The following is a 57,671-nucleotide window of genomic DNA, read 5'->3' as shown; positions in this document are numbered from 1 at the left end:
CCATGAAAGCTGGATTCGAGTTTATTCGACCAGAGCGACCTAAGACCTACGAAAGTGCTTTGCGCGTTTATCAACGTCATTTCCGGTCGGATGCCGGAGACACAGAGGCGATTGTAAAAGAGCTGTTTGCCATGACCGAAACACGCAGACGACGTGCCTTGTCTGATTTGGTGGCTAACTACCATAAGAACTCGTCATTGGCTAAAGCAGGTAGAAATCGCGGCACAACGATTCAGGATATTTTAGACACTTTAACAACGGAAGAAGCGATAGTGAAATTGCTCAAGGAAATTCATAATTTGAGTTTCACTACGCCGTTGTATGGTGCGTATCGGAATCCAGACTTCGGGAGAGCGCTTTTAGACGAAATCCCACTTCTGGCATTCGATAATCAAGAAGTACGCTCAAAATTGGATATAGAGCGATTAAAATCGATTAACTAAAAGGATTTAGATATGACTTTCACAGAAAAACAAAAAATGATTATCCGTGTAATTTGGATCGGACACGAAAGAGGCAATCCGGTAGACATGGATGAATTGTTAGAAATGCTGCCTTACAAAACGACTAAACAATCAATGCAGTTTTCAATCCGCGCATTAATCAACAAAGGAATTGTTGTTAAAAGTGGTTTAAGAACTCGAAAAGACGATTTTTATCACCGCATTTCTTATGAGCTAACAGACTTAGGAACCGCTGTAGCTAAGATGTATCGATAATTAACCGCGCTCTCAATAATATATATTAGTAATTTAATAGATTTTGATGATTAAATTGTTAAGTAAACAAGTTAAATTGGATAATCAAAAAGATTAGGTGTTTACAATGTTTTTATGATTTTTTGCATTAAGAATCTATAAATATATTATGGGAGCACGGCATTTTATAAACACTGCGGAAAAAGGAATTTTCGAGTGACAGCAAAAGAAGAAAAGGTGCGATTAACTTCCGCACAATGGGCTGAGGCGGAGGCGGCTTGGTCGTCAGGTGAGTTTTCGCTTTCGCAGCTTGAAGAAAAGTTTGGTGTAAGACGTGAAACGCTATCTCGGCATTTTAAAAAACGGAAAATAGAAAAAGGAACGGATTCAGTAGGGAAGCTGGTTCGTGAGTCTATCAAATCAGACGCGGAAATTAGAGCTAAAGAACGTGCTGCGCTTATTGAAGAACGGCGCGGTAAATACGATCGCTTTGCTTTTAACATTGCCGCTTTATTGATGCGCGAGGTGACAGAGGCATCTAAAGAATCTGCTGGTGGCGGGGGTGCGTCTGAAATCGCTTTTGCAAAACGCGAAGATAACATCAAATCGTTGCAAAGAGCGTCGATAACGTTAAGCAAATGTTTTGAAGTATCAAGTAAAGCTCTCAACATGGATAGAGTTGAAGCGGAAGACGACGACCTACCTTCTCTTATGTTTGGTGAATTGACACAATCGCAAGTCGCTGAATTAAGAAAGAATGACGAACCTGCGGACTTATCGGAAGAACTCGAATTAGACGACGAGGGCGAAGATGAGTCGGACTAATAAAGGTTTACAACTCGTACAGTTACATGGCGGTCAAATGGAGGTGTTTAAATCACCTCACCGATTCAAAGTCGTCTGTGCGGGTCGTCGTTGGGGAAAGTCGCGTTTATCAATCTCAAAATTGATGAAAGCAGCTATAAAAGCTCCAAAACAACGTGTTTGGTATATTGCACCAACCTATCAAATGGCACGGCAAATTCTTTGGGATGATTTGCAAGAGCTAGTACCGCGAAAGTGGATCAGAAAGAAAAATGACACCACCATGACCATTGTTTTAAAAAATGGGAGTGAGTTAGCATTAAAAGGGGCTGATAAGCCTGATACGTTGCGTGGTGTTGCGCTGAATTTTGTCGTTTTAGACGAATTTCAGGATATGAAGCCTGATACATGGTACAAAGTTATCCGTCCTACGCTTTCATCAACGAAAGGTGAGGCGTTAATCATTGGAACACCGAAAGGGTATTCGGCATTTCATAAACTTTGGACTATCGGACAAAGCAAGGCAATGCAGAAAAAAGGTCATTGGAAAAGTTGGCAGTTTGTTACTGCCGATTCTCCTTTTGTACCTGAATCTGAAATTGAAGCAGCTCGCGAAGATATGGACCCGAAATCTTTTGCACAAGAGTACCTTGCCTCGTTCGAAAATATGTCAGGTCGTGTTTATTATCCATTTGAGCGTAAAACGCATGTTAAAGCCTGTGAGTTCAATCCAAAATTACCGATTTGGATAGGTCAAGACTTCAACATTGATCCTATGTCGTCGGTTATTCTACAACCTCAACCTAATGGAGAGTTGTGGGCGATAGATGAAATAGTGTTATTTTCATCGAATACCTCAGAGGTTTGTGATGAAATTGAAAGACGATTTTGGCGTTGGAAAAATCAGGTAGTCATTTTCCCCGATCCTGCTGGTAGTTATCGTCAACACGCTCGCGGTGAATCAGATATTGATATTTTCAAAGAGAAAGGCTTTACTCGTATCGACTTTCCTAAGAAGCATCCACCGATAGCAGACAGGGTAAACTCAACAAACAGGATGTTAATGAGTGCGGCGGGAACGGTGAGATTATATGTAGATCCAAAATGTAAACATCTTATCGAGTCTTTTGAGAAAGTGATTTATAAACCCGGTTCAAGAGACATTGATAAAGCGGCAAGTGTTGAGCATAGTACCGATGCGATTGGTTATCCAATACATAGACGCTTCCCTGTTAAAGAAAGAAAAATTTTGGGTGGTTCTCGTTAAAATTAGTACGTATCTAAATACCTATTAAAAGGAATTAATGGAAATGGCAAATACATTACCAAATGATAAACAACTCAAGGAATTGGTCGGTAGACGACACCCTGAGTATGAAAACAAAATCGCGCATTGGGATTTTTTAGAAGCCACTTATTCAGGTGGTCGTAGTTGGTTTAAAAATAATATCTTTCGTTACTTCAAAGAGGGAGATAAAGAGTACAAGGAACGTCTTGAGCGCGCTTATCGCTTTAACCATACTCGTGAAGTTATCAACCTGATCAATAAATATATTTTTAAAGAAAATATACATCGAGAAAAGGAAGATGCCCCCGATGTTGTTAAACGCTTTTGGGAACACGCTACACGCGACAAACACAGTATTGATGAACTCATGTCGTCAATTGATATTCAAACCTCTGTATTTGGGCGGGTGTGGATTGTTGTCGATTCAACAATGAAAAATACCGATGTTACCTCTGTTGCCGAAGCTAAACGCATTGATGCTAGAGCTTACGCATACTGGCTACCGCCTCAACAAGTGCTAGATTTTGCCTACGATGAAGACGGCAACTTAATCTGGCTTTTAACACATGAAATTGGTCGTGACGACCTTGATCCGTTTTCATCTTCTGGTGCGCTGATTAACCGATACCGTTTGTGGACTCAAAATGAATGGTATTTGTTTAAAGAAGTGAAGAAAAAAGGGAAAGGAAAAGAGAGCGAAATTAAAATTGAAGATTCGGGCGAACACGGGTTAGGTGTTGTACCTGCTTTTCCAGTTGACTGTATGGGTAATGCGGAATCCCGATATTTTAGCCCGTCTCTGATTGATGATATTGCTTATCTCGACAGAGCAGTAGCCAATTATTTATCAAACCTTGATGCGATTATTCAAGATCAGACTTTTAGCCAGTTAGCTATCCCCGTTCAGTCAATGATGCCTGGTGATGACGATCATAAAAAAGTGTTGGAATTTGGTACAAAACGTGTGTTTACCTACGATGCAGAAGGCGGCTCACAACCGTTTTACATGTCACCTGATCCGAAACAAGCCTCAATGATTATTCAAACGGTTCAAACCGTTATAAACGAAATTTATCATTCAGTAGGCGTTGCGGGTGAAAGAACAAAACAGGATAACGCCAAAGGTATTGATAATAGTTCAGGCGCAGCAAAAGCGTATGACTTCCAGCGAGTAAACAGTTTGCTGATTACAAAAGCAGAACGATTACAACGTGCCGAGCGTCAAATGCTCTCACTGGCGGCTAAATGGATGGGTGATACAACTAACCAAGAAGAAATAGGTAAATTAGTTGCATACCCTGAAAGTTTTGATATCCGAGGTTTGATGGATGAATTTAGCGTAGCTAAAGAATTAAAAGACATTGAAGCACCTGAATCTGTTCGTCGTCACCAGATGGAAATTTTGATTGAAAAAATCTTCCCTAACGTTTCTAAAACGATGAAAGAGGAATTTGAAAAGGATTTAAAAGCATTTCCGCCTAAAAAACCTGAATTAGAACTTGAAAGTAAGTATTCAAATACCTATGATAGGGCAAATCGAGGGCGAGAGAATGACCCGAAATCAACTCAAGAGACAGAGTGATTAAAATACAAGGAAAGTATCAATGAATTTATGGTTTAAACTGATGGCTCGTCGCGGCGTATTAATGGAAGTTGCTGACGATGGTACTCAAGGTGGTTCTGGCGGTGCTCCTGCACCAGAAAAAGATCCTGATGCTGATAAAGACGGCTACGCAAGTCTTTCACAAGAAGAATTGATTGCTCGTTTAAAAGCTCAGGACGAAGAAAAAGCCAACCTCATTAAAGAAACGATGAAGCGTAAAGGTGACAATAAAACGTTATCAGAAAAGCTAGCCGCCTTTGGTGATGCAACGCCTGAGCAAATAAAAGAGCTTTTGGAAGCTAAGAAAACTGCGGAAGAAGCTGAACAACGCCGTCAACAAGAAGAACAAGAGAAACGTGGTGAGTTTGATGCCGTCAAAAAACAGATGGTTGAAGCACACAAAGCTGAACTTCAAGAACGTGATAATCTGATCGCTACCTTGCAAAGTGAAAAGCAAACATTAGGTTCTCAAATTCTTGAATTAACCGTGGGTTCTGCGTTTAGCGGTTCTAACTTCTTACGTGAAGAAACCTTAATTACTCCATCCAAAGCTCGCGTAATTTTTGGTTCTCATTTTGAAGTAAATGAAGACGGTCAAATCGTGGGTTACGACAAACCGACTGGAGCAAAAGATCGTTCAGTATTGGTTGGTGGTGACGGTTCACCTCTTGGTTTTGAACAAGCGATTGAACGCATTTTAAAAGCCGATCCAGAAGCAGATGCCTTGCTGCGTAGCAAAGCAAAACCGGGTACGGGTTCTGGTACGGACAAAGGCACAGGTGGTACACCGCAATCAAAAGAATTGAGTGCAGGTGATAAAATTGCCGCTGGTTTAGCCAAATTACGTGAAAAAAAGTAGGTACATAAATACCTAACAAAAGGGAGGCAGGAAGCCTCCCATTAATTCTATGTGCATATAAAGGGAATTTAACATGCCATTACTGCGTGAAGAAGCTGAAAAGCTATCGAACAACACTTTAGAGCAAGGTGTTATCGAAACAATCATTGACCGTGAAGATTTATTTGCGGTACTCCCGTTCATGAAAGTGGACTCAAAAGCCTATCTGTACAACCGTGAATCTGAACTTAGCGAAGCGGCATTCATTGATGTGAATGATATCGTTCCAGAGGGTGCAGCGAAATTCACCGAACATGTTGCTAAACTGCGTATTTTAGCAGGCGACGTGGATGTTGATAAATTCCTTGCTACCACCATGGCGGATACAAATAGTCAATTGGCTATTCAAATTCGCGCTAAAGTTAAAGGTCTGGCTCGTGCGTTCCGTCGTAGCCTAATTTTAGGTAATGCCGAAGAAAACGCTAAGTCATTCGATGGTATTCCTCGTCTGATCCACAAAGACCAAAAAATCGTAGCGGATTCAGCTATGACTTTCTCTATGCTGGATGAATTAGTTGATGCAGTTAAAGATTTAGGTGCAGACGCTATTATGATGCGTTCTGAACATATTCGTGCTTATCGTGCATTGCTGCGTACCGTGAATGTCGGTCCACAAGAAATCATGATCGAAAACTTTGGTCGTCCAATGCTAACGCATAACGGCGTACCGTTTATCGTAAATGATTTCATTCCAGTAGTCGGTGACGCTAAGGCGAAAAAAGCCGATATCTACTGCCTACACATGAGCGAAGAAAACGGATTAACGGGTCTGTATGGCGGTGATACAGCAGGTATCGTTGTTGAAGATATCGGTACAGTTCAAAACAAAGATTCAACACGTACTCGTGTTAAATGGTATTGCTCACTCGCAAATAAACACGACAAAGCGATCTCCGCATTAACTGGCGTTGCACTGTAATTTCAGTGCAAATTCGATAAGGGGTGAGGCGTAAGCCCACCCTTTTTTTATATAGAGGTACATGTATGAGTCAGAAAAAAGTCAGTATTACTGAAAGCTCAATGCGTGGGTATAACGGTCATTTGTTTATGACTGAATTTAAAAACGGAACAACCGTCGCGCCAGTCAGTGAACGAACACAATCCAAAATACTTGCCTGTGTACGTTCTAATGTAGTTGAAGACAAGCCGCCAGTAAAAAAGCCTGAACCACCAGCAAAAGAGCCTGACGCTCCAAAAGAATCTATTTAATTAAAACAAGTAGTGTGGTTGAAAGATCACACTCATCTTTAGGGAACGAAGATGAAACCAGCAAGAATTAGAATTTTAGAATCCGCATTTGCAAAATACATTGGTGTGATGTTCGGCGTTGAGTTCAAAGATGGTGTCAGTGTTAATGAAATCCCTTACATAGACCAGCAAAGAATCTGCTCAATAATGAAAGCGGAAACACTGGATGGTGAAAACGTTAGCGGCTCTGCGGCATTGGCAAATGGAAGAAACATTACCGCCAAAGACGCGATAAAACACGAAGCTAAAGCTGAACCCATTATCGAGTCTAAGCGAGAATCGGTAGAAATTCCGATCCGATATTCACGCGCTGAATTAGAAGCGATTGCGGATAAAGGGGGCATTGCTGCGTTACGCCAAATTGGTAATGATTTAGGTGTTCGTGAGAAATCAATTGAAGTCATGATTGAAAAAATCTTAGTCGCGGTAGGCGGTGAATAATGACTGATTTTGATGTAATTAAATCGGGCAGTGATAAAGATATTACCGTTTTGTTTGATGCGTTAGATGTATCTAGCGCGTCATACTCGCTGTTTGATATTTCTGGCAACCCTGTTTTGGTCGATCTGCCATTGTTTATTAGCGAGGGCGATTTAAGTGCATCATTTACGATCTTAGGGGAATACAACTCGCTTGGTGATGAAATTACGAAAGATATGCGGCGAGTGGTTGTGAAATATAAGTCCTCTGATGGTCGTGTTAGTGAAATTGAACAGTTTTATGCTGTTGTTAAGGCAATGGAGCTAACTATTCCGCATGATTCGTTTGTGACATTAATGGAAGCCAAACTTGCGGCATTAGATATCTATGGCGCAGATAGTTTTATGTTGTTAAGCGACCACGTTCAACGGCAGGTTTTGATAGAAGCTACAAAACGAATTAAGACGATGCGCTTTAGTTTAAAACGTATTTATAAAATTACAGATGAAGAGGGGTATAGACCGCAAAATGTGCTGACTGCTAATACATTGCCATTTTATTTAGCAGGTGAGCATTCTAGTGAATATATCGACTTTACCGAATTAACCTCAGAGCAATACAAATCCCTCCCTGCATATTTCATTAAAGATGTTGCTGAATCTTGTATGAACGAGGCTATTTCAATCGTTACAACAAACGGTGCGGCGGACGCAAGAGAAGAAGGGCTTCTTTCTGAGTCTATAGGTGAAACGACAAATATGTATCGTTCTGGTCGTTCAGCGACAAAAACATTGTCACGAAAAACATGGCGTTTACTCAGTCGTTATACCGATAACCAAATCAGGGTTGGCAGAGGTTGATATGAAAATAAGTTGGCAGTCAAAAGCAACTATCTATAGAAAATCAGCAGGTACAAACATCTACGGAGAGCCAACCTTATCTTTCGCAGGAAAATCACCTGTTGGATTTGTTAAATTTATTGAGTCCTACGACAAAAGTTCGGTTCGAGCAGACAGCTCGGCATCAGGTGGAAAGGCTGATATTGATCTCTTTGATGCCGTACTTATATTCCCAAAAACAGCCAATCTGAAAATTGACGATGTTTTGTTAATTGAGGGGGTAAAGTTGGAAGTGAAACGAGTTCACAATCGCTTTGGTCTTAGAGGGAAAGCAGGGCATTTTGAAGTGGGGGCAAATTTATGGGTCTCTCAGTAAATATCGGTTCATTCAAACGTGCTCAGGAACGCTTAACGCACAGTCAAAATGCTCTAAAACGCAATCTCTTAAATGAAATGCGTAAAATGGCTAATGAAATGCAGAAATACGCAAGAGCTATGTCACCTCGTGAGACGGGAAGTTTAGAAAAAGCGATTTATGCGAAAGTCGAAAATAGTAAAAACGAAGTCCATGTAAATCTATTTGTTTCAGAATACACGCCACGCAGAGGTTTTAACCATCGCGGTCGTACCGTTAGAGGGGTAATTGTTGGTCGCTATGCGGGTTATATGCACGATTCACAATATAGACTAGGCGTTAGATCGCGCGAAAAGCAACGTCAGAATTACGGCATGGGGATGAAAGTTAAAGTAGGTAGAGGTTTTATCGAAAGGGCAGGTAATACAGTGTGGAAACGCCGACGTGAAGATTTGAAGGATGTTGGTGTAAAAGCTGGTTTTGGCAAAGGAAAGTGGAAATGATTTTAGAAGCGATAGCGTCTTATCTACAAAGCAAAAATGTAGGTAAAATCGGAAATGACCTCTTTTGTTATTACATGCCGCCTAAAATACCTCGTGGGTATTTGATTATGACTCCGAATGACGGAATACATATAGATCCTGAACTAAAAGGCTATTATCAAGACATGTTTCCGTTTATGATAAGAGCTGAAAATGTGACAAAGGTTAATCAATTAAGTACATCGGTAATGGCGGTTTTAGATGTAACAGATATTGATACAAAAGATATTTTTTTTCATTATATTAGACCTATTTCACATCCAGCGATTTATCCTCAAAATGACGGAGGTTCTTTTGAGGCTGGTGTTGTGATAGAGTTCAGTTGTTTTATTAAATAATAAGTAAAGGAATACTTATGGCCGGAAATAAAGTTGAAAACATCAAGCTAGGTGCTTGTAATGTTTCGTTCAAAGGTGAAGATTTGGGATTCACCAAAGGCGGTGTTGAGGTTGAAGTATCAACTGACACCATGAAAGTGACGGTAGACCAACAAGGTGAAACTGTCGTTTCAGAGTTTATTCAAGGTCGTAATATCAAAATTACAGTGCCTTTGGCTGAAACGGTACTTGAGCGCTTGGCTAGTGTGATGCCGGGTAGTACATTATCTGCCGAAAAAGATGCAGTGACGATTGCTACAGGTATTGGATTAAATCTTGTTGAAGTTGCTCAAGAGTTAATTTTGACACCTATCAGCGGTAACGATTACACCCTTACCTTGCCTAAAGCGGCGACAGCGGGTAGCTTCTCATTTGCGTACAAGCATGATGATGTCCGAGTGTACTCTATTGAATTTACTGCTTACCCTGATGAATTAGGGGTTTTGGGGAAACTTTCAAAAAAAAAGTAATTCCTGAACCAGCGCCGAAGCCAAAGGAGACGGTTGGAAAGCCAAAAGGTTCAGAGAGTAAATCAAGTAATCCGTAACCTAAAAAGATTGTACGTATAGGTATACGTAATATATTATAAGGCTTCTTGAATGAAGCCTTTTTTATGTCATAAATTAAACGGAGTTTTGAAATGGCAAAATTATTAGATTTAGATGCATTATACCCTGCGAAAAAACAAATTATGTTAGGCGGTAAAAAGTACGATCTACAGCCTTTAACCGTTAAACTATTTACATTAGCACAAAGCTACCAACATGGCGGAATTGAGTCACAAAACCCCTCAGAGCAAATTGAAGCTGGTATGGAGTTGGTTAATGAGCTTATTCCTGAATTAAGTAGAGAAGATATTCAAGCCATGCCTATAGAGTTTCTTCAAGAAATCGTATCTTTCGCATTTATTCAAGGCGAAGAAATCAACGAAGAACACGCTGGCGAAGAAGCAAAGTAGTAACCCTCGAAGAAAACGGAGTCGAGATTGTTACTATCGATTTTGGATTCTATTTTTGTCGCGTAGTTGCTTTTTATGGTGACAGTACAGAAGCCGTGCTCGATATGCCTCTTGAGAGGTTTTGGTTATTAAGCCGAAACATTGATCGCATAAAAGCAGAAGATGATATTCGTCAGTTGCAGGTAGCAAGGGTTGCTCAAGCAACTGGCGATAGTTATTCGGCATTTGAGAAAAGCCTACAGCAACGATTGGGACAGCCAGTAGTCACGAAAAAATCGGCGTTACCTTTCAATGCCGAAGCCGATCCAAATGCCGAAGAAAAATTAAGGAAAATTTTCGGAGGAAGCTAAGGAATGGCTGATTCGTTAGGTTTTAAATTATCTCTCGACGACAAATTGTTTGAGATAAAAATAGATAACGCAGAACGACTACTCAATCGTCTTTCTAAACGCGGCGTAAAAGCCAGCGAGGGAATTAAACGTTTAGAGGGTAGTTTTAAAGGAATAGGCTCAACCATATCGAGCGTGATTACGACGGTGGGAATGGCTTCATTTGCTTTTGGTACTTTAAAATCTACCCTATTTGATACCCAAAAAGCGATATTAGATAGCGCGGGTAAATTAGAACGTCTTCAAGTTATGTTACAGGGATTGGCTACCTCGACTGATAAAGCGAAAGAGTCAATGTCTGATTTCAATTATATCATTAACCAGGCTAAATCGGCTCCTTTCTCAATAGATGCAATTTCCGATAGTTTCGTGAAATTGAAATCATCTGGCATAGATCCAACAAAAGGCTCATTAAACGGACTTATTGATGCCACAGCAAGATTTGGTGGCGATAGTGAACTATTAAAACGCGCCACCGTTGCAATTCAGCAAATGTCGGGTAAAGGCGTTATCTCTATGGAAGAGCTTCGTCAGCAGTTAGGTGAAGCAATTCCAACCGCTATGCAGTCAATGGCGTTAGGTATGAATGTTTCTATGGGGGACTTAGTTAAAGCTGTTTCGTCAGGTACAGTTCGTTCCAAAGATGCAATTGAAGTCATGATGAACATGCTTGAGGTTTCATATAGCGGCTCTGCTAACAGAATGATGAATACCTACACTGGTTTGCTCTCTCAAATGGAAACTAATGCCTCATTATTAGCAAAATCTATTGCTGATGCGGGTTATATGGATGTTATTAAAGATGTAATGAGAGATATAAATCGGCTATTAGGTAGTGATGCTGCAATGTATTACGGTAAACAATTTGGAGAAATGGCAAAAACTATTGTTGAGTCAGCCAAAGAAATGTTTACGTGGATTATGAATAACCAAAGCATGTTGGTAGATCTTGGTAAAGCCTTGATGTACATAGCTGGCGCAATGGTTGTAGTGTCATTCTTCAAAACAGTAACAGGCGCTATTTTAGGCTTCAACCGAGCAATCACTTCGACAATAACGAACTCAGGCAGCTTTGGGAAAGGTTTATTGAGTGTTTCTTCCAGAGCAGGGCGAATGGGTAGTGATCTTAATCTAGGCACTATTGCTATAGGTCGAATGAAGCACGCTTGGAGAGCCTTAAATACGGTAATGAAAGCTAATCTTATTGTATTAGCCATCACAACAATCATTGAAGTTCTAATGGCTTTAGCTTGGTGGTATGACAAGGTAAATGAAAAAGCTAAAGATGCAATGGAGACAGCCAAAAATACCCCTGAGTTGGTCACTGATGAGCAATTTGCTGATTTAAAAGAAGCATTAGAACAGCAAGAAAAAGATTTGGCCGAAGTCGAGAGAAAACTGAAATTCAGACAAAGCTTAATTCAATCAGCTTTAAAACAAAGAGAGCTAGGGAAAGCTGGCGGGTATGGGTATGACCGAAATGTAGCAAAAGAAAAGGCATATTTAGAAGAAAAGAAAAAATTAGAAGCGGAGGCGGCAAAATTATCTGATGCGATTTTTAATACAGAAATTGCTAGGCAAAAAGCGGCTTACGAGAAAAAATTGTCATTGCAGCAAGAACAAGTTGAAAAGGAACAAGCGGTTAGACAGTCTGATTTTAGATCTCGTATTGAAGAACTGAATAAACAGATGCAACTAGAAATTGTTGACGCTGGCGCTAATCAGGAGAAAAAAAATGAAATAATTAAGCGTTATGGTGATGCGGCAAGAGAGCTGTATAAGGCTGAATTAGAACATAGCCAAGAAAACACCAAAAAAATGATCGATTTGAGTAAGTCCAACATAGACAAACTTCATGAACAGCTAAAAGCTGTGAAATCTAAGGTTGGAAAAGAGCTTTCTGACGCTCAAAAAACACAAATAGCTCAGTTAGAAAACCAAATAGTAGCAGCGGAAAAATCGTTAAATTCTTATGTGCAAATGTATGATTCCACCGCTGATAAGCTCTTAAATATCGCAAAAATGTTTGCTGGCAAAATTGTCGGTATTAATGGCGAATTAATGGAGTCGTCAAAAGATACTTTAGCCAGTAGATTAAAAACATTAGAAAAAAATTCGATCAGGAATTCTGCCTCAGTACGGATGGATCAGGGCGAAAAAATAAAAATGATCGATGGGCGATATGCATCTTCTTCACAAGAACTACAAATGAATGAAGATATCATTGAAGCCTTAAAAGCTGAAAAAGTAAACGTTGATGATTTAGATAAAGCCTATGCTTCACTTAGTTCTACACAAAAGGCGTCAGTTGATGCGGCCCTCAAAAATGCAAGAATGATTGGTGATGCCTCAAATACAAAAAAATCAGCGTCAAGTTTGAGGTCGCAGGAATCTAAAGCCGAAAAAGCTAAGAGAGAGCTTGAAAAACTGTCAGAGGTGAATAAAAAAGTCCTCGATATGGGTGAACAGTTTGAGGAGAAAGTTGGCTTCGGAAGCACGGCTTTAGTTAAATACGATCAGAAAATTAAAGACGTTATTAACGATCTTGATAAATTGTCTAAATCGAAGCCTATCGAGGGTGCGTTAACGCAAGAGCAAATTGACCAAGCAACCAGACAGCTTAATGCTATCAAAGCCGGACAGACTGAATATCGTCAATCTTTGCAGAAAGATACCGCAGACCAACTGATTTCTAAATGGGCCGGTTTTTCCGATACCGTTAAGATTAACATGACTAAATCAGTCGCAGAGCAACGCGCTGAATTTGAAAAAAGTTACCAAGAGGCGGACAAGCATTTCCTGAAAATTAGGGAAATGTATAAAGACGATAAGGAAACCAAACAGTACCTAGATAACGAATACCAAAAATTCAAAGCTGGTAAGTTAGAAGCAATGGTGCGTTTGACAGAAACCGCCACCGCAAAAATGGCTTATGACTATCAAAACGTTGGTAACTTAATTGATGAAAATATCAAATCCGTTTTTGATAGCCTAGAAGATCGCTTAATGGACTTCATAAAAACAGGTGAATTTTCAATTAAAGATTTTGGTGACTTTATCTTTGAAGAACTTCAACGCACCTTTATTCGCAGTATGGTGGTCTCTCCAATGATAAACGGATTAGGTTTAGGTGCGAGTGGAGATACGGGGCAATCATTGCTTGGTACATTGTCTCAGCGTTTCAGCTCAATGCTTGGAGGTTCTAGTGGCGGAAATAAAGATCCTAACGCCAAAGCAACTGCTGATTTAGGCAAAGCTGCCACGGAAACTACAAGCGCGTTTGAGAACTTACAATCGCAAGGTATTTTTGCAACGATAGCAGGCTATGCAAAACAGTTATGGGCAACTATTACCGGAACGGCTGCAACTGAAACAAAAGCTAGTGCAGACCTATCGGCCACAACAACCGTTGGCACATTTGCTGGCGTAATGACAACCGCGACTACGGCTGTAGGAACTTTTATTGCAGCTCTTGGAGCATCTAGTGCTTCTAGCTCTATTGGGAGTATTATCAGTATGGCGGGGGCGGTAGGTGGCGCAGTAGCGGGAGGTGCGAGTAGTGCTGCTCCAGCAGCAGGTGCAGGTTCAACCGGATTTGAAACGGGTAGCTTTGCCGCGAATATGCCAGCCTTTGCCAATGGCGGTATCATGAGTTCACTAGGTGAAATACCACTAAAAGCCTACGCCAAAGGCGGCATAGCAACATCACCGCAATTAGCTCTATTTGGTGAGGGGAGTCATAACGAAGCCTATGTACCTTTACCTGATGGTCGCCGCATTCCTGTTAATATGAACATTAAAGGTGATGCTGGCGGTGGCGCGGGTGTGTTTATTTCTATCAATGTGGAAAATAACGGCTCTGATAGTAGCGAAAGTTCGGTGCAAAGTTCTGATTCTAATTGGAACGGTGCTGCTAAAAAAATTAAAGCCATTGTTCTTGAAACAATGACGGAAGAAAAAAGACCAGGCGGTATGTTAAGGGAATAACATCACATGGAAAAAAAACGTTTTAAATGGCATCCTAAGTTTGAATCGCGTAAAAACTTTAAACCTACGATCAGTAAGCAAGTTTTTGACGACGGCTACGAACAACGTCTAACGTCAGGATTTAACTGGCGTAGATATGAATGGAGTTTGATGTTTGAAAATACCCGAAAAGAGCTTAAAGAGATAGAAGATTTCCTCTTTTCTCATGGTGGTAAAGATTCGTTTAAATGGCTCACACCGGATGGTGACGAGGTGATTGTGGTTTGTGAGGAATACAACGCAACACGTAAAGAGGGATATTCCTCTTTGTCTGCAACATTTAGACAAGTTTTTGAATAAGGAAATTTGCTACCTTCATCAATGGAGGTAGCATACTACTTAAAGGATTAAGTAATCATGATAATCAAGACGATTGAACAGCAAATACAGCTATTAGCACCTGATTCTATTTTTGAATTTTTTATAATCGATTTGCCACAAAGAACGGGTGGCGGTCGTTTCTATTTTCACGCTGGCACAAATGAAGTAAACCAACCAATTGTTTGGCAAGGCAAGACTTATCAACCTATGCCAATACAAGCAACAGGCTTTGATATCAGCGGCGAGGGGAAATTGCCGCGACCAAAATTAAAGGTGGCTAATTTTGGCGGTGTAATTTCCGCAGAGCTTCAAGCTAAAGACGACTTGCTAGGTTGCCAAGTGACACGCAAACGCACCATGCAGTGTTTTTTAGATGCTGAAAACTTCCCTAGTAAAACCAACGAAGACGCAGATCCTAATCAACACTTCCCTAATGATGTTTGGTTTATCGACCAGAAAACTTTAGAAACGCCCGAAGTTGTTGAGTTCGAGCTTGCTTCTGTTTATGACCTTATGGGAGTACAACTGCCAAATCGACAAGTAATGCGGAATTCATGCCAGTGGACGTACCGTTCCGCCGAATGTGGTTATACAGGCAGAGCCTTTGATAAAGACGATAAGCCGACGGATATTGCGGGTGCGGATTATTGCTCTAAACGACTTTCAAGTTGCCGAGCAAGACGTAATTATTTTGCCGATGGTCTGATTGCTTTTGGCGGCTTCCCCGGAGCGACACGCGCATGATTAAAGATATGATGAATCCCGAGTTATATCGCTCAATGCAACTTGCTGCCATCGCCGCTTACCCAAATGAAGCCTGTGGTTTTTTGGTAAACAAACAGGGTAAAAAATACGAGTTGGTGCTTTGTCGAAATGTAGCTGACGATCCCGTTAATTTCTTTGTGATGGATGTAGACGATCAGATAGCAGCGGAAATGCAGGGGGATGTTGTTGGTGTGTGGCATAGCCATACTGATGGAACGAATAAAGCCAGCGAAGCAGATGTTGCAGGTTGCGAATCCTCAGAATTGCCGTGGTACATTATTAATGTCACTAAGAATTTTAATCCTGATGTTGATAGTGATTATATTATTAGCGATGTGAACGTAATCGCTCCCTGTGGCGTTGAAATGCCATTAGAGGGGCGTACTTATGCTTTTGGTGTCTTTGATTGCTGGACGCTGTGTAGAGACTATTTAAAGCGTGAATTTGGCGTTAATATGGATCTGTGCGCTCACTTGCATGTTCCTAACTGGTGGGATGGTGATAAAGATATCTTGAACGACAATTTTGAAAGTCAGGGGTTGGTTAAAATGCCGCATGGAACAGAGCCAAAGAAAGGCGATTTGTTCTTTATGAAGATTGGCGCAAAAATGCCAGATCACTGCGCGGTGTATGTGGGCGATAATTTGATTTTGCACCATCAAACTAACCGATTAAGTAGTAAAGCGATTTATGGCGGAATGTATAGGAAATGCACCGTTCATCATTTAAGACATAGGGATTTGTTATGACAGAATCAAAAAAACTTGTCACCTTTGAGTTTGGTGGCGTTTTGGGTAAAAAATTTGGAAAGATCCACAATGTTGCCTGTGGAACAGTAAGACAGGGGCTTTCGATTATCAATGCAAATCGATATGGCTTACTTCATTGGATGAAAGCCAACGCCGCTAAGTACAAGAAATACCATATTCGAGTAACCCGTTCTAATGGCAAAGTGCGTGACATGAGCGAAACAGAGTACCAAATGGAAAATAACGGCGATATGACACATGTGTATATCACGCCTATTTATCGCGGTGCTGGTGGTAAAATCATGTCGAGTATTCAAACAGCGGTTGGTGTAGCGCTTATAGTTGCAGCTTTTTTACAACCTCAATTCTCATGGCCGTTAATGATCGCAGGTTCATCAATGCTTGCGTCAGGTGTGATTGGTTTTTTGTCGAAACAACCAAAGCCGTTTACTACTAACGGAAATGATAGTCGCAAAAACTCAAGCTATTTCGATGGGCCTCAAAATACAGTAGAGCAAGGTGCGCCAGTGCAGTTAATTTACGGTGATGAAATCTTGGTGGGTTCTCAGTTGGTAAGTTTGAAACTATCGGTTGAGCAACTTATCCCTGAAAAATGATTTAACTATAGTCTCAGAATAACAAAGAGGGGATAACCCCTCTTTGTTATGATATTATTTACAGAAATAAGGCCGTTATCATTTCATCTTTGGTACTAACAATTTCATACTCATCATCACGAGTTTCTTTTATTAAGTTACAACCTAATAACTGTTTTAATCCTCTTTCGACGTTACAACTACTCACTCTTAAATGGTTTTGCAAATCTTTGAAAGTAAATAATTGATTGCTAGAAATAAAATCAATTATTTTTATCAGTATTACGTCTTGTTCCATTGGTATTTCGTCAAAATATGAAGACAATGAGGGGATAGGGATTAATTCAAAATTATCTAAATTACTATAATGTATGTCGTCATTGTTAAAATGATATTTTAACAATGCGTGTTTTGCAGGTTTAAAAAGAAAGTCGTTTATATTTGCGTTATTAATAGAGAATAGCATTAATGAAAATGCAAACATTTGCAATTCAGATATTTCATTATATATATAGTACATTCTGACAATATTGTTTTCTACAACAGTTTTGCAATTATTTATATTTTCTTCATCAAAATATCTTTCACGTTTGATCGGATGGTGAAAAAAATTGTCAAATTCTGAATGATCATATAAAGTGAACTCAACGTGTATTAGCGGCTCACGAGTTAGCTCATCATATTGATTAACTCCTTCACCATGTAGAGATATAATAAAATTAATATACCCCTCTTGCGACGTTCTATTCCGCTTTTGGATTATAGGAAATGAAATAAGCACGCTGTTAATAAAAAAATCATTTTTAGTATAACCATAAAGAATTTCCGGTTCGGTATTTTTAAATTGTAGTGGAGAGTCATTAAGATATTCAATGAAGTTATCACAGATCAGTTTAACTAATCTTTCAATTTCTGTACCTATTTTTTCAAAAGAGTCTAAGAACTCTATGAAGTTAAAAGCAGATTGCCTAGTTTCGTCAATCATATATACTCCATTTTATATCTATTGTTTTCGGTAAATTAGATGGGAACTTAATTATTTTTAAATTAAATTTTTTAAATTCAGTTTTAATAAGACAATGATTGAATCCTGTAAATGGAGAAAAATTAAATTTTTCAAGCATCAAATGTAAATCATAAAAAAATTCAGATGTGACTTTATCGTTACATTTCATTTTAGACAGAATTGATGAGAATTTACTCCAAGTTATACCTCGCCATTTATCATTGATGTTTTTTTTATATAAATTGAAGTTTTTTATGCAAGTGGCTAGATAAATTAGACGAGTATTTTCTGGGGCGTTTTTTCCAAAAGCAATCCATTGATTTTCCAATTGATTATAGTTATATTCATTATTTAGCCATTTAGCTTCAAGTATGAATTTTTTTACCTCTCCACCATCTAATGTAAATGAAAAAACTGCATCAGGCTCTACTCGTTTTTTATTTTTTAATATTCTTAAGCTAGGCCATAAGGATATATTCATTGATAAACAGCGTCTGTCATCTACTTCATCACACATACTGTTAAATAATTTAAACACATCCAAATGATTAAAATATTTCATTGATCCGAAAATCGTTGACGTTATTTCATCTTCTCTTGGTATTTTTTTTTCTTCAGAATTAGAATGATTTTCTATGCTTTTTGAAAACCACCGACTTGATTTATTATGAATAACGGCTGAAATCATAATACCCTCTTACATTTTACCGTTTTGTTTACATTATTTGAATTATATCACCAAAGCCTTATATCTAAAACACAGCAGAGGTATTTAATCTAGCTTGTTAAGCTAATTTAGCGGACTTATACTTCATACAAGCCTCGCCCATCCCTTAAAACTCTTTCCCATCTTAAATTGTTAAGGTTGTTTATTTGTCTTACAATACGTACCCTAATACATACATTATTCAATATGGAGATTGAATTGATGAAAAAGGGAATTATTGCGGGTGCTGGTGGTGGAGGAAGTAAGGGCGGTAGCTCTCGAACGCCAATAGAAGCTGTAGATAATGTTGAATCTAAATCTCTTGCCTTTATTTTGGATTTACTAGGCGAGGGTGTTATTGGTGGACTAAAAGAGGGAGGAAAATCAGTTTTTCTTGATGATGTCCCTCTTTTAAACCCTGATGGAACACCTAACTTTAGCGGTGTGAAAATTTGGGAACGCAAAGGTCAACAAAACCAAGATCCAATTGAGGGATTCGATGATATCGAAACACCTAAAGCGGTTGCCGTTGAGGTTAAAGCATCCACGCCGAAAACTATTCAAATTGACAATGATGAAACAGACCGTGTGCGTATCATCATGGACTTTCCTCGCCTAAGCTCTACGGACAAAGAAAGCGGTGATATCAACGGCACTTCGGTTGAGTTCCAATTCCAACTTGCGGTAGGCGATGGTTCGTTTAAACCAGTAAAGCCTGTAGATTACAAGTCAGATATTATTAAAGTATCGAAAAAATCCAGTGGCAAATTCCAAAAAGAATATTTTATCGATTTGCCAAAGCCGGGTAAAAACTATCGAATCAAAGTTATTAGGCTTACGGCTGACAGTAATAGTGATTATTTAGTCAATAAAACAATTTTAGGCTCTTACGGCGAAATTATTTTTGCCAAAATGACATACCCAAACAGCGCCTTAGTCGGAATTTCCATTGACTCTAAAGAGTTCGGCAACAATATGCCACGTCGTTCCTATTTGGTGTCTGGCATGTTAATTCGTGTGCCGTCAAATTATGACCCAATTGATAACACATACAGCGGCGATTGGGATGGTAGTTTTGATTATCGTGTATCTTCAAACCCTGCATGGATATTGTATGACATTCTAATCAGTGATCGCTATGGCTTAGGTAAATACGTCAAAGAGCACATGGTTGACGTAGGAATGCTATATCAAATCGGTCGCTATTGTGATGAAGAAGTCTCAGACGGCTTTGGTGGAAAAGAAAAACGATTTGCGATTAACACGGTCATTTCATCACGACAAGAAGCCTTTAAAGTCATTAACGATATAGCATCGGTATTTAGAGGTATGGTATTTTGGGCTGGTGGCATGATTAACATGCGCCAAGATAAGCCTAGCGACCCTGTAATGCTATTTTCATCAGCAAATATTATTGGTCGCGTTACTCGTAAAGGTTCTGCGCGCAAAGACCGTCCTACCGTTGCTGTTGTTACTTATAATGACAAAGACGACCTCTACAAACAAAATATCGAATATGTTGAAGATCAGGATGCGATTAAAGACCGTGGTGTTGTCAAAACAGAATTGTTGGCTTTCGGATGCACAAGTCGCGGTCAAGCTCATAGGACTGGTTTATGGCTGTTATACACCGCGAAGATGGAAACAGACGTTATTCTGTTTAAAGCGGGTATAGACTGCTCCGCATTAATGCCTGGTGACGTAGTTAAGCTGAATGACAAATATCGCTCAGGAAAACGTAACTCAGGGCGTATTGTTTCATTCACTAAAAACAGTATCAAATTAGACCAGAGCGTAAATCTAAGCAACTCAGGGGCGTTTATTTCGTTCATGTCAAAAGAGGGTAAGTTAATTGACAGAGACGTCCTAGAAGCGGCGGGAGAGCGCAGCGTCCTGACATTTAAAGAACCACTTAAAGCTCACGAAGAACCTGTGAACTTGGTTGTATGGATGGTAACAGAACCCGATTTAGAGCCTGAACTTGTTCGCGTTGTTAGTATCAAAGATACTGACGAAAAAGGTGTTTTTGAAATTACAGGTGTTTCCCATAACCCAAGTAAATATCAAGCCATTGATAACGGGGCGACACTTATTCCAAGTAAAACAACTGTCAAAGATCCGACTTTTGTTACTCCATCTAATATCGAAATTAACGAAACCACCTATCTATCATCACCGGGTAATTTATCTAACAAATTAATCGTAAGTTGGCAGGGGCGTTCTACCCAATACACCATTCGATATCGCCGTAGTGATGTGGTTGATAACTGGGCGGTTGTTGAGGTGTTTGATACTCAATACGAAATATTAAATGTACAGCAAGACGCTAAGTATGATGTTGAAGTGTTCGCAATTTCTATTACAGGCAGAAAAACAAACGCTATCGCGTCCACTTATGCCGTTTTAGGCAAGTCGAATCCACCTGACGCACCTAAGCAATTAGTGGCTGTCGGTGATTACCGTCAAAATGTCTTAACGTGGATCGCACCAGCCGCAATTGACTTGGAAAAAATAAATGTCTATGGCTCGAAAACGAATAAGTTCGAGACGGCGAGTTTACTGGCTTCTGTGCCGTCAACAACGTTCAACCACTCAGGTCTTGAGGATAATGTAACGTGGTTTTATTGGGTAAGAGCTGTCAATAAACGCGGCATGTTGAGTCCTGTTAACTCAAATATAGGTACACAAGCGACGACAAAAGAAGTTATGTCGTTCTTAAAAGATAAAATTACCGAAACAGAATTAAGTAAAGATTTACTGGCTGATATTAACGAAAATGCCGCTAATCTAGCTGCTGAAAAAGTTAATGAAGATGTCAAAATTCAAGTTGATGAAGTTAAGAAAAATGTTGCTGAAAGTAAAGATATGGCAAATAAAGCCATTTCAGATATAACTAAACTATCAACCTCAGTTGATAAAGAGATAGCAGATCGAAAAGAATCTGTTACAGCATTGACCAATTCGACCAATTCGTTAAGTGAAAAACTGACGCAAGAAATTAAAAATCGTAACGATAGTGTTGCAGCAGAAAGTCAAAAACGTGCCGATGATCTAGTAGCTGAAAGCAAGTCTCGTGTCGCTGATATCAAAAAAGAAACAGATGCCCGTTTGCTAGGTTTACAAAATGAAGCCAAGGCTCGTTCAAATGCGTTGAAAGAAGAAACTCGTTTAAGAAATGAAGCTATTCAAACTAAATCGGCTGAGTTGAGTAAAGAGATCTTAAATGAAAAAGTCGAGCGCGGTGCTGCTATCAGTGCAAGTGAACGGAAAATCCAAACAAAAACCGATGCTTTGGCAATGCGGATCACTAATCTTTCTACAGCGACAGATGCAAATGCCGCAGCGATTAAGAAGGAGGAACAGGCTCGTACAACCGCAGATAAAGCAGAAGCGAAAGAGCGTCAATCATTAGCAACACAAATGCGCGGTGATTATGATGGTACTGATGTTACTAAAATTACATCAGGATTAATTTTCAGTGAGCGTGAAGCGAGAACAACCGCAGATAAAGCAGAAGCATTACAGCGTCGAACGTTAGAAACTCGTTTAGGTGAAAGCTTAACAGCGGTCAATAAGTCTGTAGAGTCAATAAGTACAGCTCAGAAAGCACAAGGCAACGATATAACCGCAATCAACACTACGTTGAAAAATAAAGCCGATTCTAGCGCAGTTAATTCGCTAAATTCTAAAGTAGAAGAACAGGGTAAAACCTTAACTTCTCAAGGCTCTGCGGTTACGAAACTACAAAATGACTTGGGGGTGGCTAACACTAGCATAGGCAAAAAAGCGGATAGCTCTGCTTTAAGTGCTTTAGAAAGTAAAGTTGTTCAGCAAGGCAAAGATATAGTCTCACAAGGTAGTTTGGTAAATAGCTTACAAAACAATCTAAACACAACCAATGCGAACGTTAATAAAAAAGCAGATTCATCGACGGTATCAACTTTAGACAGCAAAGTGACACAACAAGGAAAAGATATCGCCTCTCAGGGTGGTTTACTCAACACCTTGCAAAATAGGATCAACACAACAGATTCTAATGTCAGTAAAAAGGCTGATTCGTCTGCTGTTACCGCGCTTGAAAGTAAAGTGACTCAACAAAGTAAGGATTTAACTTCTACTAGCGGCAATCTGGTTAAATTATCGAATACTGTCAATAATATGACTGTCGGAGGCACAAACCTCATTTCGGTTGCGGATAGTGAAATAGGTACAGTGCGTGAAGCGACAAATATAGGTGCTGTTTATAATGATGTTAAATATCCGGCTAAAAACCGAGTAAGAAATAAAACACTGATTAATGCAACCAAAGGGATTGTTGTAAGCATAGATAAGGGGTATCAATTCTTTGTGTGCTCTTACGATGCAAATTCAAAATATTTGGGAGCGGCTCGGTCATTTACATGGAGGCAAAACGATCTAATTATACCTGCATTTTCTGGTTTTATTTCAGTTGTAATCACTAAGTCGGACAATTCAGATATAACTTTGAATGAGGTAATTAAATCAAGAGTTAAAGTAGAAATTGGTAATGTTCGTACTGATTGGTCTATGTCACCTCTCGATACTGCATCAGCGAATGACATATCAAATCTACAATCGGCGAATAGTGAAGCCTTATCTAGCTTAAATAATAAAGTCGATAAGCAAGGTAAAGATATTACTGCGGTTAGTAGTCAGATTAATTCGTTAAAAAATTCGTTAAATGAAACTAACACTAATGTAAGCAAAAAAGCCGACAGCACTGCTCTATCTTCGTTAGATAGTAAGGTTGTTCAACAAGGTAAAGATATTTCGACTATTTCAACAAACGTCACGACTTTACAAAATAACCTGAAAATGACCAATGATAATGTGAGCAAAAAAGCGGATAGCTCGGCGCTTTCAACGTTAGACAGTAAAGTTGTACAACAAGGCAAAGATATAACCTCGTCAGCGAGTGAAATAGCTACACTAAAAAACAATCTCAAAACGACTGACGCAAATGTGAGTAAAAAAGCTGAATCAAGCGCATTGAGTGCTTTGGATAATAAAGTCACGCAACAAGGTAAAGACATTAGCTCACACGGAAATAGTATTACCGAGCTGAAAAATTCCACTTCTGCAATCAAGAATGATTTAGATGATGTGAATTTATTAGCGAGAATTACAACCAACGGCAAGCAGCTAGTATCAAACCCTAATTTTAATGGCGGTAGCAACGATGTTGTTGTATATAACAATGCAAACAACGGAATGGCTCTAATCGCAACTACAAAACGTCAAGTAGATAATCCCACATCTTCAAGCCATGAAATTGTTTTGACCGCTAAGGGCACAGCAAGCCCAAATTTCGGTGGTTTTATTAGAAATGTTCAATCTAAAGCCAATGCGGTCTTTGTCACTAAATATATCATCAAATTGCCTGTCGGTTGGGGACTGCAAGCACATGCAAATGCTACAGGTGATGGTCGTATTGATAAGTTTGTCGGAAACAACACAGGAACAGGTAAGTACGAAACTTACTACCGTATTACAAAATGTGGTTCAACGGGTAAATTTGAAACTTTCGGTCATGTAAGTGTTTATATAGCTGATGGTGGTAAAACAAAAGCACCAACATCCGCAGCACCTTTAGTATGGTATTTAGCGCAAATTGAAGTTTATGAGACAACCGATTACGCCTCTGCTACGCCAGAAGTAACAAACTTTATGTCTTCGGCTAAATCATCGTTAGACAGTTTAACTAACACGACGAAATCACAATCGTCACAGTTAACCGCATTACAAAATAGTCTCAATACAACAAACTCTAATGTTGGTAAAAAAGCCGATTCATCTGCATTATCTGCATTAGATAGTAAAGTGACTCAACAAGGCAAAGATATTACGGCAACGAATAACAGCGTAACCTCTCTACAATCATCGTTAAACGGAAGAATTACTTTCGTTATTACCTCTGGTGGGGCTGGATCTGGTTATTCAGGCAGAGTTTTTGATAACAACGGAAAAGTGCTTGCAAGTATCGGTAGAAGTTACGGTGTAGTTGTATTTAAGAAAAATACAAAAGGTATGGTAGATGTTGCTTCAAGCAAGACTTACGATGTGTATGGCAACGCAGCGAATGCCACTACTTTAGTTAATGATATTAAAGCGTTGCCTTACGGAACATACGTTGCGATTACAACTAGCGATGAGCCAAATCAAAATCGTTTATCAATTTTGGCTGCAATAGAACTTCTTGGTGGAACAAAAGAAACATTTACCTCGTTTCCGCATCGAGGCGCTTACATTCTTGTGGGAAGAATAGGCGCTAGAGGAGGTGATTCGATTGAATTGGCATCGCGCTCTGGCAATGACTCGAACGCTTTTGTGGAAACTTCTATAGAGTTTGTCAACGGTGTATTGATGAATTATGGCAATTCTAGCGGTGCGGCTTCTTTGGCATCTGCAAATGCTAGTGCCATCTCTAAACTAGATAATACTGTGAAGCAACAAGGTGGAAATATCACTTCTCATTCTTCACAGCTCACAAAGTTACAAAATGATTTAAATATAACCAACAATAACGTTGGTAAAAAAGCCGATGCAACTGCTTTAAGTGCGTTGGAGAGTAAGGTCACTCAGCAAGGTAAAGACATTTCTTCGGTAAGCAGTAAAGCGACATCGTTAGAAAACAGCCTTAAAACTACGAATGATAACGTTGGTAAGAAAGCCGATACGACAGCTCTTAACTCATTAACCTCAAAAGTGAATACCGTTGAGGGAAAAGTCAATGCTGCAACATCAAGTATTACAACGCTATCAAGTAAAATAGATCAGGTCAAAAGCGACTTAACAGATTTAATTGAGGTAGATTTAGACCTCAGTAAGCTAGACCAAAATACTTATTACCCCGTTACATTGCATTTAAATACTTTAACTAGATACTACTTCAAAGTATTTAGAACATTGGGGCAATTTCCAACAAATAAACCTAGTTATGCAACGCATGGAACAAAAACATTCTCTACAATTCTTGAATGGAATGTTAGCGGCGATGGTTGGGGTACACAGGCTCAAAACAGAATCATTCAGAACTTTGATTTTAGGTTCACTAATCAATCTCCGGTATTAACGCCTGGTCAATTGTCGAATAGCTCTATTGAATATGTGTATCTACGAGGCGGATCTTTCTACAAATTAACTAAACCTAAAAATTGTGGTCATACTATCAGAACAGCGGCATATACAAGCAACAGTCAAGCGGTTGCGCCTATTGCATACAACGCATCATTAATACCAGTTTCATTTGGCAAAGGTACATCTGATGCAATATCCAATCTTTCTACGAAAGTAACCTCGATTGATGGAAAGTTAAACACTACCGCAAGTGATGTGACAAACTTAAAAACAACTGTCGGAAAGAAAGCTGATTCTACAGCGTTAAACTCTCTTACAAGCACTGTTACTCAACATGGAAAAGATATTAGCGCACACAGTTCGTCATTAAGTCAGTTGACGACGAAAGTTAACGGCAACACCACCAAAATTGACCAAGTTAGTAAATCAGTGAGTGATGTAAGCAAAGCACAAACTGAAACCAAAAACTCAATGGAATCTCAATTTAAAGGGCAGTCAGCCAAAATAGAGACACTTGAAAAAACGGTTGCAAGCGGTGCTGGTCTTAGCTCAACGTGGATGGTTAAAATGGCAGCCAACGCAAAAGGTCAGAAATATGCGGCTGGCATTGCGTTAGGCATCGAGGGTAAAAATCTTCAATCTCAGTTTTTAGTTCAAGCTGACCGATTCGCATTGATTAATACAGCCAATGGAACAACAACAACGCCGTTTGTCATTGATGGTGGGGTTACTTACATCAGTGCAGCATCAATCAAGAATGGTTCAATTGATAGTGCAAAATTTGGCGATCTTCAATCTAACAATTATGCCGCAGGAAAGACCGGTTGGAAGCTAAGTAAAAATGGAGTGTTGGAGATGAATGGTCAAACATCAGGACAGGGGCGATTGAGTATTACAAATAACCGTATCGATGTTTATGATGAAAAAGGAGTGTTACGAGTTAGATTAGGTTTACTTTGATTTGTAGGTATGTAAATACGTATTATATTATGTTATAAAACTCTCTCACACCTAATGCCTAAACATGGAGGTTTAAATGGCTAACAGGGTGGGGGAGTTAACCCCCGAAGTGGTGGACAGGATCGCAAAAGTAGCGGCGAAACAAATTGCTGTAGAAATGCGTGACGACTTGAAAGATAAAGTCGGCGAGGAAGTGGAACGTCACCTTAAAAATTATTTTGGTGATATGACTGCGACTCAACATAGCGTTCAACACGCCAACATCGACAAACTACTTACACGCCTAGACAGCCTTTCTAGTGGTTTCTATGGTGGGATTATCTCTAAAGTTGGCTCAATAATCGTCGTGGCTCTTATCTTTGGGCTGGCGGCGTGGGGCTTAAAGAATGGCGTAGGAAACTAAGGACAGTTTTTTATGAAAGAAATAAAAACACCCAAAGGGATTCGTAACAACAATCCCGGTAATTTAGAATTGGGTTCGCCGTGGCAAGGGCTTGCCAAACAACAAAAAGACAAGCGATTTTGTACTTTTGTTGATCCAACATTCGGCATCAGAGCGTTGGCTGTCACGTTAATTACCTATCATGATAAACGTAAAGCCGCTAATGGCACACGTATCGATACGGTAAGAGAGATTGTAGAACGATGGGCGCCCTCTGTCGAAAATCACACCGACAATTACATTCGTTTCGTAAGCAAATCCATTGGTGTAACCCCCGATCAAAATATCAATCTGCATGACTACAACATTATGCGACCTTTGGTTGAAGCAATCATTCGTCAAGAAAATGGTGACGGTGGATTGAAGAATCTTAATAGTTGGTACAGCCGTGAAGTTGTAGATGAAGGGCTTCGACGCGCTGGTGTTGTGCAAAAAACTAAAACTGTAGCGAAACTTCCTGTCACAAAAGAGACAGCAAGTGCCACCGTAGCGGCATCTTTAGGTGTAGGTCAAATTGCCGAAGTTATGCCTCAAATTTCCGATGCTCTGACGAAATCAGAAAGTCATTTAACTAGCGGATCTGTTGTGCGTGTTGTTTTCGGTGCCGCAACCATCATCGTTGCTTGCGTGATTGCATACGCACAGGTTAAGCGTTACCAAAAAGGAATTTAACTAATTATGGAGAGGGTTTGTAAAAACAAGCCCTTTTATTATGAAATCAGGTCTTGAAGTATATGACGCAGGCGGAAAGAGTATTTTATCTATTACAGATAAAATAGGACGCTTTTGTGGACAAAAAATAATTAACAATTTACCTGCTGGCACTAAAGCAACCTACACCTATTCATTTCCTGAGCTTGCAGGGCAAGGAACGTTATTTTATTGGGTCGGAGGTGGGTATGGAAACTCGTATACAGACTATAGGGTAACGATTTCAGGTACAACCCTCACTTTAGTAATTAAAGCAGGAGCTTATCCATTCACGGCTGCAAAGCCGTTCATTTTGTATTATGGGGTTATGTAATGGCTTCAAAAAATGGATTTGTGGTCAGAGGGCAAAACGGAGCTGTTCAAATAGATGGTGAAAACTTTTGCATGTGTTTGCAAAAAGTCAACAATCTCTCTTTAAAAGCTGGAACAAAGGCTGTAACAGGGGATGTTTATACTTCTGCAACTACTTCTTTTGTTAAATCAGCTAATTCATCATTAGTTGCCCTAAGATGTTCGTCGTGGTGTAGAGCATACGTTGGTGATCAGACAAAAAATCTAAATGAAGTCACTATCGCTAGAAATTACGATAATTCGGGAACGCCAAGTTGTATTGCTTACGAATATGGAAATGCTGCATATAATTGGTCTTCTTCAAAAAGTGGAATAGAAGTTTTTAATTCGTCGAAAACTAAAGTGTTTAGTTCAAACTGGTCTGTAATGCGTGTATTCGGTGTGTATTATCTTGACCATATTAAGTCTTGGTCATTGCAGCTTCCAGTAGGTAGAACATTCGCAATGGTTTTGGATGGTGGTCAAATGGATTCAAACATTGTTGGTTACAACAGTTATACAGCGGTTTATATGGGTAGGATCGTTAACAACAAAGCTGAGGTTGCATTTATACAAGACTCTATATTCCACTCCCCCGTTAATGTAGGTACGTACAATTACCCTTGTCAGCTAATGGTTATGATTTTGGAAATCGTGGGAGTGTGATAATGGTGAATAAAATTAAAATCATATTATTCACTATGTTGGCGATTATTTTTGTTTTGTTTTCATTGTACAAACTAGGTGGTAGAGCCGCTAGGAAAACCTTTGAACTAAAGCAAAACAAATACACGATTGCCCGTTTAAATAAAACAACGTCCGTCAATAACGAGGTTGAAAATGAAATACGTTCTAAAACTGACGATGCTGTTGTTAATGAGCTTCGTAATGATTGGATGCGTAAGTAAATCAGAGCAGAAAATTGAGCCGATATTTTGTGACATCGCTTCACCGATTTATATCAGTGACAAGGATGTATTCACACCAGAAACAGCGCGGTCAATATTAACCCACAATCTTATAGGTTATAGGATGTGTGGTTGGAAAAAGGGGAGCATCTAGCTTCCCTTTTGTTTATCTAAACAATATAAATAAGTAAACATTGGGAATTATTAAAGGTTTTTATTTTCACCTTTTCTTTCAATTTATAAATATTAAAGGTATCTTATAGAAAAAATTATCGACTTATAAATAATCGAAAAGGCAAAATCCATGAGTAGTAACACAAAAATTATACTGGTGGGCGGAAGCAAAGGTGGACCCGGCAAGAGCACAATCGCCCAACAAATTGCTGGATATTTATTAGTTAAGGCAAAAAAAACCGTACACTTACTCGATATCGATGCTCAAAAAACCACTTATCAATGGTGTCAGGATAGAACATCATTTGCGGCAGACCTTAAATTAGATAATTTTTCTTTTAATTATCTAACCGAAGGTGTTATGGACTACCTAAGCGAAAATGCGAACAAATATGATTATGTGGTTATCGATGCTGGTGGCTTTGACTCAGAGGTTCAACGTGAAGCGATGCTAGTAGCAACACATCTATTGCTACCTATTAGACCTAAACGTCGAGATATTCGTTCTCTTGCTGCTTTAGATGGGATTGTCGAAAAGGCACAAATCATAAATGAAAATTTGTTAGTGCGCGTTGTAATGAACCAATGCCCTTCTTTACCTAACCAGGCAACGCGAATTATTGGCGCAAAAGAAATTTGCGAAACATTTGGTATGATTGCACTAGATACCAATCTATATGCACGTAACGTTTATGATGATGCCGAAGAAGCGGGTCGAACAATTTTTGAGTTACCCACCGTAGAACGAGATAAAAAAGCTGAAAAAGAAATTGAAGCATTAGTAAAAGAATTTGTGTATAGGGAGAGAAATAATGGCTAAGAATCCATTAGGCGGATTGGCGAAACAAGACCGCGAAGTAGCAATGCAAGAATTTATTGGCAACTCAAAACTAAAAGAAAAAACGGTAAAACAGCGTGGTCGCAGAAAGAATAGTGATGATCCAATTAAGAGCCGTACCGTCTCGATGGAAGACGAGTATCATGAATTAGTTGACCTATTAAGGATTGTGCCTCGTAGAGCGAATCTGAGCCGTTCTGATGTGTTTAGAGCGGCATTGGTAACGTTATCCAATCTACCATTTGAAGATATCAAAGCTGCGTTAGAGTTGAGTTTAGAAACCAAACCTGAAATGATTAAAGACTTAATTAAAGAATTGGATAAGAAAATACCTTAATATGTATTAGCTCAGATTTGACCTGACACAGCTATGGCACAGAGCCAAACCTAATCTGACAGTCTGGTTTGAGCGAGTAGAAAACGTTAGTGCTTATGATTATCATAGGAGCAAAAATTTTTTGAAAAGGTAACTATGAACGTATATGCAAAAGAACCAACTGTTGAAAGTAATTCTACTAAATTTGGTTTTTATCCAAAATATCTGGATATTAAAACCGATTTTTTTTCAGTTATTACCATCCCAGAATATAAGTCAGTTATAAACGATATAAAAGCCCATCCTAACGTCGATAAAGATTGGTTTTATGCTGGTTCACAAAAAGTCAAAGATCTGTATGGTAACGTAAGCACAAAACCATACAGTAATCGAGTTTTCAGTCTGCCTAATACCCATATATTGACACTAAATGGAGCCTTCAGTCAGGAAGATTTAAATTTTGTCATTTGGTGCTTATCATTCTTTACTGGGATGCGCCTGACAACGACTCAAGCTGGTTTTTTAGATGCAACACCTATCAAACCCGGAGCTTTGGTTGATTTTGTTGTATCAGATTCAAGCGAACAAAATGCCATACAGGTGGCTTTAAATTATTTGAAAAAAGAAAACCATCACCCTCGTGAATGCACGCGTATAGCAGCAGTTATTCATGCATTATTTTTGGCTCAACGACCACAACTCCTACATTTTGAAAAATTTCAGTATCTTTATATGGCACTCGATGGGTGCTTTTCTATTATGTGGGATAGAAGAGATATAACAAAAAAACATGAAAAACCCAAACATATCGATAGAGTTAAATGGATGTGTAAACAGTTTGAGATGCATCCCCCATTTTGGGCTGATGGAAAAGACAGTATTACACCAATCCGAAATGATAGCTTCCATGAAGCAATTTTCTTTGATCAGCCGCTGGGATTCTCTGCATACGGAACAGAGAGATCAAGTTCAGAACACGATAATATTCTTTTACAAATAAAAGCATTAATTTACCGGTTTCTTGTCGCGATACTGGAAGTAAAAGATGCTAGCTATATATCTTCAAGTCTAAATTCTCGTGCGTATTATCAGCTAAAAATAGGTGATTTTTTGTCTTATTAGTTATGGCTCCTGTACATAGTCGTGGTCTATTCCTCACGCACGAAGTCCAGAGCTGTGTCAGGTCAAATCTGAGCTAATACACTTAATACTATAAGAGGCGGTAGCGAAACTGCCTCATATTTAGTAAATGTAGTCATAACCATATTGTGTTAAGATGATATTGTTACCATCTTCTTCAAAAATACCTTCTTGAATCAGACTATTAAAGGCTTCATTCAATTTTTCTTTAGCATTTCGGCTAAGATTTGATGTAATAAGAGAGCGTTCAAAGCCTAATATAAACAGAGGATTACCTACTAGAAGCCTGCTTTTTTGAGTATAACTAATTATGTAATCTTTAGCTTCTTGTTCGTAAGTGTAATTATCTGGAGTATTATATATAAAACGATCGCCTTTTTCAGTTAAAATGATAGCACTCTCAGTTTCATTAAAATAACCAAGCTCAATTAAACTGTTAAACGCCTCGGTTAGTTGATCTTTAATTTTAGGGTTTAGTGATAGTGTAGAATCATTGAACCAAAACCCCCTCGTATTATAGGCATGTCCAACTCTTAAACCACAATGTAAAGCATAGCTAATTATATGATTTATCGCTTCTTGTTTATAATCCATCCTACATCCTATTAATATATTTTAGTTTTACTGATTACAGCTAGTCTATGAGTGTGAATATCGCGGTCATTTCCCCAACAAAAAGCATCCCACTTGTTATAAAATTCATTCATATCTTTAATTGCGGTCAATGGTCTATCTTCTTGCGTGCCGTCTGAAACATAAACGTGATAATTGCTATCTAAAGCCCAATCAATCATCGTTTCCCAAAATCTTTTACCGTCGCCAGTTTGTTCCTCGTCGGAAACAACAATACTATGCTTTGAAAGTAAATCAGTGAAAAAAGTACGTGGCAAATCTTTAACTGCCGTATTGTGTCTAGCAGAAATAGTCCGCCAAACTTTTATTTGTGTACATGTTTTCTTACCGTACACAATGTCATTTCGGAAACGCAATTCAACAAGGTAGACAGTCTCTGGCTCGTCACCGACAGCAATTAGTCGGTACTGATCTTTATTGATGGATTTAACAAATTTATAGCCATGAGGTGTAACAAAACCAGGCAACGAAAAATCGACCACACCTGATTCTAAAAAAATCTTTGTGAAATCGATATTCTTTTCAGGCGCTTTTAATTTTGTATTAAAATCCGCGTCTGTGTCGGGTATTACATAAGGCATTAATTTGTTATTCCTTGATAAAGACATTCTAGTATTCATGAACTGCCCTCCGCATGTTGGACAATCTATAAGTACATTATACACTCAATCTATAAAAAATCATATTTTAGCCGACCATTGAAAGAAAGCCGTGCTCCCATAGTATTTAATAGAATTTTATAACAACTCAAAGAATTTGATAATTAAACAACCTAAGTTAGAATAGAGATCCTTAATTTGTTTTAGTTGGTAGTTTGTAACTAAAATCTTATATATATATTATGGGAGCACGGCATTATCTTTGCTTCCTTTCTTTTTTTAAACATCTCTCTTTTTCTTGATATACCTACACTGCGGATTTGATTTTCGTCTCTTACACTGATATAAAATGTACTTGAATACGTACATGTCAATAGGCGATATGTAATTATGTGTTTATCTATCGATAAATTTATCCATGAAGATGATCCGCAGGAATTTATGCTTTCTTGGTCGGCGTCTGATAAAGATAAATGGGTTGTTGAAAATGTCGGCTTATCAAGGACGAAGCAAGAATTACATTTATTTCAATCTAAATGGTTCGATTACCGTCAATTACATCCTATGGATGCAACATTGTTATTCGCGGAGTCTTACAAGAAACAATACGCGCTAATTATGTCTACACACGGCAGAGAAGATTTCAGAAAAGCGCCGTATAGATCAGGACTCAAAAGAGTACCGTTTATCAAACTTTCCAAAGCAAACATCACCTCATTATGGAAAGCAAGACAGAAAGCCGACGAACTAGGTGTTGATTACAACTATTTCGTTTCAACAATGTTATCCATAGCGGCTCGTCGTGAATGGAACGAATTACCTAGACCTCAACATCTTTGGCAAGATGATTTGTTGGAAATATTCATAGACAAACATCAGAAACGTCAGGGAACGCGCTTGAATGGCTCAACATTGAGTTATTTTACAGTTAATGAATATGTGGGTGATGAAGTACAAGAAGCTCACAGACGTTATGTGATGGAGCAAATACTAAATACTCACCCTGCCAAACGTTATTTAGTGATTTATTCGGCATTGTTCTCTCTCAAATATGTCGATGAACAAATATTCAAAATGCAATTCCCCGACGACCACAAGAAAGCCTTGCGATTGCTCTAGTTTGCCTATTCAGCAATGCAACAATTAAAAAACATACAACACACAGGAAAATGAAAATGAAAAATGATTACGAGATTTTAAAGTCTCGCCTATCGTGGCTTAAATTTCATCAAATCCCAATTGAGATAGTAACTACGACTGGAAATTTTGTGCGAGGTTATATACGCAAATTTGACGATTGTTCTTTGCTATTGGATGAATCAGGCACAAATGTTCGGAGTGAATTTAAGACAATAAATTATTCAGCCATTGAGAGCGTGAAAAATAGTGATCCTATTGTTGTTAAAGGTGATTTAAATGTCGTCCTCTGAAATGGAACTTGAGCATACAGGCGTTTCATTGTCTGAGAAATTCGATGAAAATTTCCAAACGCTATTAGCGGCATATTATTGTCGTGATTATCGTTTTATCTCTCAGGCTCATGATTTAGTTGAACCAAAACAATTTGAGAATATGGCGTTGTCGTTTCTGGTAGCTGCGGCAGGACGTTTTTACAAAATGTACAAGCAGCCTCCGTCAATGCCAACATTGATAAACCTAATTGTTAACGATGCAAAAGCAAAAATTATTCGTCCTGAATATGTACCTGATGTAAAAATCGCCATATCGAAAATCAACGAAGTGAAGCTGACCGACTCACAATACATGGTCGATCAAGTTACTTTATTTGCTCGTTCGGTTGCTTTCGATAACGCCATGATAAAGGCGGCTGAGTTCAAAGATAAAGGCGACTTTGAAAAAGCCATGCAAATCATGGAAAAGGTTAAACACTTAGGCGGTAGCGGCACTAACGAAGTTTACGACTATTACGAAGAAGCTGCGACACGGTTTGAAGCGAGAACCAAAAAAGCCAGTGGAGAAGCACCACCTCAAGGTATTACTACAGGCATCAGAGCATTAGACGCCTTACTTTATCACCGTGGATGGGGTCGTAAAGAAATGACCTTATTTATGGGATTTGCAAAATCGGGTAAATCAACGGGTATGGGGGAGTTTGCAGTCAACGCCACTCTAGCCGGATTTAACGTTCTCTATGTATCTTTAGAAGTACACAAAGAGATTATTGCTGACCGTTTCGATGCCCGTCTTTCTGATACTGATATGGAAGAACTGGTTGAAAGCCGAGATCGCGTTTCAGCCAAGTTAAAGGAATTAGGCGCAACTAAACTAGGCAAAATGTTTGTCGTACAACGCCCACCCGGTTCTGTATGCCCTAACGATGTTGTTCGCATGATAGAGGGGATTATTTCAACAGGCGTTACGTTGGATATGCTTGTTGTGGACTACGCCGACTTGATGAAGCCAAACTATCGAAGCGGCGACGTTAGAGAGGATGTGAAAAACATCTATACCGATTTGCGTGCGGTTTTTGATACCTACAATGTAGCCGGTATTACAGCGTCACAAACTAACCGCGAGGGTGGTTCGTCAGAAGTCGCTACGATGAATCATGCGGCAGATAACATTGAAAAGGTTCGTATTGCGGATTTAATTATCACCATCAACAAAACAGAAGAAGAAAAAGCGAAAGGAGAGGCTCGTTTGTATATTGCAGGCTCGCGAAACCAAAAAGGTGAAGTGAGTATTCGTATCGAACAGAACCTCGATCAAATGAAATTTATTAAGCGAATTATAGATATTACCTAGTCATTTATCGTGACTCCCGATCAAGTATATATACATTAAATGCACACATATAAGCAACTGAGACAAATTGAGGATTCTTTATGTTTAACCAAGAACAAAACAAACAACCGTTTATTACTCTGGCACTATTTGCAAAGCAGTTAAAGGCGCAAGAAGCTCAATTCCATGAAATGTTAAATCAATTAAATGTAGGGGATGAAATCGCATACTTTGACCCTCGTTGCTGCATAAATTGGCATACCGGAATTTTTACTTCTCGCACTCAAAGCGGAATCCTGATTCAGAGAGAAGACGGTCAATTAATCCATTTCGCTTACTTTGAGCCAATTTCTTACCAACTACTACAACAAGAAAAAACACCTGTTGATGTATTGGAAAGCCGTTTAGCTGCACTATCTATGGATATGTTTAGAAAAATTCGTGAGCAGGGATTTAGCGAACAATTGGAAAAAGATTTTTACGGATATATGCGTAAAGAATTTGATAACGCAAAAGCTAATAGTTAACACTCCTTAGCCTATTGATAAATAGCCACAATTGTCGGTAATACTACACGGCATTTGTGGCTTTGTTATTATTAGTAAGAAGAATAATTCACGAGTCAAACCATGCGTATTAATAGCGAAATAAGGGAACATTTATCAGAGTTCGACTTTGAGCAATTTTTAGATCTCGAAGGGATAACTTATCGTAAGACTACTGGTAAAGGCGGTCTTGAGTTAAATATTCGAGAATGTCCTACGTGCGGAAACCATGATTGGAAAGTCTATTTTAATCCTAAAACTAAGGTTGGCGTTTGCTTTGCTGGTAGCCACCCGCAAGATGAACAATTTAACGTTTTTCGCTTTCTTCAAAGACATTCAGGATTGTCGGGTCGAGAATTAAGCCGCTATAGTCGAACAAGGTTGGCGACCTAAAGAACCTGAACGAGTTTTAGAAAGTTCTGTCTCTCTAAAACAAGAGGTTCAATTACCTCCGCATTATTTACTACCGTTGCCAGATGGACGAATCCCCGATTATCTTCATGAAAGAAGTATAACCCCTGAGCTAGTTAAATATTTTGACTTACGATTTATCGTAAATGGCGCTCATGTTTATTACGATTTTAGTGGTAGGGTAGCGACTCAAGATTTTTCGATGCGTATTCTTATTCCTATTTATGACTTGGCGGGTAATTTATGTACGTTTCAAGGTCGTGATATAACTGGATCTGCTGACAAAAAGTATCTATTTCCGTCCACGCTACCAGCATCAGGGCGATTTCTTTATAACGGTCATAATGCTATGGGAAAATCGACTGTCGTGTTGCTAGAAGGTGTTTTTGACGTATTCGCGGTTAAACGTGCATTATTCAATGAAGATTCTCTGCGTGATTATGTTGAGCCTGTAGGCACATTTGGTATGCACCTATCTGGTGATTTGTCTGTTGAGGGGCAAGATCAAATAGGCGGTTTTTTGGCACTTAAAGAAACGGGATTGAAAAACGTCATTTTATTATGGGATTCAGAAAAGCAAGCGGTAAGAAATACCGTCAAAGCCGCTAAAAAGCTACGATCAATAGGGTTGAATGTAAAAATAGCCGCGTTCGAGAATGAAAATCAAGACGCTGGCGGTTCAACCGATGCTGAAATTCTGAAAGCCTATTACACATCAAAGCCATTCACAGACAGATTAGCTTTGGAAATGACAATCAAAGGGCATAAAGCTATTTCAAAATAAAAAAATAGGTATTCAAATACGTATATAATATATAAGATCAACATATTAAGTTAAGGTAGAGTGAAAATGACTAAAGTAGAATTTGCGGAAAAAATAAAAAAGAATGAAATCTTTTTTAATTTAGATAGTAGCGATATGGAGACGGTTGTTGAAGCCGGTTTTTCAATTATGAATCGTGAACTAGAACGACTACTAGAAGAAAATTTCCCGTATAGCCCTAATCAGCCATGTTTACGGGTAGATTATCTTCATATTGAGAAAGATGGATCTGTTTACGAAGTTATATACGGCGTTGACATAGTGAAGAAAAGCCATGAGCCAAAATCAAAGGTGCCGCTTACTTATATGGTAGGTTTTACAGACAAGATGCTTGCTGCCGTAGCAACAGATCTCAAACAAGTCGAGCCGTTAGAGATTTTCCATACATTTGTTAAAAGCTATCAGAATCAATCCGACGATGAATATATAGATATGCCTATGGAGGAAATAGCTACTTTGTTAGATAAAGGCTCTTGCGAAAAACCTGGTATTGTTGCTTTTATCGGTAGCACCGTTATTAACATGCCAGATTACAGCGACAAGCCATACACCTCAGAAGAAATACAAGGCAAAATCAAAGATTATCAAGGCTCTGCTCTATTAACAGCTCCAAATATTAACAGCGAAACAATACTTCATGCTAATGCGTTTATGGATAATCTTATCAATCGTTCCGCAAGAGCGACCTCTAAATCAATCGCTGAGATTGGTATGATGAAAGAGCAAGCTATCTCTTACGGCATAAAAGCGGCTTCATCTAAAGTGATGGAAATTCAAATTCAATCATCACCGCTTTCTAATATGGCTGGCATGTTTTAATGCCTATTTATAATTGTTTGATACCTAATTAATTTGGCTACTATGTGCATATCTAAGTACGTATGCACATAGTTACATAAAGGGTTTGAAATGAAAAAGATAAATGTAGAAGAACATGTGATTAACCTACCAGAAGGCGTTGAAACATCTTTAATCGCAACCAACGCTTATCGAATCAAATGTGAGCCGACTGGATTCAATCAGACATACACCCTATGCCAACATATTGTAAACGCCAAGCGCAAAGGTACATTGGATAAAATGAAGTCTTGTGCGCCATGCTCTGTCGCTTTATCAAAGGTAGAGTGCCCTGCTATTCACATGATGGTCGCTGAGAAAAAAGCAGGTCGTGTTTTGTATTATGAGCATTACGATCCGTCAGTAGTCAATTTCCCCGAAAAACCAATTCGCGAAACAAAAGAAATAGCACGGTCTTGGTTTAACAAAGACATGTTAATTCCTACAGTCAAGGTTGAAGAAACCGAACGTTCGCAAAATGGCATCATGACTATCAACTCGCCTATCAAAGAATCTACAACACAAAAAGAAAATCCAAAGGTTAATTCTGCCCCTGAAAGCATAGATAACATCTACGCTGCTGGCATGAAAGAAGCCTTTAAAAATGAGAGTTCACACAATGCAACAACATAGTAAAAAAAATGCTTTAGAGGCTAAATCTTCGTATCAGCCGCAATTAAACGAACGTTGCTTTGCTCGTTTAAGAACGGCGTTGAATCCTGCTTGGATTAAATGTGATGTTTTAGCTCTGTCAGAAAACGGAATAGCGGTACGTTTATATACGAGAATAGATGATGAAGTTAACCCTGTAGATTGTTGGATAGGTAAAGATAGTGATGTATCTAACCGCACGTTGCGTCATTGGGAATTTGTCAGCATATCTCAAAAACCCGTAGTTGAAAGAGAAGATAACCAATTGTGTAATAAGGCAATTACTTAATTATTTTCTTATTTATATAATTATTTTATTTACATAGATTATTAAAACTTAAAGATTAGTTAATGAAAAGGTTAAGAAAATGAAAACAGCGTTGTACACATTAAAGAACAAACTTGATGCCATGAATGAAGTCGGCACTAATCAAAAAAAAGAATTATTGCAGGTATTAAACCCTGTAGAACGCGATTATATGCACTATATTCTTAACCCATTTATGATGTACGGAGTAAAGAAATACAACAAGCCAGAACCCCTTGAAACGAGCGAAATAACCGATGAAGAAGTAATTCTACTGTTGGACGATTTACGCAATAGAAACGTTACGGGGTCACAGGCAATTGAAGCCGTTCAAGGTATTTTGGCTAAAATGAACGAAGAAGAACAAGATATGTTTCGCCGCATACTTCTTAAAACAACGAAAGCTGGTATCGGTATATCTGTTTTTAACAAAGTATTTCCTACTTTTAAAATTCCGGTATTTGAAGTTCAGCTTGCTACAAACTATCGCGCAAAAGGCGATTTGAAATTAGAAGTTAAAAACAAACACGCTAAATTCCCGATGATTGCTCAGAAAAAATTGGATGGTATGCGGATCATCGTTAAAGTAGAGGGTGAAGATGTTGAGTTCTTATCTCGAACAGGTAATCCAGTTACAACGCTAGAACATTTAAAAGAACAAATGGTTAATCTACGCAAAGCAACCGGCTATGACACTATCTATTTTGATGGTGAGGGTGTTGTAGGCTCTTTTAACGGTACAATTTCAGCGTTAAGAAAGAAAGGTGTAAAAGCAGTTGGTGCGGAATTGTGGCTATTTGATTGGTTTTTACCTGAATGGCAACAACAAAGTGCAGATAAATCCTATGCAACTACAGGTGTCAAACTACGTGATCGTATTACTCACCTCATTGATTGGTTCAAGAAAACAGAAGTATTGCCTGATGTTAAGTTGCTACCTTTTAATATCGTCCATAGTCACGAGGAATATGTAGCACAATTCAAAGCCCGTCTTGATGCTAACGAAGAAGGCGAAATGGCAAAAGACCCTGACGCGCCCTACTATTTTAAACGCACTCGCGGTTGGTGGAAGTTAAAAGACGAAAACGAAGCAGACGGTGAGATTGTCGGATTTAAACCTGGTGATGCGGACGGGGCTTTTAAAGATACGCTAGGAACAGTAACGGTATTGCTCGAAAACGGTGTTGTGGTCGATGCTTCGGGGATTAAACATCAGTATCTTGATGAAATATGGCACAACCAAGATAAATACATGGGGCGTATTGTTAAAGTGAATTTCCACGAATTTACACCTGATGGAAGTTTGCGTCACCCTAGACTTAAATGGCCGTCATGTTTGCGTGATGATGAAGATAAAATCGGTGACAAGGAGTAGGTATTTTCATACTTACATAAATGTTTTAGTATTCTTGGGTCATCCGTACATCCTTCCATGGCTATAAATGTAGTAAGGGTTGTCTTGAAGTGTGGCGGTGTTAGACGCTTATCTTAAATGATATACATTTCAAGATACAACCTTGGTTAAACGCAGTGTGATTCGACTCACCACTCTATCATACTGCCACTTACTAACTTACTTCTCGACCGAGGTTAGTTAGCCAGTGCTAGGTGCTCCAACTCCTAATGTCAGAATGTCAGAATGTCAGAATGTCAGCTACTCAATGAAGCGCCTTTGTTGGCGCTTTATTTTTTTGAGAGGAAATAATGAATAGGCGAATTTTTCTAAAGCGATTATCTGTGCCATTGTTTTTAGCAGCACTACCTAAAGTTGCCGTTTCGCAATCAGTAAAAGGTAATGAGCTTAAAAAAACATCTTCAAATAAGTTGCCTGATTCAATAACTATCACTGGCGGCGATAAAGGAAAAGTTGCCTTTGAAAAAGATAGGATGGTTATTAAGGACAATAACGGCATCGTCAGAATTTGCATGGGCAAAATGTAATGGCGATTATTAAAGATGATTTTAGATTTTAGGGTTATGTCACATTTTGGGTTAGAAATGTGCAACAGAGAACATTTCAACAACCATTTTGTAAATATGGCTTCAAACAGAGCGAGAAGTATAGAACAAATATGCAATAGCATTAGACAGACTATCCGTGTTGTGACAAATCCTAGAACAAATCGAAGCTACAAAGTTGGCTACACGAGAGCGTTGGTTGCAAACGGGGCTAGCAACGGGAAAATCATTTTGTTGTCGGAACGGGTATTGGATGCCTTAGAAAGAAACCGTTTTTTAGCTATTCACGAAATAGTGCCCGTTTCATACGTAGCAATGAAAAATGAAATAATACCTAGTAACAAAGAGTTGCCAATTACCTATTACAAACTTATCGAAGTGATCAGTTATCTAAAACGTGCAAGAAATATTAGTTACTGCTTTGTAGAAAGAAATACAATGCGATTTTGTGACGAATTAATAACTGACAACCAAGTTCACCTTTACTGATTTAATTCACCAAAACACCTTCTTATGACTCCAGACTACATAGGTCTGGAGTCATTCTATTTTTTGACCTAATATGTAAAAAATAAATAGTAAATTTTATTGATAATAAAAGGCAAAAGTCATGAAAAATAATAGTGACGATATTAGGCAAAATCTAAAAGAATACGTAGGAAACAATACAATAACTTATATTTTAAATGTACGTAATTGTATACTTGATACATTATATAATGAGATGGGCTCCGACCTAAAAATAAAACACCTAATCATGATATGGTTAAAGATTTCCTTATTTTTAACAAGACGTAAACCAGAGATTGCGGTGTCCTCTTTGTTAGCTCATGTTATACCGTCTATTGGTGAAAAAGATATAAGACAATGCGATAAAATAACCTTTAACCGCGTATTTAATAACTTACTATCCGAAAACAAAATTAATGAGGCAAAACGGGTGTTTGCATTGTGCAAACAATTCTTAACTTGGTGCGAACACCAAGGGTACATTGAGGTTAGTCCTCTAGCCTCAATGACCCGAAAGGATGTAGGCGGCAAAGCTGCAGAACCTCGATCTCGTGTTCTGTCTGATGCTGAAATATGGTGTTTCTGGCATGGACTTGATATGTGGGATTTTAGCGAACAGGTTCGTTGGGGGTTGAGATTATGCCTCGTGAGCGCAAGGCGACCTGATGAAGTTTTTAGAGCTAAAAAATCTGAATTTAATCTTGATTCAAAACTATGGCGACAAGGTAATAGAAATAAATCAAGGAGAGATCATACATTGCCAATCAGCCCACTTATGGAGCTTTGCGTCAGTAATCTCTTTGCCGCATCACAGAATAGTGAATGGCTTTGCCCTTCTTCAAAACAGCCTAATACCGTCATTTCAAAAGGAGCTGCGGCACAAGCAATAAGACGCATGGTGCGTGACACGCAACACTTTGGGTTACAAGAATTTATGCCTCGCGACCTTAGAAGAACCGCGAGAACAAAACTCGCGGAGTTAGGTGTTCAGAATGACGTTTCGCGTAAAATAATGAATCATGCACTTGAGGGTATTGATAGGGTTTATGACCGCTATAATTATCTCGACCACATGAAATCAGCATTAGATATGCTTTCCGCTAATATTAGAGAAATAATTGATGCGGATAGTTATAGAGGTTTGATGCACGACTACGAAAAAGGCGGCTTGATTCTGCCGCCTACTTCGAAGATTTATTGTTCAGATTGAGAGTTGATATTTTTAAGAAATTCATCGGCTTTCATTTTAGCTAATGCAGGATCTTCAACTTCCTTGCCTTTAAACTTACGGTAATTTTCGAGAACGATTTTTTCATCCTCTGAAATTACCTCTGCATTTCTGCTATAAAGATTAAACAAATCAGGGTAACGTGATTGCATAACAACACGGAACAATGTTCCCTCGTCTATAGACAACACCTTTGCAAAAATTTCAATCTTTTCAGGTGGAAATAACATTTTTCCAGACTTCAACATCGAGATATTGTTATGAGATGAATAACCCACTTCCTCGGCTATTTGAGTTTGCGATTTCCCGCTTGCAATAATAGCAGCGGTTAAAAAATCACCAATAACATTCTTGGTTTTATCTTTTGACATACGTTTTGCCTTTTATTTTTTGTAATGTTTTACTGTATGTAAATATACACTTTTATCATTGTATAAGTAAATAGATATAATATTTCACCCGACAGAAACCAGCTTTTTTATATAAAAAAAACTAAATAAACACGACCAAATACGAACATTACTTGTTTTCATTAAGCCTATTTCTTTTATTAAAATAGATATATATAATCCGCCTTACAAATTATTACATTTTATTTCATATTAATGTAAGTATATAAATACACACAAAGAGGCAAACCTTGAAAGCATTAACACATATTCTCAATGGGCTTAACATTAATGATTCTTATGATGCAAACGAGGCAGAGCTTACACTTCTTCTTGAAAATCAAGAGGTAGGGTTGCAATTAATATCATTAAATAACGATGTAATTATCCACATCTTTGAAATTATGCAGACAAAATTTGTAATAGTTGATACGGGCACTAAACGAATCATTTTCCGTACTGCTTAACGCAAGTACCTACCATCTATAGAGCGTATAGCTTGAGTGCCTATACGCTTTTTTTATTATACAGATCTCGAAAAACACACAAAGCTAGTAAATTAGGAATATCAATGTCAAAAAAACGTGAGATTAGACCCGAAGTTCTTAACTTTAGAGAGTCTGTACAAACAGTTGTCGGCTTACTTGCTGCAAAAAAAATACGAGTAGTTGACTTTGGTAATGAAGCCTATTGTGCTTATAACAAAAAAACAGGCGAGCTAGAGTACATAAATATTCCATCAATACCAGATACGGCATCAGACGATTTACTTACTGCTATTCGTGGCTTTATCGATCATGAAGTTGCTCATGTACTTTTTACTGATATATCAATAAGTAAGCTGATGGAAGGGAAGACAGCGCATAGCTTATGGAATGTAGTAGAAGATACATTCATTGAGCGCAAAATGGGTAATTTGTTCCCCGGTAGTCGGAAGCATTTATTGCAAACCCAAAAGCACCTAATTGATAGTTTCTTTAATAATAAAATTCAAGAGTTTATAGATCATTTCGGTGACAACACCAAAGACCTTTTCTTAGCTGCATTCTTCATGCCTGTATCGAGAGCGTATTGCGGTCATACGCCATTTATTGATTTTATGGAAAGTCATTGGTGGCGGTTCGATGAACAGATTTCAATATTAGAATCAATTAATTACAAAGAAAGAATAAATAAAATTACAAAATCTGAAGGTGCTGCAAAACTCGCAATTGATGTAATAAAAGCGTTTAGACTTGCTGAGGAAAAGAAGAAAGAAGAACTTAAAGCCAAAGAAACGCCAGAATCCAAAAAAACGGAAGATGAAAAAGAAGACGCATCTGATACCGACGATAAAGGTATGGATTTATCTACTGACGAAAGTAAAAAAGATAAGTTAGAAGAAAAAGGTAAACCAGAAGATTCAGAAGAAGAAGTTGAACCTGATTTACCAAAACATGAACCTACAGAATCAGAGCCAACTAAGGCGGAAGATAAAACCGATTCGGAAGATGAATTTGAACCGGATTTGTCTGAACACGGAGAAGAAGAAGACGATTTACCACCTTTAGAGCCGGATTCATCCTCAAAATCAGCAGAAGACTCCACCGAATCAACCAAAGACTCAACAATAGATCGGGAGTCAGATACAAAGACAATCGAAGACAACCCTTCTGATTCTGATTCCGGTTCTGATTCTGAATCTATAGATGAATTTAGCGGTGACACTTCTCATAGTGGCGGTGAACATGGCGATTCTGAGTCTTCACCCGATGAACTAGATACGGGTAGAGAAACATCTACCACGGAAAGCTCCGATACGCCTAGCTCAGAAGAAACGCCTTTAAGTGAAACAAGTAGTGGAAGTGAAGACAGTGAAGACGGCGAAACGCTGACTGACGAGGACATGAAAGAGTTTGATGCGCCTGATGCGCCTGAAACTTTGAGTACGGAAGACGTAACCAAAGATATGATTTCGGACGAACTAAAAATGGTATCAAAATTCGATTATAAGCCTTACTCGCGGATTAACGATTTTATGGGACCGTTAGAACAGGCAGAGGAATTTATTCGCAAGTCGCCAAAATCAATAGGTGATAGCAAATGGCGTGATTGTAGCCCCGACCATTATGTATTTAATGAGAAAATAGGGCTTATTTTGTTTAGAAAATACATTGAGCCTATGCTCACTACTAAATCTAAAACCTTAGCCAAAGACCTAGAAAGGGTTATAGCGAGTAAAAATCGAGTTCAAAAGGTTAACGGATTAAGGAAAGGGAGAATTAATTCATCAAGCCTATGGAAAATCACCTGCCCGTCTATTAATGATGATCGCGTGTTCTCAAAAAAACTCGAGCATCGTGCTGTAAACGCTGCGGTTCAGTTAGTTGTAGATTTATCTGGCTCTATGGATGGTAGACGTATTTGTCTAGCTCTAGCGTCGGCTTACGCGCTTTCTGATGCGTTAGACAAAATTAAAGTACCAAACATCATTACTGGTTTTACAACAGTAGGTATGTTTGATAATGCCGATAGCGCAAGTCGTTACGAGCCTTTGTTTATGCCTATACTCAAAAATTGGAATGAAAAAGTTAACTCAACTACCTGCATGGCTCGTTTGGGTTTTGTGTGCGATAGATTGCCATTAGCAAACAATGCAGACGGTGAATGTATTCTTGCTTTATCACAACACCACAACGGACGAACCGAGGATAAACAAATTATGTTTGTATTGTCTGACGGTGCTCCGTGTGCCGCTGGTTCTGGCTTTTCAAATCATTTGTTGGATGTTGTCGAGTTTATTACCAAAAAAACAAATATCGACATTCTGGCGGTAGGAATACAAACCGAAGCCCCGGCGCGTTTTTATCGTCACCATACTAGCGTTAGTTCGGTTGATGATTTACCTAAAACAGTAATTACCTCGATCCGCGATTTATTACTAGGAAACTTCACTGGTTTTTAACTAAAACCACAAAAATCGAATGCCGCGCTCCCATAATATTTATATAGATTTTTATTCAAAATATTAAGATTTATGGTAGGTATTCGAATACATACCTAGTTTATTTATATAAGATATATATAAGTTTTAAAAACAACAACACAAACAAATTAAGGGTTTCAGAAAAATGTCAAAAGTCGCGGAAGAAAATGATATCAAGCCAATTCATTGTGCATGGTGCGGTAAACCAGAAGTGTTTATGAAAATTCACTTTTCACCGAAAAATGACGACGGTAGTTTGAAGTGTTTAAACCATCCTAAATACCCCAACGGTGAGCCTATGAGTCCTGACGATGCTTTAGCTCAATACAAAGCAACGTTTCCAAGTGAACCTACGATCTCACCATCGGCTTATAAAGCGGCTCAGAAAAAACGTGAAGAATCAGAACGTCTAAAAATGGCTACAGCTTCGGTAGCAGAGACAGAAAGCAAAACAATCGACGAAACTAAAGAGGCGACGGTGACACCTATTCATGGTCATTTAGGCGAAACAAGTTACACCACTGAAAAAGCGGCGTTGTATGAAGTATTAAAAATGCCCGAGGGTTCAATTAATAACGCAATGGGTAAACCTATTGTCACAGAGGTGTTTTTAAACCGTCCTTTTCCTGAGTTTGTGCCTGACGTTAACGATAGTTACGTTTTTAACGATGTTGAGTTAATTAAAGACGTCATTATGTCATTCACAACCGGTATGCCAGCGTTTCTATGGGGTCATGCAGGAACAGGGAAAAGTTCTCTACCAACGCAGATTGCAGCGCGTCTAGGTCGTCCTTTAATTCGTTCTCAACATACAGCTTCAACAGAAGAATCGCATATTACAGGTCAAATCCTTGCAAAAGATGGACGTACTTATTTTGAGCCTGGTCTTTTGACCTTATCCATGAAGCACGGATTTATTTATCTTGCTGATGAATACGATTTTGCCTATCCGCAAATTCTGTCTTTGTATCAACCAGTGTTAGAGGGTGAGCCATTAATCTTGAAAGAAGCTACCCCTGATTGGCGTAGGACTGTTAAACATAAACACTTTGCATTTATCGCCACTGGCAACACAAACGGCTCAGGAGATGAAACAGGATTGTACCAAGGCACAAACCAACAGAACGCCGCCAACTTCTCACGATTCGCTATCGTGTCAAAAGTTGAATACATGCCACAACATCAAGAAATTGCCATATTGATCGCTCACGGCATACCTGAAAAATTAGCCAAACAGCTAGTAAATTTTGCCAAGCGTTGCCGCGAAGCCTATGAGTCGCAAGAAATCTCACAACCTATCGGACCTCGTGAATTGTTAAATGCAGGAAAGATCGGTGTTATGCGTGGCGATATGCTACTTGGTTTGAAGAAAGCCTATATCAACAAATTACCGTCTGCATCTGCTCTTGCTGTTACCGAGTTTGCGACTCGTATATTCGGGGCTGCTGCATGATTGGGTGTTTTGGCTCAATAACAACGGCTTCAACTAAATCAACTGTATGTGCGGCATGTCCGCACATAACGGCTTGTCATGAAGAAGCGAAGAACACTCTCATATCCATTTTCGGTAATTTTTCAGGCTTTCCAACAGATAGTGACGGAAAACGAATTAAGAAGGGTAAAAAAGATGCAAGCGTTACTAGCTAGAACGGACTTCTCATTAGGTGAATCAACGCTAAAGGCAGTGAATGCGGTGCGGATCGCAAAGGAAAAGGGTTACAAGGCAATAATCACATCCGACACCATGAATATATCTGCTGTTATTCCAATGCAGCTTGAGGCTGGTGAGGACGTTTCTGTCATATTAGGTTCTCGTTTGTTTATCGTTGATAACCCATTTTTGGAACATGAAAACAAACTACGCAAAGAAACTGGCGAAACGCAATTACCTGTTAATCGTGATTATGGCTACTCACTTATTGCCATGGTTAAAAATGAACAGGGTTTTTCCGACCTTTGTACATTACTTAGCAGTGGTTATGATCGTAAACAATTTCATAAGACACCTCGACTCGATTTTAAACAGGTTGTAGAAGCATACAAAAAAGGCAATCTTGTTTTAATGACTTCGGATATTGATAGCATATTTCGTCGCCGTGACAGCGTAACTCTATTAAAAGAATTAGCTGATATAAACCGTGATGATTTGTACTGCGCTACCTATCCAATGGAATCACCGTATTTTGATCAAATTAACATTAAATCAGCCATAGCCGCTAACGAGTTGTCTTTAAATCGAGTCGCATTTTACCCCGCTTATTATGAAACAAAAGACGATGCCACCTTAAAAGATGTCGCTTATCAAATATGTAACAACGTAAAGTCAGATCAGATCCACCGGATGCGAGTACCTTATGTACGCGACAACGAAGTTAGCGACCGCATACACTTACTTAAAAACTTGAAAGCGTTTTGTCTACGAACTGATGTAAAAATCTCGCCTGATATGGTTTCAACTAAGCAGGATGAAATAATCAACAAGTGTCAATATCGCTGGCACCCGATGAAAGCTGCATTGCCTAAAATGGCAGAAGATGAACCGACAACATTAAAGAAAATGGCTGCTGATGGTTTAAGGGCGAAACTAACTGGTAAATCATTTGGGTACACGCCTAAAAAAGAATTGTGGTCTGTTTATATCGAACGTCTTAAATATGAATTAGAGATCTTAACGAGACTAGGGTTCTGTGGTTATTTTTTAATGGTTTCAGATTTAATGCAACATGCCATTAATAATGATATTCCTGTCGGTGCTGGTCGTGGTTCTGTGGGCGGTTCATTGGTCGCTTGGTGTGTTGGTATTACAGACGTTGACCCGATACGACACGGTTTGCTATTTGAACGTTTCATCAATCCTGAACGTTTAGACTTACCCGATGCCGACTTGGACTTTTCCCAATCTAAACGCCACCTTGCGATTGAATATTTATATAAAAAATACGGTGAAGATTACGTTGCAGGAATCGTTAACTATTCGTACTTAAAAGCAGCTTCGGCAATACGAGATTCCGCACGTATTTTTAATGTGCCAGCGCAAGATTTGTCAGTTTCTAAAGACGTTAGTTTCATTTCAAAAGAAGGCGACGATTTCACACTTGAAGAATTGCGTGAAGAATTAGCATCACTCGATAAATATGCCGAAAAGCACCCTAAAGCCTTTGAAGCCGCCTGTAAATTAAAAAGTCTTATGCGTAGCTATGGTCGTCACGCTGCGGGGATGATTGTATCAAGTGTACCAATTCGCGAACGTGCAGTTATTGAGTTACGCGGTAACGAGCGTGTGATTAATTGGGATAAACGTCACTGTGAAGATATGGGATTAATTAAGCTAGACGTTTTAGGCTTGGCTACTCTCGATCTGCTTCATTTAGCTGTTAGCTATATTGATGAACGTTTCGGGGTAGGTACGGTAAAAATAAGTGAAGTTTCTTTGGACGATCCAAAGGTTATGAATAACTTTGCTTCGGGGAAAACAAAAGGTATTTTCCAGTTAGAATCAGCCCCTATGCGTAAGTTGCTGAAAGACTTAGGTAGTGGCGTTGACCCTATTTCGTTTGAAACTGTAGTTGCAACAACCGCATTGTTCAGACCGGGACCGATTCAATCAGGTATGTTAGATACCTTTGTTCAGGTTGCAAAAGGTTACGCTGCTCCGCAATCTTTACATCCTCGTTTAGACGAGCTAACCAAAGAAACTAACGGCGTTATTCTTTATCAAGAACAAACGATGAAAGCGGTTCAGATTCTAGGTGGGTTTACACTTGCTGAGGCTGATGGAGTTCGTAAAGCTATCGGTAAAAAAGATGCCTCGAAAATGGCAAAAATGGGGGAGCTATTCAAGGCTCAAGCTGGTGCTGGATGGATATCGGTAGAGTTTGAAGACGGTTCAACTCAATCAGTTCATAGAGCAGAACATTGGAAATGTGGTGATGTGAAATTAACTGCCGAGAATGCGCTTAAATCGGGTGTTGAATTGACGATCAACGGAAAAAGAGTGATTGGTATTGTCGCGGGTTCTGAACAAGCCGGATTAAGCGAAGAAAAGGCAAATGAGATTTGGGATGCCTTAGAAAAGAATGGTGCATATCAATTTAACAAATCACACTCCGTTGCCTATACGCTTATCAGTTATCAAGCTATGTGGTTGAAAACATATTATCCAGCCGAATTTTTTGCCGCTGCTTTGACAATATTGGGTGAAGATAAACATCAAGACTTGGTATCTGATGCGGTCGATTACGGTATTTCAATCATGCCGCCTGATATTAATATTTCCAGCCAAAGAATAGAGATCCGCGATATTGACGGATATCCCGTTCTATTTGCCCCTTTCAGCGCAATTAAAGGGTGTTCGTCAAATGGCAGTAATGCAATAGTTGAAGCTAGAAACAAAGTCGGTGGTAAATTTACCAGCAAAGAAATGTTTATTGAGGCTGTCAACAAGCGCTCGTGTAACTCTCGCGTGATTGAACATCTTGAATTGGTTGGTGCATTCGCCAGCATTACACCAGATGCCCCACCAGCAACCGACGAGTCGCGTCGAAAAAGCCAAGCTGAATTAATGGGTAATTTAATTATAGAAGCCGTCAAAACGTCTCGTAAATTCGTTATGGATGAAAAGACAAACGCAAATATCAATTTATTGATGAATCGTATCGCGGCTGAAACAGGTCTTGGAAATAACCTTGTAAGACCGAAGACAGGAAGAAAGCCTAAATTTATGATCGTGCTTGACGGCGCGAGTAAGTCTGATGCTTCAAGTTGTATATTTATGGAGTCGGGATATAACGAATTTAAGGCGATATTAACAAATGCAGGTTTCTTACTTGGTGATATTTACATTACAGGTGTAATGAAGAAAGCCAAAGATGAAGGCTCTAAATCCTATTCAAAAGAAGATATATCAGCATTCACGGAATATATGAAATCTGAGATTGAGTTAGCTAAACCAACCTACATTATGGCTTGCGGAAGCATGGCTGCGTCTCTTTTCAACAACAAATCTAAACCCTCTGATTTGATTGGCAGAAAAGAATACTTTGCGGAAATGGATGCAACTGTTTTTTACGCTTTCAACCCTAATATCTTGTATTTCAGACCAGAGGAAGACGAGAGACTAATTAAAATAGTCAATGAATTAGCCACCGCAATTGAAGCCTCTTAAAATAAAACTAAGCCGTTCAGTTGTTATTTATTCCCTAACTGAATGGCTTATTATCTTTGTAAATCAACAAATAGTAATAAATCGACATGACACATAAGAACCTAGAAATCAACGATCTCGTTCGTGAAAAAGCAAAATTTATGATAATGGCTTCACCTTTTGGTGAGTTTATCTCTGCCGCGACAACATTAGAAATAGCAAAACAATTCGCTGTTATTGATGGTGTTAGACAAAATCGGAAATTGAGAGCCGTGGCAAGGGAATTACTAAAATCGTGTACGCTAGACGAGTTACGCCGCCTTTTAATCGACTTATCTTCAAGTTCAAACACTGAAAAAGCCTTTAACGCCATACTTTCTTATCGAGACGCTTTCATTCAATCGGCTGAAAATCGTGTTGCGTCAATGAATTTATTCATCGGCGGCGATTTGGACGATTTGGTTGCGAAAGGTGTGCCCGTTGAAGAATTGAAGCAAAAGATAAAAGAATTTAGACAACAAACATATTCAAAGGTGGCGTAAATGGCTACAGCAACATTGAAGTTAACGTATTTTAAGCCTAGTGGTAAGTATTACAGCGAGGGTGAGATTGAAGTTGATAGCTCAACCGATTGGAATACTTGTATTGAATTGGTGAGATTTCGTTTTGAAGGTGCTTGTTTGCCTGGTCTAGTGACGGGGACTAAGAATTATATTGTACATGTTAATAGCGACAACCATCCATCAGCTTATCCCGCAATCATAACGAAATCACTTCGTCATTGTTGCACTTTAATAGATTAGATTTACGAACAATAATAGGTACTCACTTACCCAATTAATATTATAAAGGTTAACAGGATGAAAGAAGAAAATCGTAATCCAAAGCAGATCATCATTGAACAAATCACAAAAGAATTAAGTACAAATTTAGATGATCTGGATTCGGTATGGACTAACCATCCAATTTTACTAATTCGTTATGGTGCAAAGCAAGCGGAGGCAGAACGAATTGTCTCAGAAGAAAAAAATCGAATCGAGGGGCTTGAATCAGCACTGTATTCGCTAGTCAGAGCCGCAAGGAATATGAATGGCACTAAAACCTCGGAATCATCGGTTGAGGCAATGGTAAAGCAAATTGAACGTCACTATTCCGATGATGATATTGGTGTTTCTCTAAAAACCACCTTTATAGACGAACTACCTGAACGAGTGGAAGTTATAGCAAAAACACTGGTTAAGGCAAGAGCGCGTTACAACGAAACGAAAGAATTGTCCGATATCTACAAAGCAGCAGTGGAGGCATTAAAACATCGCCGAGACATGATTGTTCAGGCATCTAAAAAAGCAATTCTCGACTATGAAATTTTAGGTTCGGGAACTTTTAGCGGCAAAAAACCATAAACCTTTAAAAAAAACTTTTACGTATGTATTTACTGATCTATCATCTTTAAACTTTAAATCGTCAAACGAAACAAAAGTACCAAACAGATAAAACAAATTAAATTAACTAAACAAATTAAGGATCTTAAATGTCAAACTTACTCGCACTTATCAAAGGTAAACGTCAGGAAATTGCCGCCAAACGTCTAAGTCGAAATCTAAACACATCCAAGCCACCTCTAGGCATCAGCTACTTACGTGTTTTCCCAAATCCAGCAAACCCAGATGATGTTTTTTACCAAGCATTCGGTATGCACTTTGTTAAAACAGTTGAAGCGGGTAAAGAAAAGAAAGTTGCTGTACTTTGCAAAAGCGCAACTCATGACGAGGCTTGCGAATTGTGTGAAGGCATTATGGAAGCAAAAGCAATCCATAAAGGCAACAAGCCAATGGAAGAAACAATTTCTGAAATTCGCGCTAGTCGTCGTTTCTTAATGAACGGCACAATCACACCGACACCTGATATCACCACTGCGGAAAAAACTGAACTTGTTGAATTACCGCAAACCGTTTTTGAAGATGTGTTGAAGTTGATTGAAGAAGATATGACTGATGAAATCGGTGAGCCATTATCAGCGGAAAATGGTTATTGTTTCAAAATCAATCGTACTGGTTCAGGTCGTGATACTGAATACTCCGTTTCACCATCACGCAAAGATGGGAAAATGGCTATCCCTGTAAAACTCATGGCTGAAACACATAATTTACTTGAGTTTGCCAACTCTCAATTCGACATTAACAAAGCGTCACAAGTAGCAAAAGCGATTGGTGCGGTTACTGGCGTTTCTATTGGTATCAGCTCCACACTATCACTACCTGCTACGGGTACTGACGGTACAGCAGCGTTGCCGGGCTTTTCTTCTACAACAACGACAACTGCGGCAGCAGAAGCAGCGGCAGAAGCAGCGGCAGAAGCAGCGGCTGTTGAGTATAAAGCACCTGAAACAGCAACTTTACCTGATCCTGAACCACCTGTTGCAACACCAACTGGTGAAGCGGTCAATCAGGACGACCTTGACGACATGATGAAAGAATTAGCAGCACTTTAATCTTTTATTTGGCAACGAAAAGGCGCATTCGTGCGCCTTTACTATTGGTGACATTATGAACCTATTATTAATAGACGCCCACAGTCAAGGCTATTACCACCAGCAATCAGCCGCTACGTTAAAAGTTGGCGATTTAGAAACTCAAGCTATTTACAACATGCTACGAAGCGCAAAGCGATTTGCATCTATTCAAAAGTGCCGCGTTTGCGTTCTATGGGATGGAAAGCCAGTCAAGCGTAATACTCTTTTCCCTGACTATAAAACACGCCTGCCTAATCCTGATATGGAAGTTATGAAAGAGAAATTTAAGGCGCAACGTCCTTACATTCAACGCGCTTTCTCTTACTTAGGTATTCAACAATTCTTTGCAGAAGACGGTGAGGCTGATGATTTAGCGGGTCTTTTGGTTTCGACTGAAATCGACAAATACGATCATATTTATCTACTTTCGGGCGACGGTGATTATAAACAATTGATTGGCGAAAAAGTTTCTTTCATCAACCAACGCACCGATGAAATTATCAGAATGGAAAATTTCTTTGATGATACAGGTTATCACACACCTTTAGCCTTTGTTCAAGGTAAAGCACTTCATGGTGATAGCTCCGATACAATACCGGGTGTTGGCGGTATAGGTGAAAAAGGTGCAATGGAGTTCTTAGCTGAGTATGGTTCTGTTGCTGAAATATGCCGTCTTGTTCGCGCTGGTACGGAGTTAATGAAAAACCGGTCACGCAATGCTTTCGTTAATTTAGCAAACAACAAATTTAACGAAAAACAGGGCATGGGGATGTTGGATATTTTCAAGCGCAATCTAAAACTAATGATGCTGCGAGGCTGTCCGTTAAAGCCTGACACTATCACAGAAATTCCGATGGATTACGATCCTGAAAAATTCAGAAAACTTATGTTAGAGCTAAATTTTCAAACCATTTTAGAAGATTTAGAGGTTTTTTATACCCCGTTCGACCGCTATGGCTTAAAAGGTAAATCCGCATGATCACTTCACTAATCAAACGAAAAATTACCGTTACACCGACAGATTTGGCGAAAGAAATTATTGCTCTTTACGGTCGTAATGGATTGGCGCGTGTTCGTTCTATTTTGAAAGAAAATGAAATTGCGGTCACGGAACGAGAACTTGCTACCGTTTACAAGCATTGCATCACTATTCATAACCGTGTTTGTAAAGTGTGCAGCTTAGAGCTGATTGAACCTAATGTCTTAGAAACAATATACCCACTAGAGGCAGCGTAATTATGGCTAAAGATACTAAAGCGGCTATGCGGAATTTTTTTAAGAAAAACGTAAAGAAAAACGCTGAACATCAACATGTTTCTATCTGGCTTGATACTGGTATGCCTCATTTCAACAAAGCCATTTCAGGAAAATACACTGGCGGTTTTCCATGTGGACGTATTACTGAAATCTTTGGTTGGGAATCTAGCGGTAAAACTTATGTAGCGACACAAGCAATGATTGCCTGTCAAAAAATGGGTGGCGTTGCAATCTTTATGGATCATGAAAAGAGCTTTGATTCTCAATTAGCGGCGAAATGTGGGTTAAATGTGGGTGATGATGGTAACTGGATTTACCAGCACCCTAAAACGTTTGAAGAATCTATTATCTATGCGGGGAACATCATTAAGCAAATACGTGACGAGAAGATTATTGAGCCTGAAACGCCTATAACTTTAGTCTTTGACTCCCTCGCGTCGATGATCCCAAAACAGCTTTATGAAAAGATGATGAATAAAGCTGACGGCAAGAAATCGAAGAAAGATGATGTGAACATGAATGACAACACAGCCTTAGCACGTTGTACTTCAACCTATTTTCCAACATTAGCTAGTTGGGCGAGTGATTTTAATGTGTGTATGTTATTCCTTAATCAATGCCGTCAAGATATCGGGGTTGTATTTGGCGATAATACAAAAGCTGCTGGCGGTAAATCACCTGCGTTCTATGCTTCATTACGCATTCAGTTATCTAAGGCTCAAATTAAAGATAAGGGAACAAATGAGCGTGTTGGTGACGTTGTAACAGCAAAAGCGATTAAAAATAAAGTAGCTCCACCGTTTAAAACCGCATCGTGGAATTTCTACTATGATACCGACATTGGCATTGATTCTACCGAATCTCTTGTTGATCACATGTTGGCAATTGGTTATTTGAAAAAAGACTCTGCGGGTAAAATTCTTCTTAACGAAAAATCGTACTCGCGTAAGAATATCATTGATAACTTTAAACTAATTGAGAAGCATCGAATCGTTGAACTGCTAGAAAAATGGCATACCGAAAACGCTGAAAAAGCTGATGCCGCAATGGATATGGATAAAGAGGATATACCAGAAGAAGAACCAGAAACGGAAGAATAACAATTGTGACTGCTCCTCGCCCTGTCGGGCGAGGGTTTGCGGCGTTTTTTGCTAATATGGAAGAAATCTATTGATAGAACCACTGTAGAGAGAAAAAGTATACCGCCTATAGTGATCAAAGAAAGTCAAAAGAGTTCATGCCATATAAGAAAACTAAACAATATGCATAACAAAAAGAAACGACCACTATAAAGAGAGATACCCCTTATAGTGGTCGTTTCTTTTGTACTGTTTACAGTGGTCTTTTGATTCTTATTTCTTTGATTTTCTGAGCTTTTCCAATAATTCTAGTTCTTCTCTCGTGAGTTCTGCCAAAACGGTATTCTCACTGTCTATAGTGGTCTTGCTCTCTTTAGTGGTCTTTGCTTTTTTAACCGTTTTAATAGGCTTAGTTTTCTTTAGCTTAGGTGTTCTCTCATGGATCATGAAGTAAACGGAGTTACCTTTCTTTGTTTCTGTACAGTCCAAATAGCCTATCTCTTTAAGCTGCTCTAAAGCTCTCCTAACAGTCGCGTTCTGAGTGTTGACTCTAGATTGCAAATTTAACCGCGCTCTAAGCCTCGCCATTGAGATAGGAACAGGATTAGGGGGTAAGCTTTCAATAAATGTATAAAGAGCCTGTGCGCTCTCCTTTCGCGCTAATTCATTGATTGCTCTTAATTGCAGTAATACCTTGTGATCAAATTGATATAATTCAAAAATTTTAGGGTCAGCTTGAATAGTTACAGTATCAGCTTTCATATCGTAATAAGCGGATTGTACGAGGTGGGTATGATAAGCCTTTGAATCATTGGTGAAAGATAGTGTAGTAGAGACTATTCTACGCAGTGATTCATCTAATCTTTCCCTTAATCTTTTAGAAGATCTTGCAGATGGAATGCCGCATAGTTTTACGAAATCTATAAATTTAAGTGTCACTTTATCACCGATTACCCGGTGTTTAGCAAACGAATGGATGATACCTACCCATGTCTTAAAGTCGTTATCCATATCAAGACGCTCACCAGTGATCTTGATATTTGTATATCCCTCTGATTTTGCAAGGGATAGTTGTTTCAATTCTTCCGTAGCGTCCATAACTGACATAGAATTTCGTTTACTACGGTTTGTTGATTTTAGGGTAGGAACAAACAACCCCAACCGCATTAGAGCAACGGGCTGTACCGTGTTATTTGTATTAGGTGTTAATACGATCAATTCACCTGTATCTTTGTTTAACTCTGCAAAAGCTGAAGCAAACTCATCGTTAGGTATTGATATATCAGTCACTTTTTTCCCCAAGCAATTCCTATCACACTCTCTACAGAGTGTCTATTATTGCTTCCCATAGTAGTCATGTCACTGTTTATAGCGGTTTATTTACTCTCTATAGAAGTCATTGTACTTACTATAGTGGTCGAATAATGTCATAACGAATTGATAAACCATACAAAAAAAGACAAGGGATCTTGTGGTACTTATGGAACATTTTAGATCTTATTATTGGATCTGTATTGTTGATATGTTGAAAACAGGCTTGTGTATAAAATAATTCTTCACTCTCTATAGTGGT

At 38.8% G+C, this 57,671-nt stretch carries 59 protein-coding genes and 1 pseudogene (1 of these 60 running past the window's edge); 54 read left to right on the top strand and 6 right to left on the bottom strand.

What is annotated here, in order from left to right; genetic code table 11:
- The 21 genes and pseudogenes from M1E96_RS21785 to M1E96_RS21685 form a co-directional block, all read left to right on the top strand.
- Positions 1 to 443 carry the final stretch of a hypothetical protein gene (locus tag M1E96_RS21785; RefSeq protein WP_349481061.1) on the top strand. It extends 454 nt beyond the left edge of the window, so only the last 443 of its 897 coding nucleotides appear in the window; the start codon falls outside the window, past its left edge; its stop codon occupies positions 441 to 443.
- 12 nt (positions 444 to 455) lie between these two features.
- On the top strand, positions 456 to 719 hold the full coding sequence (locus M1E96_RS21780; protein WP_349481062.1) for a hypothetical protein: 264 nt from the start codon (positions 456 to 458) through the stop codon (positions 717 to 719).
- 216 nt (positions 720 to 935) lie between these two features.
- Complete coding sequence (locus M1E96_RS21775) at positions 936 to 1,523, top strand: DNA-binding protein (RefSeq protein WP_349493691.1); 588 nt, start codon at positions 936 to 938, stop codon at positions 1,521 to 1,523.
- The gene (locus M1E96_RS21770; protein WP_369427547.1) at positions 1,510 to 2,769 is read left to right on the top strand and encodes a phage terminase large subunit; all 1,260 of its coding nucleotides are present in this window, start codon (positions 1,510 to 1,512) and stop codon (positions 2,767 to 2,769) included. Before M1E96_RS21775 ends, M1E96_RS21770 begins: the two co-directional genes overlap by 14 nt.
- 37 nt (positions 2,770 to 2,806) lie before the next feature.
- A complete protein-coding gene (locus M1E96_RS21765; protein WP_369427546.1) occupies positions 2,807 to 4,372 on the top strand; it encodes a hypothetical protein in 1,566 nt (521 codons plus the stop codon).
- 22 nt (positions 4,373 to 4,394) lie between these two features.
- Complete coding sequence (locus M1E96_RS21760; RefSeq protein ID WP_136134599.1) at positions 4,395 to 5,252, top strand: DUF6651 domain-containing protein; 858 nt, start codon at positions 4,395 to 4,397, stop codon at positions 5,250 to 5,252.
- A 73-nt stretch (positions 5,253 to 5,325) separates the two neighbouring features.
- A complete protein-coding gene (locus M1E96_RS21755; RefSeq protein ID WP_369427605.1) occupies positions 5,326 to 6,210 on the top strand; it encodes a major capsid protein in 885 nt (294 codons plus the stop codon).
- Positions 6,211 to 6,275: 65 nt separating this feature from the next.
- Positions 6,276 to 6,500, top strand: coding sequence for a hypothetical protein (locus M1E96_RS21750; RefSeq protein WP_349481067.1), 225 nt, complete (start codon positions 6,276 to 6,278; stop codon positions 6,498 to 6,500).
- A gap of 51 nt (positions 6,501 to 6,551) precedes the next feature.
- Entirely contained in the window at positions 6,552 to 6,980 is a 429-nt protein-coding gene (locus M1E96_RS21745; protein WP_369427604.1) for a hypothetical protein, read from the top strand.
- Positions 6,980 to 7,819, top strand: coding sequence for a hypothetical protein (locus tag M1E96_RS21740; protein WP_369097465.1), 840 nt, complete (start codon positions 6,980 to 6,982; stop codon positions 7,817 to 7,819). Before M1E96_RS21745 ends, M1E96_RS21740 begins: the two co-directional genes overlap by 1 nt.
- A gap of 1 nt (position 7,820) precedes the next feature.
- Positions 7,821 to 8,174 (top strand): hypothetical protein, encoded by a 354-nt coding sequence (locus M1E96_RS21735; protein ID WP_136134604.1) that lies wholly within the window; start codon positions 7,821 to 7,823, stop codon positions 8,172 to 8,174.
- Positions 8,159 to 8,656, top strand: coding sequence for a hypothetical protein (locus M1E96_RS21730; RefSeq protein ID WP_349481070.1), 498 nt, complete (start codon positions 8,159 to 8,161; stop codon positions 8,654 to 8,656). The genes M1E96_RS21735 and M1E96_RS21730 overlap by 16 nt, the downstream gene beginning before the upstream one ends.
- Positions 8,653 to 9,033 carry a minor capsid protein gene (locus M1E96_RS21725; RefSeq protein ID WP_369427603.1) on the top strand — a complete coding sequence of 127 codons (381 nt, stop codon included), beginning with the start codon at positions 8,653 to 8,655 and terminating at the stop codon, positions 9,031 to 9,033. The genes M1E96_RS21730 and M1E96_RS21725 overlap by 4 nt, the downstream gene beginning before the upstream one ends.
- A gap of 17 nt (positions 9,034 to 9,050) precedes the next feature.
- A pseudogene (locus M1E96_RS21720) lies at positions 9,051 to 9,530 on the top strand (hypothetical protein); the annotation flags it as partial.
- Positions 9,531 to 9,712: 182 nt separating this feature from the next.
- Positions 9,713 to 10,030, top strand: coding sequence for a hypothetical protein (locus tag M1E96_RS21715; protein WP_272661376.1), 318 nt, complete (start codon positions 9,713 to 9,715; stop codon positions 10,028 to 10,030).
- A 104-nt stretch (positions 10,031 to 10,134) separates the two neighbouring features.
- Positions 10,135 to 10,380: a hypothetical protein gene (locus M1E96_RS21710; RefSeq protein WP_272661377.1), complete on the top strand. Its 246-nt coding sequence runs from the start codon at positions 10,135 to 10,137 to the stop codon at positions 10,378 to 10,380.
- Between the two features lie 3 nt (positions 10,381 to 10,383).
- Positions 10,384 to 14,406 (top strand): tape measure protein, encoded by a 4,023-nt coding sequence (locus M1E96_RS21705; RefSeq protein ID WP_369427602.1) that lies wholly within the window; start codon positions 10,384 to 10,386, stop codon positions 14,404 to 14,406.
- Positions 14,407 to 14,412: 6 nt separating this feature from the next.
- Positions 14,413 to 14,745, top strand: coding sequence for a phage tail protein (locus M1E96_RS21700; protein ID WP_369427601.1), 333 nt, complete (start codon positions 14,413 to 14,415; stop codon positions 14,743 to 14,745).
- A gap of 57 nt (positions 14,746 to 14,802) precedes the next feature.
- Positions 14,803 to 15,510 carry a phage minor tail protein L gene (locus M1E96_RS21695; RefSeq protein WP_369427600.1) on the top strand — a complete coding sequence of 236 codons (708 nt, stop codon included), beginning with the start codon at positions 14,803 to 14,805 and terminating at the stop codon, positions 15,508 to 15,510.
- An 8-nt stretch (positions 15,511 to 15,518) separates the two neighbouring features.
- Positions 15,519 to 16,280, top strand: a complete 762-nt coding sequence (locus M1E96_RS21690; protein WP_369427599.1) for a C40 family peptidase — start codon at positions 15,519 to 15,521, stop codon at positions 16,278 to 16,280.
- Positions 16,277 to 16,897 (top strand): tail assembly protein, encoded by a 621-nt coding sequence (locus M1E96_RS21685; RefSeq protein ID WP_369427598.1) that lies wholly within the window; start codon positions 16,277 to 16,279, stop codon positions 16,895 to 16,897. The genes M1E96_RS21690 and M1E96_RS21685 overlap by 4 nt, the downstream gene beginning before the upstream one ends.
- Positions 16,898 to 16,955: 58 nt before the next feature.
- On the opposite strand, the gene M1E96_RS21680 is transcribed toward M1E96_RS21685, so the two are convergent.
- Both M1E96_RS21680 and M1E96_RS21675 read right to left on the bottom strand, forming a co-directional pair.
- A complete protein-coding gene (locus M1E96_RS21680; RefSeq protein WP_369427597.1) occupies positions 16,956 to 17,861 on the bottom strand; it encodes a hypothetical protein in 906 nt (301 codons plus the stop codon).
- Positions 17,854 to 18,570: a hypothetical protein gene (locus tag M1E96_RS21675; RefSeq protein WP_369427596.1), complete on the bottom strand. Its 717-nt coding sequence runs from the start codon at positions 18,568 to 18,570 to the stop codon at positions 17,854 to 17,856. Before M1E96_RS21675 ends, M1E96_RS21680 begins: the two co-directional genes overlap by 8 nt.
- A 240-nt stretch (positions 18,571 to 18,810) precedes the next feature.
- Here M1E96_RS21675 and M1E96_RS21670 point away from each other — a divergent pair, with 240 nt between their 5' ends.
- From M1E96_RS21670 to M1E96_RS21630, 9 genes are all read left to right on the top strand, one after another.
- Entirely contained in the window at positions 18,811 to 26,646 is a 7,836-nt protein-coding gene (locus M1E96_RS21670) for a phage tail protein (protein WP_369427595.1), read from the top strand.
- A 76-nt stretch (positions 26,647 to 26,722) separates the two neighbouring features.
- Positions 26,723 to 27,049 (top strand): hypothetical protein, encoded by a 327-nt coding sequence (locus tag M1E96_RS21665; protein WP_349493680.1) that lies wholly within the window; start codon positions 26,723 to 26,725, stop codon positions 27,047 to 27,049.
- A gap of 21 nt (positions 27,050 to 27,070) precedes the next feature.
- On the top strand, positions 27,071 to 27,760 hold the full coding sequence (locus M1E96_RS21660) for a hypothetical protein (protein ID WP_349493706.1): 690 nt from the start codon (positions 27,071 to 27,073) through the stop codon (positions 27,758 to 27,760).
- A gap of 40 nt (positions 27,761 to 27,800) precedes the next feature.
- On the top strand, positions 27,801 to 28,112 hold the full coding sequence (locus M1E96_RS21655) for a hypothetical protein (protein WP_349493679.1): 312 nt from the start codon (positions 27,801 to 27,803) through the stop codon (positions 28,110 to 28,112).
- A complete protein-coding gene (locus M1E96_RS21650; RefSeq protein WP_272668668.1) occupies positions 28,112 to 28,795 on the top strand; it encodes a hypothetical protein in 684 nt (227 codons plus the stop codon). The genes M1E96_RS21655 and M1E96_RS21650 overlap by 1 nt, the downstream gene beginning before the upstream one ends.
- 2 nt (positions 28,796 to 28,797) lie before the next feature.
- Entirely contained in the window at positions 28,798 to 29,037 is a 240-nt protein-coding gene (locus tag M1E96_RS21645) for a hypothetical protein (protein WP_369427594.1), read from the top strand.
- A 304-nt stretch (positions 29,038 to 29,341) separates the two neighbouring features.
- Complete coding sequence (locus M1E96_RS21640) at positions 29,342 to 30,031, top strand: division plane positioning ATPase MipZ (RefSeq protein ID WP_369427593.1); 690 nt, start codon at positions 29,342 to 29,344, stop codon at positions 30,029 to 30,031.
- On the top strand, positions 30,024 to 30,386 hold the full coding sequence (locus M1E96_RS21635; RefSeq protein ID WP_136134627.1) for a hypothetical protein: 363 nt from the start codon (positions 30,024 to 30,026) through the stop codon (positions 30,384 to 30,386). The genes M1E96_RS21640 and M1E96_RS21635 overlap by 8 nt, the downstream gene beginning before the upstream one ends.
- A 135-nt stretch (positions 30,387 to 30,521) precedes the next feature.
- A complete protein-coding gene (locus M1E96_RS21630; RefSeq protein ID WP_369427592.1) occupies positions 30,522 to 31,487 on the top strand; it encodes a hypothetical protein in 966 nt (321 codons plus the stop codon).
- A 120-nt stretch (positions 31,488 to 31,607) separates the two neighbouring features.
- On the opposite strand, the gene M1E96_RS21625 is transcribed toward M1E96_RS21630, so the two are convergent.
- Complete coding sequence (locus M1E96_RS21625) at positions 31,608 to 32,099, bottom strand: hypothetical protein (RefSeq protein WP_369427591.1); 492 nt, start codon at positions 32,097 to 32,099, stop codon at positions 31,608 to 31,610.
- Positions 32,100 to 32,110: 11 nt separating this feature from the next.
- Positions 32,111 to 32,758, bottom strand: a complete 648-nt coding sequence (locus M1E96_RS21620) for a hypothetical protein (protein ID WP_369427590.1) — start codon at positions 32,756 to 32,758, stop codon at positions 32,111 to 32,113.
- Positions 32,759 to 33,178: 420 nt separating this feature from the next.
- On the opposite strand from M1E96_RS21620, the gene M1E96_RS21615 reads away from it, so the two are divergent.
- The 13 genes from M1E96_RS21615 to M1E96_RS21555 all read left to right on the top strand — a co-directional run bounded on the left by M1E96_RS21615 (position 33,179) and on the right by M1E96_RS21555 (position 42,735).
- Entirely contained in the window at positions 33,179 to 33,856 is a 678-nt protein-coding gene (locus M1E96_RS21615) for a hypothetical protein (protein WP_369427589.1), read from the top strand.
- A gap of 56 nt (positions 33,857 to 33,912) precedes the next feature.
- The gene (locus M1E96_RS21610) at positions 33,913 to 34,167 is read left to right on the top strand and encodes an RNA chaperone Hfq (RefSeq protein ID WP_168697656.1); all 255 of its coding nucleotides are present in this window, start codon (positions 33,913 to 33,915) and stop codon (positions 34,165 to 34,167) included.
- A complete protein-coding gene (locus M1E96_RS21605) occupies positions 34,154 to 35,503 on the top strand; it encodes a DnaB-like helicase C-terminal domain-containing protein (RefSeq protein ID WP_272661393.1) in 1,350 nt (449 codons plus the stop codon). The genes M1E96_RS21610 and M1E96_RS21605 overlap by 14 nt, the downstream gene beginning before the upstream one ends.
- Positions 35,504 to 35,583: 80 nt before the next feature.
- Positions 35,584 to 36,009, top strand: coding sequence for a hypothetical protein (locus M1E96_RS21600; RefSeq protein ID WP_369114039.1), 426 nt, complete (start codon positions 35,584 to 35,586; stop codon positions 36,007 to 36,009).
- Between the two features lie 102 nt (positions 36,010 to 36,111).
- The gene (locus tag M1E96_RS21595) at positions 36,112 to 36,420 is read left to right on the top strand and encodes a hypothetical protein (RefSeq protein ID WP_369427588.1); all 309 of its coding nucleotides are present in this window, start codon (positions 36,112 to 36,114) and stop codon (positions 36,418 to 36,420) included.
- Positions 36,421 to 36,640: 220 nt separating this feature from the next.
- On the top strand, positions 36,641 to 37,222 hold the full coding sequence (locus M1E96_RS21590; protein ID WP_369427587.1) for a hypothetical protein: 582 nt from the start codon (positions 36,641 to 36,643) through the stop codon (positions 37,220 to 37,222).
- 66 nt (positions 37,223 to 37,288) lie between these two features.
- Complete coding sequence (locus M1E96_RS21585) at positions 37,289 to 38,080, top strand: hypothetical protein (protein WP_369427586.1); 792 nt, start codon at positions 37,289 to 37,291, stop codon at positions 38,078 to 38,080.
- A 90-nt stretch (positions 38,081 to 38,170) separates the two neighbouring features.
- The gene (locus M1E96_RS21580; RefSeq protein ID WP_272661397.1) at positions 38,171 to 38,731 is read left to right on the top strand and encodes a hypothetical protein; all 561 of its coding nucleotides are present in this window, start codon (positions 38,171 to 38,173) and stop codon (positions 38,729 to 38,731) included.
- Positions 38,718 to 39,038, top strand: a complete 321-nt coding sequence (locus tag M1E96_RS21575; RefSeq protein ID WP_369427585.1) for a hypothetical protein — start codon at positions 38,718 to 38,720, stop codon at positions 39,036 to 39,038. Before M1E96_RS21580 ends, M1E96_RS21575 begins: the two co-directional genes overlap by 14 nt.
- Before the next feature lie 79 nt (positions 39,039 to 39,117).
- Positions 39,118 to 40,431 (top strand): DNA ligase, encoded by a 1,314-nt coding sequence (locus tag M1E96_RS21570; protein ID WP_369427584.1) that lies wholly within the window; start codon positions 39,118 to 39,120, stop codon positions 40,429 to 40,431.
- Between the two features lie 329 nt (positions 40,432 to 40,760).
- Complete coding sequence (locus tag M1E96_RS21565; protein WP_369427583.1) at positions 40,761 to 40,997, top strand: hypothetical protein; 237 nt, start codon at positions 40,761 to 40,763, stop codon at positions 40,995 to 40,997.
- A gap of 57 nt (positions 40,998 to 41,054) precedes the next feature.
- Complete coding sequence (locus M1E96_RS21560) at positions 41,055 to 41,504, top strand: hypothetical protein (RefSeq protein ID WP_369427582.1); 450 nt, start codon at positions 41,055 to 41,057, stop codon at positions 41,502 to 41,504.
- 121 nt (positions 41,505 to 41,625) lie between these two features.
- Positions 41,626 to 42,735 (top strand): tyrosine-type recombinase/integrase, encoded by a 1,110-nt coding sequence (locus tag M1E96_RS21555; RefSeq protein WP_369427581.1) that lies wholly within the window; start codon positions 41,626 to 41,628, stop codon positions 42,733 to 42,735.
- Here M1E96_RS21555 and M1E96_RS21550 read toward each other — a convergent pair.
- Positions 42,720 to 43,124: a helix-turn-helix transcriptional regulator gene (locus M1E96_RS21550; RefSeq protein ID WP_136134641.1), complete on the bottom strand. Its 405-nt coding sequence runs from the start codon at positions 43,122 to 43,124 to the stop codon at positions 42,720 to 42,722. The genes M1E96_RS21555 and M1E96_RS21550 overlap by 16 nt on opposite strands.
- Before the next feature lie 269 nt (positions 43,125 to 43,393).
- Between M1E96_RS21550 and M1E96_RS21545 the strand changes: the two genes are divergently transcribed.
- From M1E96_RS21545 to M1E96_RS21495, 11 genes are all read left to right on the top strand, one after another.
- Positions 43,394 to 43,609, top strand: a complete 216-nt coding sequence (locus tag M1E96_RS21545; protein ID WP_349481092.1) for a hypothetical protein — start codon at positions 43,394 to 43,396, stop codon at positions 43,607 to 43,609.
- A gap of 104 nt (positions 43,610 to 43,713) precedes the next feature.
- Complete coding sequence (locus tag M1E96_RS21540; protein WP_369427580.1) at positions 43,714 to 46,086, top strand: porphyrin biosynthesis protein; 2,373 nt, start codon at positions 43,714 to 43,716, stop codon at positions 46,084 to 46,086.
- 166 nt (positions 46,087 to 46,252) lie between these two features.
- Positions 46,253 to 47,560: an AAA family ATPase gene (locus tag M1E96_RS21535; protein ID WP_369427579.1), complete on the top strand. Its 1,308-nt coding sequence runs from the start codon at positions 46,253 to 46,255 to the stop codon at positions 47,558 to 47,560.
- Between the two features lie 174 nt (positions 47,561 to 47,734).
- Positions 47,735 to 51,271 (top strand): DNA polymerase III subunit alpha, encoded by a 3,537-nt coding sequence (gene dnaE, locus M1E96_RS21530; RefSeq protein ID WP_369427578.1) that lies wholly within the window; start codon positions 47,735 to 47,737, stop codon positions 51,269 to 51,271.
- An 86-nt stretch (positions 51,272 to 51,357) separates the two neighbouring features.
- The gene (locus tag M1E96_RS21525) at positions 51,358 to 51,792 is read left to right on the top strand and encodes a hypothetical protein (RefSeq protein WP_349493663.1); all 435 of its coding nucleotides are present in this window, start codon (positions 51,358 to 51,360) and stop codon (positions 51,790 to 51,792) included.
- Positions 51,793 to 52,053, top strand: coding sequence for a hypothetical protein (locus M1E96_RS21520; RefSeq protein ID WP_349493662.1), 261 nt, complete (start codon positions 51,793 to 51,795; stop codon positions 52,051 to 52,053).
- A gap of 57 nt (positions 52,054 to 52,110) precedes the next feature.
- Positions 52,111 to 52,653 (top strand): hypothetical protein, encoded by a 543-nt coding sequence (locus tag M1E96_RS21515; RefSeq protein WP_349493661.1) that lies wholly within the window; start codon positions 52,111 to 52,113, stop codon positions 52,651 to 52,653.
- A 128-nt stretch (positions 52,654 to 52,781) separates the two neighbouring features.
- Entirely contained in the window at positions 52,782 to 53,741 is a 960-nt protein-coding gene (locus M1E96_RS21510) for a regulator (RefSeq protein WP_369427577.1), read from the top strand.
- A gap of 55 nt (positions 53,742 to 53,796) precedes the next feature.
- Positions 53,797 to 54,741, top strand: a complete 945-nt coding sequence (locus tag M1E96_RS21505) for a 5'-3' exonuclease H3TH domain-containing protein (protein ID WP_369427576.1) — start codon at positions 53,797 to 53,799, stop codon at positions 54,739 to 54,741.
- Positions 54,738 to 54,998 (top strand): hypothetical protein, encoded by a 261-nt coding sequence (locus tag M1E96_RS21500; RefSeq protein ID WP_272668694.1) that lies wholly within the window; start codon positions 54,738 to 54,740, stop codon positions 54,996 to 54,998. Before M1E96_RS21505 ends, M1E96_RS21500 begins: the two co-directional genes overlap by 4 nt.
- A gap of 2 nt (positions 54,999 to 55,000) precedes the next feature.
- On the top strand, positions 55,001 to 56,119 hold the full coding sequence (locus M1E96_RS21495) for a hypothetical protein (protein WP_349493658.1): 1,119 nt from the start codon (positions 55,001 to 55,003) through the stop codon (positions 56,117 to 56,119).
- 252 nt (positions 56,120 to 56,371) lie between these two features.
- Here the strand turns inward: M1E96_RS21495 and M1E96_RS21490 are convergent, their stop codons facing one another.
- Complete coding sequence (locus M1E96_RS21490) at positions 56,372 to 57,379, bottom strand: RepB family plasmid replication initiator protein (protein ID WP_349493705.1); 1,008 nt, start codon at positions 57,377 to 57,379, stop codon at positions 56,372 to 56,374.
- Positions 57,380 to 57,671: the final 292 nt, after the last annotated feature.

The sequence above is a fragment of the Providencia sp. PROV236 genome (genome assembly GCF_033676985.1).
GTDB lineage: Bacteria > Pseudomonadota > Gammaproteobacteria > Enterobacterales > Enterobacteriaceae > Providencia > Providencia manganoxydans.
Note: the sequence above shows the minus strand (reverse complement) of the source record. Positions and strands in the feature narration are given on the sequence as shown.

Coding starts and splice junctions, on each gene's coding strand:
- M1E96_RS21780 (WP_349481062.1), top strand. CDS start 456: ATGACTTTCACAGAAAAACAAAAAATGATTATCCGTGTAATTTGGATC.
- M1E96_RS21770 (WP_369427547.1), top strand. CDS start 1,510: ATGAGTCGGACTAATAAAGGTTTACAACTCGTACAGTTACATGGCGGT.
- M1E96_RS21765 (WP_369427546.1), top strand. CDS start 2,807: ATGGAAATGGCAAATACATTACCAAATGATAAACAACTCAAGGAATTG.
- M1E96_RS21760 (WP_136134599.1), top strand. CDS start 4,395: ATGAATTTATGGTTTAAACTGATGGCTCGTCGCGGCGTATTAATGGAA.
- M1E96_RS21755 (WP_369427605.1), top strand. CDS start 5,326: ATGCCATTACTGCGTGAAGAAGCTGAAAAGCTATCGAACAACACTTTA.
- M1E96_RS21750 (WP_349481067.1), top strand. CDS start 6,276: ATGAGTCAGAAAAAAGTCAGTATTACTGAAAGCTCAATGCGTGGGTAT.
- M1E96_RS21745 (WP_369427604.1), top strand. CDS start 6,552: ATGAAACCAGCAAGAATTAGAATTTTAGAATCCGCATTTGCAAAATAC.
- M1E96_RS21740 (WP_369097465.1), top strand. CDS start 6,980: ATGACTGATTTTGATGTAATTAAATCGGGCAGTGATAAAGATATTACC.
- M1E96_RS21735 (WP_136134604.1), top strand. CDS start 7,821: ATGAAAATAAGTTGGCAGTCAAAAGCAACTATCTATAGAAAATCAGCA.
- M1E96_RS21730 (WP_349481070.1), top strand. CDS start 8,159: ATGGGTCTCTCAGTAAATATCGGTTCATTCAAACGTGCTCAGGAACGC.
- M1E96_RS21725 (WP_369427603.1), top strand. CDS start 8,653: ATGATTTTAGAAGCGATAGCGTCTTATCTACAAAGCAAAAATGTAGGT.
- M1E96_RS21715 (WP_272661376.1), top strand. CDS start 9,713: ATGGCAAAATTATTAGATTTAGATGCATTATACCCTGCGAAAAAACAA.
- M1E96_RS21710 (WP_272661377.1), top strand. CDS start 10,135: ATGCCTCTTGAGAGGTTTTGGTTATTAAGCCGAAACATTGATCGCATA.
- M1E96_RS21705 (WP_369427602.1), top strand. CDS start 10,384: ATGGCTGATTCGTTAGGTTTTAAATTATCTCTCGACGACAAATTGTTT.
- M1E96_RS21700 (WP_369427601.1), top strand. CDS start 14,413: ATGGAAAAAAAACGTTTTAAATGGCATCCTAAGTTTGAATCGCGTAAA.
- M1E96_RS21695 (WP_369427600.1), top strand. CDS start 14,803: ATGATAATCAAGACGATTGAACAGCAAATACAGCTATTAGCACCTGAT.
- M1E96_RS21690 (WP_369427599.1), top strand. CDS start 15,519: ATGATGAATCCCGAGTTATATCGCTCAATGCAACTTGCTGCCATCGCC.
- M1E96_RS21685 (WP_369427598.1), top strand. CDS start 16,277: ATGACAGAATCAAAAAAACTTGTCACCTTTGAGTTTGGTGGCGTTTTG.
- M1E96_RS21680 (WP_369427597.1), bottom strand. CDS start 17,861: ATGATTGACGAAACTAGGCAATCTGCTTTTAACTTCATAGAGTTCTTA.
- M1E96_RS21675 (WP_369427596.1), bottom strand. CDS start 18,570: ATGATTTCAGCCGTTATTCATAATAAATCAAGTCGGTGGTTTTCAAAA.
- M1E96_RS21670 (WP_369427595.1), top strand. CDS start 18,811: ATGAAAAAGGGAATTATTGCGGGTGCTGGTGGTGGAGGAAGTAAGGGC.
- M1E96_RS21665 (WP_349493680.1), top strand. CDS start 26,723: ATGGCTAACAGGGTGGGGGAGTTAACCCCCGAAGTGGTGGACAGGATC.
- M1E96_RS21655 (WP_349493679.1), top strand. CDS start 27,801: ATGAAATCAGGTCTTGAAGTATATGACGCAGGCGGAAAGAGTATTTTA.
- M1E96_RS21650 (WP_272668668.1), top strand. CDS start 28,112: ATGGCTTCAAAAAATGGATTTGTGGTCAGAGGGCAAAACGGAGCTGTT.
- M1E96_RS21645 (WP_369427594.1), top strand. CDS start 28,798: ATGGTGAATAAAATTAAAATCATATTATTCACTATGTTGGCGATTATT.
- M1E96_RS21640 (WP_369427593.1), top strand. CDS start 29,342: ATGAGTAGTAACACAAAAATTATACTGGTGGGCGGAAGCAAAGGTGGA.
- M1E96_RS21635 (WP_136134627.1), top strand. CDS start 30,024: ATGGCTAAGAATCCATTAGGCGGATTGGCGAAACAAGACCGCGAAGTA.
- M1E96_RS21630 (WP_369427592.1), top strand. CDS start 30,522: ATGAACGTATATGCAAAAGAACCAACTGTTGAAAGTAATTCTACTAAA.
- M1E96_RS21625 (WP_369427591.1), bottom strand. CDS start 32,099: ATGGATTATAAACAAGAAGCGATAAATCATATAATTAGCTATGCTTTA.
- M1E96_RS21620 (WP_369427590.1), bottom strand. CDS start 32,758: ATGAATACTAGAATGTCTTTATCAAGGAATAACAAATTAATGCCTTAT.
- M1E96_RS21615 (WP_369427589.1), top strand. CDS start 33,179: ATGCTTTCTTGGTCGGCGTCTGATAAAGATAAATGGGTTGTTGAAAAT.
- M1E96_RS21610 (WP_168697656.1), top strand. CDS start 33,913: ATGAAAAATGATTACGAGATTTTAAAGTCTCGCCTATCGTGGCTTAAA.
- M1E96_RS21605 (WP_272661393.1), top strand. CDS start 34,154: ATGTCGTCCTCTGAAATGGAACTTGAGCATACAGGCGTTTCATTGTCT.
- M1E96_RS21600 (WP_369114039.1), top strand. CDS start 35,584: ATGTTTAACCAAGAACAAAACAAACAACCGTTTATTACTCTGGCACTA.
- M1E96_RS21595 (WP_369427588.1), top strand. CDS start 36,112: ATGCGTATTAATAGCGAAATAAGGGAACATTTATCAGAGTTCGACTTT.
- M1E96_RS21590 (WP_369427587.1), top strand. CDS start 36,641: ATGCGTATTCTTATTCCTATTTATGACTTGGCGGGTAATTTATGTACG.
- M1E96_RS21585 (WP_369427586.1), top strand. CDS start 37,289: ATGACTAAAGTAGAATTTGCGGAAAAAATAAAAAAGAATGAAATCTTT.
- M1E96_RS21580 (WP_272661397.1), top strand. CDS start 38,171: ATGAAAAAGATAAATGTAGAAGAACATGTGATTAACCTACCAGAAGGC.
- M1E96_RS21575 (WP_369427585.1), top strand. CDS start 38,718: ATGCAACAACATAGTAAAAAAAATGCTTTAGAGGCTAAATCTTCGTAT.
- M1E96_RS21570 (WP_369427584.1), top strand. CDS start 39,118: ATGAAAACAGCGTTGTACACATTAAAGAACAAACTTGATGCCATGAAT.
- M1E96_RS21565 (WP_369427583.1), top strand. CDS start 40,761: ATGAATAGGCGAATTTTTCTAAAGCGATTATCTGTGCCATTGTTTTTA.
- M1E96_RS21560 (WP_369427582.1), top strand. CDS start 41,055: ATGTGCAACAGAGAACATTTCAACAACCATTTTGTAAATATGGCTTCA.
- M1E96_RS21555 (WP_369427581.1), top strand. CDS start 41,626: ATGAAAAATAATAGTGACGATATTAGGCAAAATCTAAAAGAATACGTA.
- M1E96_RS21550 (WP_136134641.1), bottom strand. CDS start 43,124: ATGTCAAAAGATAAAACCAAGAATGTTATTGGTGATTTTTTAACCGCT.
- M1E96_RS21540 (WP_369427580.1), top strand. CDS start 43,714: ATGTCAAAAAAACGTGAGATTAGACCCGAAGTTCTTAACTTTAGAGAG.
- M1E96_RS21535 (WP_369427579.1), top strand. CDS start 46,253: ATGTCAAAAGTCGCGGAAGAAAATGATATCAAGCCAATTCATTGTGCA.
- dnaE (WP_369427578.1), top strand. CDS start 47,735: ATGCAAGCGTTACTAGCTAGAACGGACTTCTCATTAGGTGAATCAACG.
- M1E96_RS21525 (WP_349493663.1), top strand. CDS start 51,358: ATGACACATAAGAACCTAGAAATCAACGATCTCGTTCGTGAAAAAGCA.
- M1E96_RS21520 (WP_349493662.1), top strand. CDS start 51,793: ATGGCTACAGCAACATTGAAGTTAACGTATTTTAAGCCTAGTGGTAAG.
- M1E96_RS21515 (WP_349493661.1), top strand. CDS start 52,111: ATGAAAGAAGAAAATCGTAATCCAAAGCAGATCATCATTGAACAAATC.
- M1E96_RS21510 (WP_369427577.1), top strand. CDS start 52,782: ATGTCAAACTTACTCGCACTTATCAAAGGTAAACGTCAGGAAATTGCC.
- M1E96_RS21505 (WP_369427576.1), top strand. CDS start 53,797: ATGAACCTATTATTAATAGACGCCCACAGTCAAGGCTATTACCACCAG.
- M1E96_RS21500 (WP_272668694.1), top strand. CDS start 54,738: ATGATCACTTCACTAATCAAACGAAAAATTACCGTTACACCGACAGAT.
- M1E96_RS21495 (WP_349493658.1), top strand. CDS start 55,001: ATGGCTAAAGATACTAAAGCGGCTATGCGGAATTTTTTTAAGAAAAAC.